Annotated in this window: 50 protein-coding genes and 1 other RNA gene (1 of these 51 only partly in view); 22 read left to right on the top strand and 29 right to left on the bottom strand. The window is 67.1% G+C overall.

Features of this window, described 5'->3' with window-relative positions; genetic code table 11:
• On the top strand, positions 1–1,403 hold the 3' portion of the coding sequence (locus tag AC5P8R_RS12785) for an EAL domain-containing response regulator (protein WP_495223494.1). Its footprint begins 667 nt before the window's first position; only the last 1,403 of its 2,070 coding nucleotides appear in the window; its start codon lies beyond the left edge, outside the window; its stop codon occupies positions 1,401–1,403.
• Between the two features lie 114 nt (positions 1,404–1,517).
• Here the strand turns inward: AC5P8R_RS12785 and fabV are convergent, their stop codons facing one another.
• The 6 genes from fabV to queA form a co-directional block, all read right to left on the bottom strand.
• Complete coding sequence (gene fabV, locus AC5P8R_RS12780) at positions 1,518–2,777, bottom strand: enoyl-ACP reductase FabV (protein WP_041863324.1); 1,260 nt, start codon at positions 2,775–2,777, stop codon at positions 1,518–1,520.
• 728 nt (positions 2,778–3,505) lie between these two features.
• Entirely contained in the window at positions 3,506–4,486 is a 981-nt protein-coding gene (secF, locus tag AC5P8R_RS12775; protein ID WP_014646828.1) for a protein translocase subunit SecF, read from the bottom strand.
• A gap of 16 nt (positions 4,487–4,502) precedes the next feature.
• On the bottom strand, positions 4,503–6,359 hold the full coding sequence (secD, locus tag AC5P8R_RS12770) for a protein translocase subunit SecD (RefSeq protein ID WP_014646827.1): 1,857 nt from the start codon (positions 6,357–6,359) through the stop codon (positions 4,503–4,505).
• A 61-nt stretch (positions 6,360–6,420) separates the two neighbouring features.
• Complete coding sequence (gene yajC / locus AC5P8R_RS12765) at positions 6,421–6,765, bottom strand: preprotein translocase subunit YajC (RefSeq protein ID WP_014036867.1); 345 nt, start codon at positions 6,763–6,765, stop codon at positions 6,421–6,423.
• Between the two features lie 133 nt (positions 6,766–6,898).
• Positions 6,899–8,029 (bottom strand): tRNA guanosine(34) transglycosylase Tgt, encoded by a 1,131-nt coding sequence (gene tgt / locus AC5P8R_RS12760; RefSeq protein ID WP_014646826.1) that lies wholly within the window; start codon positions 8,027–8,029, stop codon positions 6,899–6,901.
• Between the two features lie 98 nt (positions 8,030–8,127).
• On the bottom strand, positions 8,128–9,195 hold the full coding sequence (queA, locus tag AC5P8R_RS12755) for a tRNA preQ1(34) S-adenosylmethionine ribosyltransferase-isomerase QueA (RefSeq protein WP_014646825.1): 1,068 nt from the start codon (positions 9,193–9,195) through the stop codon (positions 8,128–8,130).
• Positions 9,196–9,404: 209 nt separating this feature from the next.
• Here queA and AC5P8R_RS12750 point away from each other — a divergent pair, with 209 nt between their 5' ends.
• Both AC5P8R_RS12750 and AC5P8R_RS12745 read left to right on the top strand, forming a co-directional pair.
• Positions 9,405–10,901, top strand: coding sequence for an aminotransferase class III-fold pyridoxal phosphate-dependent enzyme (locus AC5P8R_RS12750; protein ID WP_014646824.1), 1,497 nt, complete (start codon positions 9,405–9,407; stop codon positions 10,899–10,901).
• A gap of 193 nt (positions 10,902–11,094) precedes the next feature.
• Entirely contained in the window at positions 11,095–11,688 is a 594-nt protein-coding gene (locus AC5P8R_RS12745; RefSeq protein WP_014036864.1) for an LOG family protein, read from the top strand.
• Between the two features lie 19 nt (positions 11,689–11,707).
• On the opposite strand, the gene AC5P8R_RS12740 is transcribed toward AC5P8R_RS12745, so the two are convergent.
• On the bottom strand, positions 11,708–14,548 hold the full coding sequence (locus AC5P8R_RS12740) for a bifunctional diguanylate cyclase/phosphodiesterase (RefSeq protein ID WP_069117163.1): 2,841 nt from the start codon (positions 14,546–14,548) through the stop codon (positions 11,708–11,710).
• Between the two features lie 247 nt (positions 14,549–14,795).
• Between AC5P8R_RS12740 and AC5P8R_RS12735 the strand changes: the two genes are divergently transcribed.
• From AC5P8R_RS12735 to AC5P8R_RS12715, 5 genes are all read left to right on the top strand, one after another.
• Positions 14,796–15,314 carry an RNA polymerase sigma factor gene (locus tag AC5P8R_RS12735; RefSeq protein WP_229653773.1) on the top strand — a complete coding sequence of 173 codons (519 nt, stop codon included), beginning with the start codon at positions 14,796–14,798 and terminating at the stop codon, positions 15,312–15,314.
• On the top strand, positions 15,311–16,309 hold the full coding sequence (locus AC5P8R_RS12730) for a hypothetical protein (protein ID WP_046430166.1): 999 nt from the start codon (positions 15,311–15,313) through the stop codon (positions 16,307–16,309). Before AC5P8R_RS12735 ends, AC5P8R_RS12730 begins: the two co-directional genes overlap by 4 nt.
• Before the next feature lie 40 nt (positions 16,310–16,349).
• Positions 16,350–16,946, top strand: coding sequence for an IMPACT family protein (locus AC5P8R_RS12725; protein WP_032960562.1), 597 nt, complete (start codon positions 16,350–16,352; stop codon positions 16,944–16,946).
• Positions 16,939–18,711, top strand: coding sequence for an ABC transporter transmembrane domain-containing protein (locus AC5P8R_RS12720; RefSeq protein ID WP_046430164.1), 1,773 nt, complete (start codon positions 16,939–16,941; stop codon positions 18,709–18,711). Before AC5P8R_RS12725 ends, AC5P8R_RS12720 begins: the two co-directional genes overlap by 8 nt.
• Positions 18,712–18,781: 70 nt before the next feature.
• Positions 18,782–18,976 (top strand): hypothetical protein, encoded by a 195-nt coding sequence (locus AC5P8R_RS12715; RefSeq protein WP_014646818.1) that lies wholly within the window; start codon positions 18,782–18,784, stop codon positions 18,974–18,976.
• Positions 18,977–19,195: 219 nt separating this feature from the next.
• Here the strand turns inward: AC5P8R_RS12715 and AC5P8R_RS12710 are convergent, their stop codons facing one another.
• From AC5P8R_RS12710 to AC5P8R_RS12700, 3 genes are all read right to left on the bottom strand, one after another.
• Positions 19,196–20,320 (bottom strand): prephenate dehydrogenase, encoded by a 1,125-nt coding sequence (locus AC5P8R_RS12710; protein WP_014646817.1) that lies wholly within the window; start codon positions 20,318–20,320, stop codon positions 19,196–19,198.
• Positions 20,317–21,225, bottom strand: coding sequence for a pyridoxal kinase (pdxY, locus tag AC5P8R_RS12705; RefSeq protein ID WP_014646816.1), 909 nt, complete (start codon positions 21,223–21,225; stop codon positions 20,317–20,319). The genes AC5P8R_RS12710 and pdxY overlap by 4 nt, the downstream gene beginning before the upstream one ends.
• A gap of 614 nt (positions 21,226–21,839) precedes the next feature.
• Positions 21,840–23,039: an MFS transporter gene (locus AC5P8R_RS12700; RefSeq protein WP_142234593.1), complete on the bottom strand. Its 1,200-nt coding sequence runs from the start codon at positions 23,037–23,039 to the stop codon at positions 21,840–21,842.
• A 72-nt stretch (positions 23,040–23,111) separates the two neighbouring features.
• On the opposite strand from AC5P8R_RS12700, the gene AC5P8R_RS12695 reads away from it, so the two are divergent.
• Positions 23,112–23,909: an AraC family transcriptional regulator gene (locus tag AC5P8R_RS12695; protein ID WP_014646814.1), complete on the top strand. Its 798-nt coding sequence runs from the start codon at positions 23,112–23,114 to the stop codon at positions 23,907–23,909.
• 60 nt (positions 23,910–23,969) lie between these two features.
• On the opposite strand, the gene dnaJ is transcribed toward AC5P8R_RS12695, so the two are convergent.
• The 4 genes from dnaJ to hrcA all read right to left on the bottom strand — a co-directional run bounded on the left by dnaJ (position 23,970) and on the right by hrcA (position 28,997).
• Entirely contained in the window at positions 23,970–25,094 is a 1,125-nt protein-coding gene (gene dnaJ / locus AC5P8R_RS12690; RefSeq protein ID WP_014036853.1) for a molecular chaperone DnaJ, read from the bottom strand.
• A 154-nt stretch (positions 25,095–25,248) separates the two neighbouring features.
• The gene (gene dnaK, locus AC5P8R_RS12685) at positions 25,249–27,171 is read right to left on the bottom strand and encodes a molecular chaperone DnaK (RefSeq protein WP_046430147.1); all 1,923 of its coding nucleotides are present in this window, start codon (positions 27,169–27,171) and stop codon (positions 25,249–25,251) included.
• Between the two features lie 182 nt (positions 27,172–27,353).
• The gene (grpE, locus tag AC5P8R_RS12680) at positions 27,354–27,869 is read right to left on the bottom strand and encodes a nucleotide exchange factor GrpE (protein WP_014646812.1); all 516 of its coding nucleotides are present in this window, start codon (positions 27,867–27,869) and stop codon (positions 27,354–27,356) included.
• A 63-nt stretch (positions 27,870–27,932) separates the two neighbouring features.
• On the bottom strand, positions 27,933–28,997 hold the full coding sequence (gene hrcA / locus AC5P8R_RS12675) for a heat-inducible transcriptional repressor HrcA (RefSeq protein ID WP_010484463.1): 1,065 nt from the start codon (positions 28,995–28,997) through the stop codon (positions 27,933–27,935).
• Between the two features lie 115 nt (positions 28,998–29,112).
• On the opposite strand from hrcA, the gene recN reads away from it, so the two are divergent.
• Positions 29,113–30,774: a DNA repair protein RecN gene (recN, locus tag AC5P8R_RS12670; RefSeq protein WP_495223493.1), complete on the top strand. Its 1,662-nt coding sequence runs from the start codon at positions 29,113–29,115 to the stop codon at positions 30,772–30,774.
• A 110-nt stretch (positions 30,775–30,884) separates the two neighbouring features.
• Here recN and AC5P8R_RS12665 read toward each other — a convergent pair whose 3' ends face one another.
• Positions 30,885–31,802, bottom strand: coding sequence for a LysR family transcriptional regulator (locus AC5P8R_RS12665; RefSeq protein ID WP_032959114.1), 918 nt, complete (start codon positions 31,800–31,802; stop codon positions 30,885–30,887).
• A gap of 97 nt (positions 31,803–31,899) precedes the next feature.
• On the opposite strand from AC5P8R_RS12665, the gene AC5P8R_RS12660 reads away from it, so the two are divergent.
• Positions 31,900–33,207 carry an SGNH/GDSL hydrolase family protein gene (locus tag AC5P8R_RS12660; RefSeq protein ID WP_495223491.1) on the top strand — a complete coding sequence of 436 codons (1,308 nt, stop codon included), beginning with the start codon at positions 31,900–31,902 and terminating at the stop codon, positions 33,205–33,207.
• Positions 33,208–33,270: 63 nt separating this feature from the next.
• On the opposite strand, the gene fur is transcribed toward AC5P8R_RS12660, so the two are convergent.
• The gene (fur, locus tag AC5P8R_RS12655; RefSeq protein WP_014646807.1) at positions 33,271–33,687 is read right to left on the bottom strand and encodes a ferric iron uptake transcriptional regulator; all 417 of its coding nucleotides are present in this window, start codon (positions 33,685–33,687) and stop codon (positions 33,271–33,273) included.
• Positions 33,688–33,790: 103 nt separating this feature from the next.
• On the opposite strand from fur, the gene AC5P8R_RS12650 reads away from it, so the two are divergent.
• Positions 33,791–34,183, top strand: a complete 393-nt coding sequence (locus AC5P8R_RS12650) for an outer membrane protein assembly factor BamE (protein WP_014036847.1) — start codon at positions 33,791–33,793, stop codon at positions 34,181–34,183.
• A 33-nt stretch (positions 34,184–34,216) separates the two neighbouring features.
• Here the strand turns inward: AC5P8R_RS12650 and AC5P8R_RS12645 are convergent, their stop codons facing one another.
• On the bottom strand, positions 34,217–34,474 hold the full coding sequence (locus AC5P8R_RS12645) for an RnfH family protein (RefSeq protein ID WP_049439213.1): 258 nt from the start codon (positions 34,472–34,474) through the stop codon (positions 34,217–34,219).
• A gap of 3 nt (positions 34,475–34,477) precedes the next feature.
• Positions 34,478–34,903: a type II toxin-antitoxin system RatA family toxin gene (locus AC5P8R_RS12640; protein WP_032959119.1), complete on the bottom strand. Its 426-nt coding sequence runs from the start codon at positions 34,901–34,903 to the stop codon at positions 34,478–34,480.
• Between the two features lie 57 nt (positions 34,904–34,960).
• Between AC5P8R_RS12640 and smpB the strand changes: the two genes are divergently transcribed.
• Complete coding sequence (gene smpB, locus AC5P8R_RS12635) at positions 34,961–35,464, top strand: SsrA-binding protein SmpB (RefSeq protein ID WP_005409231.1); 504 nt, start codon at positions 34,961–34,963, stop codon at positions 35,462–35,464.
• On the top strand, positions 35,461–35,892 hold the full coding sequence (locus tag AC5P8R_RS12630) for a GNAT family N-acetyltransferase (protein ID WP_046430139.1): 432 nt from the start codon (positions 35,461–35,463) through the stop codon (positions 35,890–35,892). The genes smpB and AC5P8R_RS12630 overlap by 4 nt, the downstream gene beginning before the upstream one ends.
• Before the next feature lie 29 nt (positions 35,893–35,921).
• On the opposite strand, the gene AC5P8R_RS12625 is transcribed toward AC5P8R_RS12630, so the two are convergent.
• Complete coding sequence (locus AC5P8R_RS12625; protein WP_014646803.1) at positions 35,922–36,494, bottom strand: hypothetical protein; 573 nt, start codon at positions 36,492–36,494, stop codon at positions 35,922–35,924.
• A 220-nt stretch (positions 36,495–36,714) separates the two neighbouring features.
• Here AC5P8R_RS12625 and ssrA point away from each other — a divergent pair.
• Both ssrA and AC5P8R_RS12615 read left to right on the top strand, forming a co-directional pair.
• Positions 36,715–37,068: a transfer-messenger RNA gene (gene ssrA, locus AC5P8R_RS12620) on the top strand.
• A 162-nt stretch (positions 37,069–37,230) separates the two neighbouring features.
• Positions 37,231–37,716, top strand: coding sequence for a hypothetical protein (locus tag AC5P8R_RS12615; RefSeq protein ID WP_032959123.1), 486 nt, complete (start codon positions 37,231–37,233; stop codon positions 37,714–37,716).
• Positions 37,717–37,730: 14 nt separating this feature from the next.
• On the opposite strand, the gene AC5P8R_RS12610 is transcribed toward AC5P8R_RS12615, so the two are convergent.
• Positions 37,731–38,192: a methyltransferase family protein gene (locus AC5P8R_RS12610; protein ID WP_134966513.1), complete on the bottom strand. Its 462-nt coding sequence runs from the start codon at positions 38,190–38,192 to the stop codon at positions 37,731–37,733.
• A 146-nt stretch (positions 38,193–38,338) separates the two neighbouring features.
• Between AC5P8R_RS12610 and AC5P8R_RS12605 the strand changes: the two genes are divergently transcribed.
• Entirely contained in the window at positions 38,339–40,360 is a 2,022-nt protein-coding gene (locus AC5P8R_RS12605) for an esterase/lipase family protein (protein WP_046430027.1), read from the top strand.
• Positions 40,361–40,378: 18 nt separating this feature from the next.
• Here the strand turns inward: AC5P8R_RS12605 and AC5P8R_RS12600 are convergent, their stop codons facing one another.
• On the bottom strand, positions 40,379–41,602 hold the full coding sequence (locus AC5P8R_RS12600; protein ID WP_148277521.1) for a cytochrome P450: 1,224 nt from the start codon (positions 41,600–41,602) through the stop codon (positions 40,379–40,381).
• A gap of 379 nt (positions 41,603–41,981) precedes the next feature.
• On the opposite strand from AC5P8R_RS12600, the gene hchA reads away from it, so the two are divergent.
• Together hchA and AC5P8R_RS12590 are read left to right on the top strand one after the other, a co-directional pair.
• Complete coding sequence (hchA, locus tag AC5P8R_RS12595) at positions 41,982–42,854, top strand: glyoxalase III HchA (RefSeq protein ID WP_329890630.1); 873 nt, start codon at positions 41,982–41,984, stop codon at positions 42,852–42,854.
• 4 nt (positions 42,855–42,858) lie between these two features.
• Complete coding sequence (locus AC5P8R_RS12590) at positions 42,859–43,563, top strand: PA1136 family autoinducer-binding transcriptional regulator (protein ID WP_329890631.1); 705 nt, start codon at positions 42,859–42,861, stop codon at positions 43,561–43,563.
• Positions 43,564–43,583: 20 nt separating this feature from the next.
• Here AC5P8R_RS12590 and AC5P8R_RS12585 read toward each other — a convergent pair whose 3' ends face one another.
• Positions 43,584–44,810 carry a cytochrome P450 gene (locus tag AC5P8R_RS12585; protein ID WP_049404686.1) on the bottom strand — a complete coding sequence of 409 codons (1,227 nt, stop codon included), beginning with the start codon at positions 44,808–44,810 and terminating at the stop codon, positions 43,584–43,586.
• Positions 44,811–45,211: 401 nt separating this feature from the next.
• Between AC5P8R_RS12585 and AC5P8R_RS12580 the strand changes: the two genes are divergently transcribed.
• The gene (locus tag AC5P8R_RS12580; protein WP_032959133.1) at positions 45,212–46,069 is read left to right on the top strand and encodes an endonuclease/exonuclease/phosphatase family protein; all 858 of its coding nucleotides are present in this window, start codon (positions 45,212–45,214) and stop codon (positions 46,067–46,069) included.
• Between the two features lie 19 nt (positions 46,070–46,088).
• Here the strand turns inward: AC5P8R_RS12580 and AC5P8R_RS12575 are convergent, their stop codons facing one another.
• Positions 46,089–46,352 (bottom strand): hypothetical protein, encoded by a 264-nt coding sequence (locus tag AC5P8R_RS12575; protein ID WP_032959134.1) that lies wholly within the window; start codon positions 46,350–46,352, stop codon positions 46,089–46,091.
• A 140-nt stretch (positions 46,353–46,492) separates the two neighbouring features.
• Between AC5P8R_RS12575 and AC5P8R_RS12570 the strand changes: the two genes are divergently transcribed.
• Positions 46,493–46,870, top strand: a complete 378-nt coding sequence (locus tag AC5P8R_RS12570; protein WP_014646791.1) for a VOC family protein — start codon at positions 46,493–46,495, stop codon at positions 46,868–46,870.
• A gap of 41 nt (positions 46,871–46,911) precedes the next feature.
• Here the strand turns inward: AC5P8R_RS12570 and AC5P8R_RS12565 are convergent, their stop codons facing one another.
• The 6 genes from AC5P8R_RS12565 to AC5P8R_RS12540 form a co-directional block, all read right to left on the bottom strand.
• Positions 46,912–48,333: an efflux transporter outer membrane subunit gene (locus AC5P8R_RS12565; RefSeq protein WP_495223489.1), complete on the bottom strand. Its 1,422-nt coding sequence runs from the start codon at positions 48,331–48,333 to the stop codon at positions 46,912–46,914.
• Positions 48,327–49,064 carry an SDR family oxidoreductase gene (locus tag AC5P8R_RS12560; RefSeq protein ID WP_014646789.1) on the bottom strand — a complete coding sequence of 246 codons (738 nt, stop codon included), beginning with the start codon at positions 49,062–49,064 and terminating at the stop codon, positions 48,327–48,329. The genes AC5P8R_RS12565 and AC5P8R_RS12560 overlap by 7 nt, the downstream gene beginning before the upstream one ends.
• Positions 49,065–49,128: 64 nt before the next feature.
• Entirely contained in the window at positions 49,129–52,299 is a 3,171-nt protein-coding gene (locus AC5P8R_RS12555) for an efflux RND transporter permease subunit (protein WP_014646788.1), read from the bottom strand.
• A gap of 127 nt (positions 52,300–52,426) precedes the next feature.
• Positions 52,427–53,650, bottom strand: a complete 1,224-nt coding sequence (locus tag AC5P8R_RS12550) for an efflux RND transporter periplasmic adaptor subunit (RefSeq protein ID WP_014646787.1) — start codon at positions 53,648–53,650, stop codon at positions 52,427–52,429.
• 91 nt (positions 53,651–53,741) lie between these two features.
• Positions 53,742–54,512 (bottom strand): SDR family NAD(P)-dependent oxidoreductase, encoded by a 771-nt coding sequence (locus tag AC5P8R_RS12545; protein ID WP_014646786.1) that lies wholly within the window; start codon positions 54,510–54,512, stop codon positions 53,742–53,744.
• Complete coding sequence (locus AC5P8R_RS12540; RefSeq protein WP_134808747.1) at positions 54,509–54,736, bottom strand: hypothetical protein; 228 nt, start codon at positions 54,734–54,736, stop codon at positions 54,509–54,511. The genes AC5P8R_RS12545 and AC5P8R_RS12540 overlap by 4 nt, the downstream gene beginning before the upstream one ends.
• A 147-nt stretch (positions 54,737–54,883) precedes the next feature.
• Here AC5P8R_RS12540 and AC5P8R_RS12535 point away from each other — a divergent pair, with 147 nt between their 5' ends.
• A complete protein-coding gene (locus AC5P8R_RS12535) occupies positions 54,884–55,915 on the top strand; it encodes a LysR family transcriptional regulator (RefSeq protein ID WP_032959145.1) in 1,032 nt (343 codons plus the stop codon).
• Positions 55,916–56,259: the final 344 nt, after the last annotated feature.

Raw genomic sequence — 56,259 nt, 5'->3', positions numbered from 1 at the left:
CGCGCCACGAGGACGGCAGTTCCTTCCCGGCGACGATGGAATTTGCCGCGGCCACCTACGAGGGCGAGTCCTGCCTGCAGGTGGTGCTCCGCCGCCGCATGGAGTTCGACCCCGAGCTGGCACGCGAGGTCGAGGACCTGCGCCAGCGCGACCAGGTCACCGGCCTGCTCAATCGCCCGACCTTCATGCTGCAGCTGGAAAGCGCGGTGGCCCAGGCCGGGCGCAGCGAGGGTCAGTTCGGCCTGCTGCTGATCGAGCCTGACCACTACGCGCGCCTGCTGCCGGATATCGGCCTGGCGTCGGCCGACATCCTGATCGGCGCTCTCGCCGCCCTGCTGGCCGAGGTGGTCGGCGAGGACGCGCAACTGGCCCGCTTCGGCGAACACAATTTCGCCGTGCTGCAGGCCGGGCCCTACGCGCAGACCGTGGCGCTGGCCGAGCGCATCCGCGAAGCCTATGCCGCACATGTCTTCAGCATCGGCGCACGCTCGGCCACGGTGACGGTCAGCATCGGTGGCGTGCAGGTGGGCGAGAAGATCGCCAGCATCGGCCAGGTGCTGGCGCGCGCCAGCGACTGCACCCAGGCCGCCGCCGAACTGGGCAACACCTGCCGCATCTTCGACCCGGCTGCCGCCGACCGTGTCGAGGAAGAACGCGTACAGCGCTGGGTTGCGCGCATCCGCGAGGCGCTGTCCGGCGACGGCTTCCAGCTGCACTACCAGCCGGTGCTGAACCTGCAGGGCGAGCCACTGGAGCTGTACGAGGCCTACCTGCGCCTGGAGAACAATGGCGAGCTGCTGAGCCCGACCGCGTTCCTGGGCATCGCCGAGGAACACGGCCTGCTGGCCGACATCAATCGCTGGGTGGTCTCGCAGGCCATCGCGGTGCTCGGCCAGCGGGCACGCGAAGGCAACGCCACCCAGGTGCTGGTGAAGGTGACGCCGGAATCGTTCGAGGACCCGCAGATGATCGCCACGCTGCGCCGCGAACTGCAGGCACAGGGCGTGCCCGGCGAACGGCTGTGGCTGCATGCGCCGGAAGCGAAGGTTTTCACCCACCTGCGCAGTGCGCAGCAGTTCCTAGCCGAAGTGGCGCCGCTGGGCTGCCGCATCGGCCTGGAGCAGTTCGGTTCGGGGCTGGATTCATTCCAGCTGCTGGCCCACTTCCAGCCGCAGTTCCTCAAGCTGGACCGGAGCTTCACCAGCGACCTGGCCGCCACGCGCGAGAACATCGACCGCATCAGCCAGATCACCGCGCGCGCACAGGAAGCGGGTATCCGCACCATTGCCGAGTTCGTCAGCGATGCCAACTCGATGACGCTGCTGTTCAGTGCCGGCGTGGATTACGTGCAGGGCGACTTCGTCGGCCCGGCGCTGCCGGAGATGGGCTTCGAGTTCGGGTGACGCCTCTCTGTAGAGCCGAGCCACGCTCGGCTGCGGGACTCAAGCGAAGAGCAGCCGAGCATGGCTCGGCTCTACACAAACGAGAAGGCCGGCGTTCGCCGGCCTTTTCGTTGATCAGGTCATGTCGACCAGATTTTCGATCTTCACGTCCGGATTGACGTCGGCCTCGTAGTCCACGCCCTCCACGCCGAAGCCGAACAGGCGCAGGAAGTCGGCCTTGTAGCCGGCCAGATCGCTGATCTCGTACAGGTTCTCGTTGGTCACCTGCGGCCACAGCGCGACCACCCTGCCCTGCACATCTGCGGCCATTTCCTTGTAATCGGCGCGCAGGCGGCCTTCCTCATCGATCAGCGCAACGGTGCGGCCATCGCCATCGACCAGGTCGTGGCGCAGGCGATCGATCGCCACGCCGTCGGCCTTGCCGCCGTAGAGGATGTCATACAGCACGTCCAGCTGTTCGATGCAGCCTTCGTGGGTGCCCTTTTCCTTCATCACCTTGAACAGCAGCGACAGGTACAGCGGCATGGTCGGAATGGCCGAGCTGGCCTGGGTCACCACCGCCTTCAGCACCGATACGCGTGCATCGCCACCGATCTTGGCCAGCTTCTCGCGCAGGCCCAGCACCTTGGTGTCCAGGTCCTTCTTGGCCGCACCGATCGAGCCATTCCAGTAGATCGCCTGGGTGATCTCTTCGCCCACGTAGGTGAAGGCGGTGGTGGTGCAGCCGTTGGCCAGCACGCCGGCATCGGCGAGCGCGTCGATCCACATCTGCCAGTCTTCGCCGCCCATCACCGCGACGGTACCGGCGATCTCTTCCGGGGTAGCCGGCTGCAGGTGGGTCTCGGTCAGCACTTCCTTGTCGGTATCCAGGCCACGCAGGGTGATCGGCTCGCCGATCGGCTTCAGCGAGGAGCTGATGATCTCGCCGGTCTTCGGATGCTTGCGGCGCGGCGCCGCCAGGCTGTAGACAACCTGGTCGACCTGGCCGAGATCGGCCTTGATCATTTCGATGGTCTTCGCCTTCACTTCATCGGAGAAGGCATCGCCGTTGATGCTCTTGGCATACAGGCCGGCTTCGTCGGCGTACTTGTGGAACGCAGCCGAGTTGTACCAGCCCGCCGTGCCCGGCTTGGTCTCGCTGCCCGGCCGTTCGAAGAAGATGCCGAGGGTGGCGGCGCCACTGCCAAAGGCAGCGGTGATGCGCGCGGCCAGGCCGTAGCCGGTCGACGCACCGATCACCAGCACCCGCTTGGGACCGTTCTGGATCGGTGGGCGCGCGCGGATGTAGTCGATCTGCTGCTTGACCGCGGCCTCGCAGCCGGTCGGGTGGGTGGTGACGCAGATGAAGCCGCGGACGCGCGGTTTGATGACCATGGATACCTCGGGTTGGCAGATGCGGCGCACGGGGCGCTCAGCAGGAATACGGGCGCGCGCCTGCGCGCGCGAACCGCAGGATCGTAGTGCGCGGGGGACGATTGCACAACCGACGCTGGCGTAGGGTGGGGTTTCTCTTTGCAGGGTTGCACCCTGCACACGCGGTAGTGCCGGCCGCTGGCCGGCAACCTCAACAGCAGCGTCAAAAGCGGGGTTCCTGTGGGTTGGCGGGGTGGATCCGGTTGCGGGGGGCGCTGCAAGTACGTCCATGTAAGCTCGGTCGCCGCATCCATGCGGCTCACGCCCCCGCAACCGGACCCACCCCGCCTTCGACAGATTTCCGCGACCTGTCGGGACAGCATTCTTCTCTGGTGGGTGTCGACCTTGGTCGACACGGTAGATCTGATTCCAGTTTGATTATCGATATCTGACAGATGTGTCGACCAAGGTCGACACCTACCAACAGCCGCAGGAATCTGTCAGAGGCGGGGCGGTGTCGGAGTGCGGGGTGTCAGCCGCATGGATGCGGCGACCGAGCCTACACGGACGTACTTGCGGCGTCCCCGCACTCCGACACCGTCCCGCCCAACCACGGAATGCACTCTGTTGCTGTTGCTGTTGCTGTTGCCGGCCAGCGGCCGGCACTACCGTGGGTGCAGGGCTGCAAGCCCTGCACACAAAAAACCCCGCTTGCGCGGGGTTCTCTGTGTGCCGCATGCAGCAGATGCTTATGGGCGACGGGCCAGGGCCTCGACGTCCTTCGCCTTCGGCAGCAGGTCCTGCTTGCTGACGCGCAGGAAGCCGATCGTCAGCATCGGCACCGCGACCAGGATCGAGGACAGCACCACGATCACCGCACCGATCATGTGCGTCTCGGCCAGGCCTTCCATCGACGCACCACCGTACAGGTACAGGGCAAGCGCCGACAGGAAGAACATCACCGCGGTGATCACCGTACGCGACAGCGTCTGGTTGATCGAACGGTTCAGCACCTCCATCGAGTCCACGCGCAGGCTGCGGAAGTTCTCGCGGACGCGGTCGAACACCACGATGATGTCGTTGATCGCAAAGCCCATCACCGACAGCAGGCCGGCCAGCACGGTCAGGTCGAACTCACGGCCCAGCAGGGACACGTAGGCGACCGTCACGATCAGGTCGAACATCGCCACGATGCTGGCGGTGACCGCGAACTTCCATTCGAAGCGCACCGCGATGTAGATCAGGAAGCCGGCCAGCATGAAGATGGTGGCGTACAGGCCGTTCTTCGCCAGGTCCTTGCCGATCTGCGGGCCGACGAATGCGGTACTCATCACCGTGGCCTGGTTGTCGGCGCTGGACAGCACCTTCACCACGGCCGCGGCGGTGGCCTTGTCCTCGGCAGCGGCATCACCGGTGCCCGGCGCATGCTCGCCGTGCGGCGCCAGGCGGATCAGCAGGTCGGTATTGCCACCGACGCTCTGCACCTGGGCACCGTCGAAGCCGTTCTGCTCCAGCTTGGCGCGGACCTGCTCGACGTCCACGGCCTTCTCGAAACGCGTTTCGATCAGGGTGCCGCCGGTGAAGTCCAGTGCGTAGTTGAAGCCCTTGATGCCGATGATGGCGACCGAGGCCAGGAACACCACGATGGTGACTGCCATGGCGACATGGCGCCAGCGCATGAAGTCGATCTTGGTGTCGTTCGGGAGGATGTGCAGCGGAAACAGTTTCATTGTGCGTGTCGTCCCGTCAGATGGCCACGTTCTGGAGCTTCTTGCGACGGCCGTAGATCAGCGTCGCCAGCGCACGCGACACGGTGATCGCAGTGAACATGGAGGCGAAAATACCGATGATCATGGTCAGCGCGAAGCCCTTCAGCGGACCGGTACCGAATGCGAACAGCGCCACGCCGACGATCAGGCCGGTCAGGTTGGCGTCGAGGATGGTGCCCGAGGCACGCTCGTAACCGGTCACGATCGCGGTCTTGCCCGGCACGCCGGCGCGCAGTTCTTCACGGATACGCTCGTTGATCAGCACGTTGGCGTCCACCGACAGGCCCACCGACAACGCCAGGCCGGCGAAGCCCGGCAGGGTCATGGTGGCGCCGAACAGCGACATCACCGCCACCACGATCAGCAGGTTGAACAGCATCGCCGCCGAGGTGATCACACCGAACATGCGGTAGTAGATGCTGAAGAACACCAGGGTGAACAGGAACGCGAACACCACCGCGCGCATGCCGTTCTTGACGTTCTCGGCGCCCAGGCTCGGGCCGACCACGCGCTCTTCGACGAAGTCCATCGGCGCGGCCAGCGAGCCGGACTTCAGCAGCTTGGCCAGGTCCTCGGCTTCCTTCTTCTGCAGGCCGGTGGTCTGGAAGTTCTTGCCGAACACGCCGTTGATGTTGGCCACCGAGATCACTTCCTCGTTGACCTTGAAGCCACGCACTTCCTGGCCGTCGACGACGGTCACGGTCGGCACGCGTTCGGTGTAGACCACCGCCATCGGCTTGTTCACGTTGGCGCTGGTGAAGTCGAACATGCGCTGGCCGCCGACATTGTTCAGCGTCACGCTGACGGCCGGGGAGCCACTGTTCGAATCGGTCACCGCCTGCGCGCCGACCATCTGGTCACCGGTGACGATCACGCGCTTGTTCAGCAGGATCGGGCCGCGGCCATCACGCTGCTGGTAGACCTTCGCTTCCGGCGGGATGCGGCCGGAATTGATGGCGTCCTGCGCATTGCCCTCGACCACCGCGCGGTACTCCAGGGTGGCGGTGGCGCCGATCATGCGCTTGGCTTCGGCGGTGTCCTGCACGCCCGGCAGCTGCACGACCACACGGTCGGCACCCTGGCGCTGGATGATCGGCTCGGCCACGCCGAGCTGGTTCACGCGGTTGCGCAGGGTGTTGATGTTCTGCTCGATGGCGCCGTTGGCGATCTGCGTGATCTCGGTCTCCGGCACGGTGACCGTGATGCGGTTGCCGCTGACGTCATAGCCGAGCGTCGGCTGTGCCTTGACCAGGGCGGCACGGGCACGCTGCGCGGCGTCGTCACCGGCGGACGGGCTCAGGTTGGCCACGATGCTGTTGTCCGCACGGCGCTCCACCGACTGGTAGGCGATGCGGGCGTCACGCAGGGTGCTGCGCACGTCTTCGGTGTAGGCATCCAGGCGCTTGTCGAGGGCGGCCTTCTGGTCGACCTGCAGCACGAAGTGCACGCCACCCTGAAGGTCCAGGCCGAGCACCATCGGGCGACCGCCCAGCCGGGCCAGCCAGTCCGGCACGGTCGAGGCCAGGTTCAGGGCCACCGTGTACTTCTCGCCGACGGTGTCGCGCAGGGCATCGCTGGCCGCAGACTGCGACTTCAGGTCCGGCAGACGGACGATCAGGCTTTCCCCTTCCTTTTCGGCACCGATGGCAGTGACCCCGGCCTTCTTCAGGTCGGCCAGCACACGGTCGCGCAGCGCATCGTCGATCTGCCCGCCACGGTTGGCGGTGATCTGGATGGCCGGGTCCTTCTGGTAGATGTTGGGCAGCGCGTACAGCGCACTGAGCGCCAGTACGATCAGGATGACGACGTACTTCCAGCGTGGAAATTCGAGCATTGCTTGGGTCCCGCGCGGCGCCATCCCCGGCGCCGCGGTTGTGCTTCGGAAAGGGAGTGGCTTACTTGGCCGAATCCAGGGTGCCGGTCGGCAGCACGCTGCCGACAGCGCCCTTCTGCACGCGGATGCGCACGTTCTCGGCCACTTCGATGGTGATGAAGTTGTCGCCGATGTCGGTGACCTTGCCGGCGATGCCACCGTTGGTCAGCACTTCGTCGCCACGCTTGATCTTCTCCAGCATGGACTTGTGTTCCTTCTGCCGCTTCATCTGCGGGCGGATCATCAGGAAGTACATGATGGCGATCAGGATGATCGGGAACAGCAGCGTGGTCAGGCCCATGCCCTGCGGTTGGCCGCCGGCGGCCTGGGCGTGGGCGGCGGGAATCAGGAAAGCAAGCAGGTTCATCGTTGGTCCTTTGGTTGGGCGGCGCTCCCGTCCCTTCAGGGACGGGGGTGTCGACCGCGGATCTGGGTCAGCCTTGAAGTATGCCACGGCCCCGGGCGTTCGTCCTTGGGCCGTTTGGCAGGGGGCGTTCGGGTTACAGCGGCGGGGCCACCGCCCCGCGTGCCGCGTAGAAGGACTCACGGAAGGCCAGGAAGGTTCCCGCCTCGATCGCCGCGCGGATGTCGGCCATCAGCTTTTCGTAGTAGAACAGGTTGTGCAGGGTGCCCAGCATCGGCGCCAGCATCTCGTTGCAGCGGTCCAGGTGGCGCAGGTAGGAACGGGTGTAGCCGCCGGTGCAGGCCACGCAGCCGCAACCCGGCTCGATCGGGTCCATGTCGCGCGCGTACTGGGAGTTGCGGATGCGGACGGTGCCGAACGAGGTGAAATAGTGGCCGTTGCGGGCGTTGCGGGTCGGCATCACGCAATCGAACATGTCCACGCCACGTGCGACACCCTCGACCAGGTCCTCCGGCCGGCCCACGCCCATCAGGTAGCGCGGGCGGTCGCCCGGCAGCTCCGGGTCCAGGTGGTCGAGCATGGCGTTGCGCTCGTGCTCCGGCTCGCCCACGGCCAGGCCGCCGATGGCGTAGCCGTCGAAGCCGATCGCCTGCAGGGCATCGGCCGAGCGGCTGCGCAGGTCGGTATGCACGCCGCCCTGGACGATGCCGAACAGGGCCGCGTCGTTGCCCAGTTCGTCATGCGCGTTGCGACTGCGCTGCGCCCAGCGCAGGCTCAACTCCATCGAACGGCGGGCAACGTCCTCGGTGGCCGGGTACGGGGTGCATTCGTCGAAGATCATCACGATGTCCGAATCGAGCACCTTCTGGATCTTCATGCTCTCCTCGGGACCGAGGAAGACCCGTGCGCCGTCGGTCGGCGAGGCGAAGGTCACGCCCTGCTCGGTGATCTTGCGGCGGTGCGCCAGCGAGAACACCTGGAAGCCGCCGGAGTCGGTCAGGATCGGGCCATCCCAGCGGCAGAAGCCGTGCAGGCCGCCGTGGTCGGCGATGATGTCCAGGCCCGGGCGCAGGTACAGGTGGAAGGTATTGCCGAGGATGATCTCGGCGCCCAGCGCGCGCACCTGGTCCGGCAGGATGCCCTTGACCGAGCCATAGGTCCCCACCGGCATGAAGGCCGGCGTTTCCACCGTGCCACGCGGGAAGGTCAGGCGGCCACGGCGGGCACGGCCGTCGCGGGTCTGGAGCTGGAACTGCAGTCGGGACATGGAGCGGTCATTGGGGCAAATAGTTGCCTATTGTCTCCCAAGAAGGCGTGCGCACCAAGGTGCGCACCCACAGGGGGCCCCTGCCCTCCCGGGGCGCGCTACCCCGCCTGCGGGAACAGCAGCATCGCGTCGCCGTAGCTGAAGAAGCGGTAGCGCTGCTCGATCGCGTGCTGGTAGGCCTCGAACACGCGCTCCTTGCCGGCAAACGCGGAGATCATCATCAGCAGCGTGCTTTCCGGCAGGTGGAAGTTGGTCACCATCGCGTCCACGCTGCGGATGCGGTAGCCGGGGGTGATGAAGATCTGCGTCTCGCCGGCGAACGGCAGCAGCTCGCCATCGCGCATCGCGCTTTCCAGCGCGCGCACCACGGTGGTGCCGACGCCGATCACGCGGCCGCCGGCGGCGCGCGTGCGCCGCACCTGCTGCACCAGTTCGGCACCGACATTCAGCCACTCGCGGTGCATCACGTGGTCCTTCAGGTCTTCGGCACGCACCGGCTGGAAGGTGCCCGCGCCCACGTGCAGGGTGACGTGGCCGAACTCCACGCCCTTTTCCTTCAGTGCGGCCAGCAACGGTTCGTCGAAATGCAGGCCCGCGGTCGGTGCCGCCACCGCGCCCACTTCACGCGCGAACACGGTCTGGTAGCGCTCGCGGTCGTCCACGCCCGGCTCGCGCTGGATGTACGGCGGCAGCGGCAGGCGGCCGGCATGCAGCAGCCACTGCTCCAGCGACTCGGGCACGTGGAACTGCAGCACGTAGAACTCGCCATCGCGGCCCAGCACCTCGGCTTCGCCACCGGCATCCAGCGCGATGCGGCTGCCGGCCTTCGGCGACTTGCTGGCGCCCACCTGGGCACGGGCCTGCTGGCCGCCGAGCAAGCGCTCGATCAGGATCTCCACGCGGCCGCCGCTGGCCTTCTGCCCGAACAGGCGCGCCGGGATCACCCGGGTGTCGTTGAACACCAGCAGGTCGCCCGGCTGCAGCAGCGACGGAAGGTCACGCACCTGCAGGTCGGTGAATGCGGCGGGGGCTTGCGGCACCAGCAGCAGGCGGCTGGCGGAACGCTCGGCCAGGGGCGCCTGCGCGATCAGTTCGGCCGGCAGGTCGTAGTTGAAATCGGACTTCTTCAAGGCAGTGGGCGGCAACAGGTCGACAATGGCGCGCATTGTACGTCCAGCGTCTGCGAGCCGGCGTGCTTCGCGGCGAACGTCGCGCAAAATGCTGCTATGCAGCAGGTTTTTGCGGGGTTATCGCGCAAAAAAACAAGTGCTAGCATCGAGTCGGAAGTCCGCTGCACGAGCCTGCCCCCAAGCGCGCGTTGACGCGCGTTTTGCTTTTGAAGGCCCGTGCGACCCATCGTTTCAGGAGATCTGCAATGAGCTTCATCGAACGCCTCGCCCCCCTGCGCACCCAGCCCGGCACCCGCCTCACCACCGGCCTGGACGACGCCACCCTGACCGCCCTGTCCGTCCGCCACCCGCAGCTGATCGCCGCAGTGGATGCCGCCGCCGAGGAGTTCGCGCGCGTGCAGGCCGACCTGGGGCCGCTGCTGGCGCAGGACGAACAGGCGCAGATCGACGCGATGCAGGACGGCTTCGTCAATTTCTACGCCGATGATGCAGTGACCCCGTACGTGGCGCTGGCCGCGCGTGGCCCCTGGGTGGTCACCCTGAAGGGCGCGGTGCTGTACGACGCCGGCGGCTACGGCATGCTCGGCTTCGGGCACACCCCGGATGCCGTGCTGGAGGCGATGGCACGCCCACAGGTGATGGCCAACATCATGACCCCCAGCCTGTCGCAGCAGCGCTTCATCACGGCCCTGCGCGCCGAGATCGGCCACCGCCGTGGCGGCTGCCCGTTCGCGCGCTTCATGTGCCTGAATTCCGGCTCCGAGGCGGTTGGCCTGGCCGCGCGCATCGCCGACGTCAACGCCAAGCTGCAGACCGACCCGGGCGCGCGCCACGCCGGCGCCACGATCAAGCGCGTGGTGGTCAAGGGCAGCTTCCATGGCCGTACCGACCGCCCTGCCCTGTATTCCGATTCCAGCCGCAAGAGCTACATGCAGCACCTGGCCAGCTACCGCGGCGAGGATTCGGTGATCACCGTGGCGCCGTACGACGAGGCCGGCCTGCGCAAGGTGTTCGAGGACGCCGCACGCAACCAGTGGTTCATCGAGGCGGTGTTCCTGGAACCGGTAATGGGCGAAGGCGACCCGGGCCGTTCGGTGCCGCCGGCGTTCTATGCCGTGGCCCGTGAGCTGACCCGTGCGCACGGCAGCCTGCTGCTGCTGGACTCGATCCAGGCTGGTCTGCGCGCGCATGGCGTGCTGTCGGTGGTCGATTACCCGGGCTTCGAAGGCCTGGATCCGCCGGACATGGAGACCTACTCCAAGGCGCTCAACGCCGCGCAGTACCCGCTGTCGGTGCTGGCGGTGACCGAGCACGCCGCGCAGCTGTACCGCAAGGGCATCTACGGCAACACCATGACCAGCAACCCACGCGCGCTGGACGTGGCCTGTGCCACCCTGGCGCAGCTGACCCCGCAGGTGCGTGCCAACATCGCCGAACGCGGTGCCGAGGCCGTGCGCAAGCTGGAACAGCTCAAGAGCGAACTGGGTGGCCTGATCACCAAGGTGCAGGGCACCGGCCTGCTGTTCTCCTGCGAGCTGGCCCCGCAGTTCAAGTGCTACGGCGCCAATTCCACCGAGGAATGGCTGCGCCAGCACGGCATCAACGTGATCCACGGCGGCGAGAATTCGCTGCGCTTCACCCCGCACTTCGGCATGGACAGCGATGAGCTGGACCTGCTGGTCGGCATGGTGGGCCGCGCCCTGCGTGAAGGCCCGCGTCGCGAACAGGCGGCTGCCGCGTAAGCCTGCTTGGCGTTTGTAGAGTCGAGCCATGCTCGACTCAGCCTTTGCCGCGATCTGAACGAAGCGCAGCCGAGCGTGGCTCGGCTCTACAGAAGGCCTGTCAAGGCCTCATAATCCACCGACACCCCGTCCCTGACCGCCCTGCGGTTGGCGACGGGGCGTTTTCGTTTCCGGCCAAGAGACAGGAAGATCCATGAAATCGATCTGTGTGTACTGTGGTTCCAACGCTGGCAGCAAGCCGGCCTACACCGAACGCGCCATTGCCCTGGGTGATCGCATCGCCCGTGACGGCCTGCGCCTGGTGTATGGCGGCGGCAACGTCGGCCTGATGGGAACCGTGGCCAATGCCGTGCTCGCCGCCGGCGGGGAGGTGACCGGCGTGATCCCGCGCCAGCTGGCCGACTGGGAAGTGGCCCACCGCGGCCTGACCGAACTGGAGATCGTCGGTTCGATGCATGAGCGCAAGTCGCGCATGTTCGACCTCGCCGATGGCTTCGTCGCCCTGCCCGGCGGCTTCGGCACCATGGAAGAGATCTTCGAGATGCTGACCTGGCGCCAGTTGGGCATCGGCAACAAGCCATGCGCCTTCCTCGACGTGGAAGGCTTCTACGCCCCGCTGATCGGCATGATCGATCGCATGGTGGAAGAGCGCTTCCTGCATCCGGACCAGCGCCAGGACCTGTGGTACGGCTCGGACATCGAGGAAATGCTGGAGTGGATGCAGAACTACCAGCCGGCCCAGGCTTCCAAGTGGATCGACGAGAAGCGTCGCTCCGCCCTGCGCTGAGGCGACCCGGCGCGGTGGCTCAGGCCACCGCGCCGTCCCACGGCGCCGGGCGGCCCAGCAGGTAGCCCTGGCCGTAGTCGCAACCAAGTTCGCGCAGCGTCTGCCGCTGCGCTTCGGTCTCGATGCCTTCGCCGATGGTTTCGATGCCCAAGGTGCGGGCCAGTGACAGCACGCCCTCGACCAGCGCGCGCGTGCTCTGCACTTCCGGCCCATGCAGGCCGGCGATGAAGCTCTGGTCGATCTTCAACGTGCTGATCGGGAAGCGGTGCAGGTAGGACAGCGCCGAGAAGCCGGTACCGAAATCGTCCAGCTGCACCTGGATGCCACGCTCGCGCAGGCCCTGCAGGATGCGCAGCGTGTGCGGGCCATCATCCAGCAGCGCCACCTCGGTAATCTCCAGGCGCAGCCGGCGTGGGTCGGCGCCGCATGCATCGAGCAGGCCGAACAGGCGGCCACTGAACTCGGCCGAGCGGAAATGGCGTGGCGATACGTTCACCGAGACATAGCCGTGGCCGCCTTCGGCCAGTCCCGCGATGACCTGTTCGTAGATCAGCCAGTCGACCTGCTCGATCAGGCCGCTTTCCTCGCCCAGCTCCAGGAACGCCCCGGGCAGCAACAGGCCACGACGCTCGTGGCGCCAGCGCAGCAAGGCCTCGTGCCCCACCACTTCGCCATCGGACAGGCGCACGATCGGCTGGTAGAACGGCACGAAGTCGCGGTTGTTGATCGCACGCCGCAGATCCGCTTCCAGGTCCAGGCTGCGCATCGCTTCTTCGCGCATGTCTTCGTCGAAGATCGCGCAGCGGTCATGACCCTGCGCCTTGGCCCGGTACATCGCCGCGTCTGCGTCGCGCAGCAGTTCTTCACCGGTCCGGTAGCGCGGGTTCCACAAGGCGATGCCGAGGCTGCCGGACGGGAACAGTTCGCGCCCGGCGATCCACATCGATTCCTGCAGTGCCAGCAACAGCCGCTGGCCGAACTCCAGCGCCTGTGCCAGCCCCTGCGGACACTGCAGCAGCACCGCGAACTCATCGCCGCCCAGCCGCGCCACCACGTCATCGGTGCCGGCCATCGATACGATGCGCTTGGCCACCTCCACCAGCATGCGATCGCCGGCAGCGTGGCCGATGCTGTCGTTGACCAGCTTGAAGCGGTCCAGGTCGAGGAACAGCACGGCGAACACCGGCCCACCCTCGCGCTTGGCCAGCGCCAGCGCATCCTGCAGGCGATCAAGCAGGTGCAGGCGGTTGGGCAGGCCGGTCAGCGCATCGTGCATGGCCTGATGGGTCAGGCGCTGCTCGGCACGCAGGCGCTCGCCGATCTGCCCGAGCAGCTTCTCGTTGACCTCGGCCAGCTCGCGGGTACGTTCCTCCACGCGCTTTTCCAGCTCGGCATGCGCCGAACGCAGCTGCTGCTGGTCGCGCTGGCGCGCCAGCCCGGTTCCGATGTTCTGTGCAACGAAGGTCAACAAGCGCTGATCGTGCACGCTGAACGTGCTGTTCTCGCTGTAGCTCTGCACCACGATCGCGCCGACCACCTCGTCATCGCGCAGCAGCGGCACACCCAGCCAGCAATGCGAACGTGCGCCCGATTCGCGCACTTCGCCGCTGGCCAGCAGTGCGTCGATCTGCTGCCGCGAAGCCAGCAACGGACGCCGGTTGCGCACCACGTACTCGGTCAGGCCGCGGCTGAACGGGCGTGGCGCACGGCTGGCGTTGTGCTCGTCCACCGAGTAGACGAAGTCCAGGCCGCTGCCGGCCCCGTTCACCAGCGCGATGTAGAAATTGCGCGCGTCAAGCAGGCGCCCGACCACGCCATGCACCTGCCCGTAGAACTGGGCCAGGCTGTCGGCCGACATCGCCATCTCGGCGATGTTGTACAGCGCGGTCTGCAGCTGCTCTGCGCGGCGGCGCTCGGCCACTTCATCCTGCAGGCTGTGGTTGGCACGCTGCAGCTCCAGCGTGCGCCGCTCCACCTGCTGTTCCAGCCGGACCTGCGCCTGGCGCCGGTCCATCGCAGTCTGCACGTGCTGCGCGACAAAACCCAGCAGCGCCCGCTCGGCCTCGCCATAACGGGCCGCCAGCTCATAGCTCTGCACCACGATGGCGCCGCATACCCGGCCATCGCGCAGCATCGGCACGCCCAGCCAGTCCAGGCTCTCCGGTCCACGCTGCGGGTCGTGCTCCTGCTCGACCACGCGCGCCAGCAACTCGCGCGAGGGGCCGCTGAGCGGCTTGCCGTGGCGCAGCAACGCCACGGTCAGGCTGCGCGGCATCTCATCGGCGTCATGGCTCTGCGACGGATCGGCGACGAAGTCATCGACCTGGTCGGCGAAGTACAGGAAGCGGATCTGGTCGCGGACATCGTCGTACTCGACGATGTAGCAGTTTTCCGCGTACATCAGCGTGCCAAGCACGCCGTGCACGTGACGCAGCATCTCCGACATCTCCAGGTCGGCGCCAGCCAGATCGGCGATCTGGAACAGCGCCTGCTGCAGCCGTTCAGCTTCTTCCAGCGCCTTGATCTGCCCGGCCTGGCGACCGCGCTGCAACGCCAGCTCCATGGCCTGCCGGGCCAGCCCCCACCACGCCGCTGAAGGCACGGCGCCTTCGACCGACAACTGCAGGCGGGCACCGTCATATTCCCAGCCATGGCAACCGTTGCCCACGCCGGGCACCGTCAACGCGTCGGCCGCCGCGACAGCCGGCCAGCCGCCCTGTCCGCGGCCCAGCTGCGGGTCATCCCAGCCAACGCGGACCACGGCCGAGTCCGGCAGCAGCGCATGCAATGCGCGCACCAGCGCCGTGCTCAGCACGGCCTCGTGTGGTGGCTCTTCCGCCGGTTCAACGTGCGTGGACAAATGACAATCTCTCGGCGCCGTCTGTGCGTCGCCTCCCCTGAGCCGCCGAGCATAGCGCGCCACCCGGGGGGCAATGGAAGCCCGTAAACCCCGAATCGTGCGCCCGTACGTTTTTCCTCCTGCCCGTAGCCGCTTCCACGCCATGAACCTCGCCCTGCCCGCCCCCGTCACCCGCTATGCGCCACCGCCTGCAGGCCTTACCCTGTACGCTGTGGAAGCCAGCGCACTGCCAACCGATGAAGCCTTGATGCTGGCCTGGGCCGGTGGCGACCTGCGCGCGTTCGAAAGCCTGTATGCACGCCATCGCAAGCGCCTGTTCGGCTTCCTGCTGCGGCAACTGCGCGACAACGCGTTGGCCGAGGAGATCTTCCAGGATGTCTGGCAGCGGGTGATCAGCGCGCGCGCGGGCTGGCAGCCTGACGCTGCATTCAGCACCTGGCTGTTCCGCATCGCCCACAACCGCCTGAACGACCACTGGCGGGCCGCTCGCCATCGCCCTGCCGCACCGGCCGACGCCGACCTGCGCCTGGCCGCGATCGAGGACGGGCAGACCCCGGAAGCCGAGCTTTCCGAATTCGAACAACGTCGCCGCATCCAGCTGGCGATGGAGCAACTGCCGCCCGAGCAGCGCGAAGTGCTGCAGCTGCGGCTGGATCAGGAACTGAGCCTGGAGGAGATCGGCCAGATCACCGGCGTAGGCCGGGAAACCGTGAAATCGCGGCTGCGCTATGCGATGGACAAGCTGCGTGCGGGATTGAACGCATGAACCGAGACGAACCGCTGACGCCGGAAGAACGCGAGCTGGCGCGCCTGCTCGGCCGTCGCGTCGAACAGGCCCCGCCGGCCGCGCTGGACGCCACCATCCTGGCCGCGGCGCGCGCTGCCGTGCACGCACCGGCGGCCGATGCTGCTGTCCCCGCCGAGGCGCCGCGCAGGCAGCGCACACGTCCGCGTTGGCCGGCGGTGTTCGGCATCGCCGCCTCGATGGTGTTCGCCATCGGCATCGCCTGGCAGCTGCGCCCGGAACCGCCGCCGGTTCCGGCAGGCGAGGCCGCTGTTGCCGCGGCGCCCGCTGCGGCAGACGTCGCGGCCGCCGATCAGGCCGCGGGGAGCAGTCCAGCCGACAGCGCGGTTGCCGCATCGGAAACGGCCACCGAACCTGCAGCACCCGAGGCGGCCCCTGTTGCCGCTCCCCCGGCGCCGTCCGTCGCGCGGGTAGCCAAGCCTGCGCCGACCGAGACTGCTGAAGCTCCGGCCCAGGCTGCACGATCGATGGCGGCGGATGCGGCCGCCGATACGTCCTTTGCGGCGCTCCCGCCTGGTCCGGCCACCGCACCGGCAGCGGCACCGCCCGCGCCTCCCGCACCGGCTGCCTATTCGGCACCTGCACCGGCATTGGCGCCGGCCCCGGCAGGGGCGCTGAAAGCACGCAGCGCCGAGGCGCCAGTGGCCAACGCTGCCGATGCGGAACGGGCGCAGGCACTGGATCGGGTAGAGATCACCTCGATGAAGCGGCAGGCCCCGAGCCGCTCCGCGCCCGGCGTCATGCGCCGGGGCGCCGACGCGCGGCTCAGTGCGGATGCCGTGCAGGCCGAGGTGGACGCCGATGCACAGCTGCCGCGACGGCAGTGGCTGCAGAAGATCCGCGCGCGCCGCGATGACGGCCAGCGCGACCTGGCCCGCGCCAGCCTGGAGCGCTATGTGCAGCAGTATCCGGAAGCGCGCCTGCCGCGCGACCTGCGCCCGCTGCTGGACGACTGAAGCGGGCAGTGACCTCCGGCGACCCCGTAGAATGGCGGGAATGCCCGATACCCTCGCCCAGCCGGTAAGCCACACGCTGGAAGTCAAACACAGCCGCTTCATTGCCCATGCCGCGCCGATCGATGGCGCCGCGGCAGCATTGGCGTTCCTGCAACAGGTGGCCGTAGCCGACGCAACCCACAACTGCTGGGCCTACCGGCACGGCCAGGACTACCGCTCCAGTGACGATGGCGAGCCCGCCGGCACCGCTGGGCGGCCGATCCTGGCTGCGATCGACGGCCAGGGCTTCGACCGGGTGATGGTGGTCGTGACGCGCTGGTTCGGCGGCATCAAGCTGGGCGCCGGTGGACTGGTGCGCGCCTACGGTGGCGCCGCCGCCGAATGCCTGCGTACCGCCCCGCGCTTGCCGCTGGTGGCGATGGCCCGGCTGCAGCTGTTGGCCGGCTTCGAGGATCTGGGCACCCTGCATGCCACCCTTCCCAGCTTCGGCGCCGTGAAGCGCGATGAACAGTTCGATGCCAACGGCGTGTGCCTGCGGGTCGAATTGCCGGCCGATCAGGTCGATGCATTGAAAATCCGCCTGCGCGACGCCACCCGTGACCGTATCCGCATACAAGACGACGACCAGGATGACTGACAAGGACGACGCCCCCGCCTCGGCCCCACCGCTGCGCCGCCTCGGCAGCCTGAGGACGCTGTGGCCGTTCGTGCGCCGCCACAGCGGGCTGTTCACCGCTTGGCTGCTGGCGCTGGCGGTCTCTTCGGCCGCCACGCTGAGCCTGCCCCCCGCCGTGAAGCAGATGATCGACCACGGCTTCACCAGCGGTGGCCAGATCAACCGTGCCTTCGCCCTGCTGATGCTGGTGGCGGTGGTGCTGGCACTGGCAACGGCCGCACGGTTCTTCTTCGTGTCGCTGCTTGGCGAAAAAGTCGTGGCCGACCTGCGCAGCCGCCTGTACGCACACCTGATCCAGCTCGGTGCCGGTTTCCATGACCGCAGCCGTAGCGGCGAACTGGTCTCGCGCCTGACCGCTGACAGCGAACTGCTGCGCAGCGTGGTCGGCTCGACCATGTCGGTCGCCCTGCGCAGCAGCGTCACCGTGGTCGGCAGCCTGGCCATGCTGTTCGTCACCAGCCCCAGGCTGGCGGCATGGTCGCTGCTCGGCATCCCACTGGCGGTACTGCCGATCATCATCGGCGCGCGCAAGCTGCGCACGGTTGCACGCAGCAGCCAGGACCGCATCGCCGATGCCAACAGCCTGGCCAGCGAGACGCTGGGCGCCGTGCGCACGGTGCAGGCACATGCACGCGAGCCTTACGAGCGCGGACGCTTCGACAAGGCACTGGGCGATGCCATCGGCGCCGCGCGCCGACGCATCGGTGCGCAGTCGCTGGTCACCGCCAGCGCCATCCTGCTGGTGTTCGGCGCCATCGTTGGCGTGCTGTGGCTGGGCGCGCACGATGTCATCGACGGGCGCCTCAGTGCCGGCACGCTGGGGCAGTTCGTGCTGTACGCGCTGATCGGCGGCGGCTCGGTGGGCGCGCTGGCCGAAGTGTGGAACGAACTGCAGCGTGCAGCCGGTGGCATGGGCCGCATTGGCGAGCTGCTGCAGGAAGACATCGAGATCCGTGCACCGGCGCAGCCGCACGTTCTGCCGCAACCATTGCGCGGCGAAATCCAGTTCGACGACGTGGTGTTCCACTATCCGCAACGTCCGGACCAGGCCGCGCTGGACCACTTCAACCTGCATGTCCGCCCGGGCGAGACGGTGGCCCTGGTCGGCCCGTCGGGCGCGGGCAAGAGCACGGTGCTGTCGATGCTGCTGCGCTTCCACGATCCGGCCAGCGGCCGCATCTGCGTGGATGGCATCGACGTACGCCAGGTCGATCCGGCCGAGCTGCGCGCGCAGCTGGCGCTGGTGCCGCAGCAGCCGACGCTGTTCGCGGCCAGTGCGCGCGACAACATCCGCTATGGCCGCCTGCAGGCCAGTGACGCCGAGGTCGAAGCTGCCGCGCGTGCGGCCGAGGCCGATGGCTTCCTGCGCGCGTTGCCGCAGGGCTACGACAGTGAGTTGGGCGAACGCGGTGCGCGCCTGTCCGGTGGCCAGCAGCAGCGCGTGGCGATTGCCCGCGCACTGCTGAAGGACGCGCCGATCCTGCTGCTCGATGAAGCCACCAGCGCGCTGGACGCACAGAGCGAGCACAGCGTGCAGCAGGCGCTGGAGCGGCTGATGGCCGGTCGCACCACGGTGGTCATCGCCCACCGCCTGGCCACCGTGCTCAAGGCCGACCGCATCGTGGTGATGGACCAGGGCCGCATCGTGGCCGAAGGTACCCATGCCCAGCTTCTGGCCGAAGGCGGACTGTACGCTGAACTGGCACGACTGCAGTTCATCGATTGATGACGGCCGGCTAACATCGGCCGGACCAAGCTGGCCTCGCATCAGCAGCATCCGCTGAAGGAGGTACGCGATGTCGTTCCGTCAGTTCCCTGCAGTCGACAGCAATGGCGAAAGCCACATCATCATCGAGTTCAAGCCCGAGGCGAATGGCAGCGGGCATCACTCTGAATCCACGCCGCGTTACGAGCTGGATGACGGGCGTCATCTGGTTCGCAATGGCCGCGAATTCACCACCAGCGGCGGCGAACTGCGGTTGATGATCTAGCGCTGCCCACCTTGGTGGGCACTGGCCGTGTCGCCCTGCTCTGGTAGGTGTCGACCTCGGTCGACACGCGCTTTGCCAAGGGCAGTCGAGCAATGCTCGACTCCACAAGAAGGCGTGATCAATTTTTCACCAAGCATCTTGACAGCCTTGCCTGACAAGGGCTGCGCAGGGTTATCCACACGTTTGCTCAGAAACCATCCACACCGCCTGTGGATGAATTCAGCCCAGCACCCGTCCGATGCCGCTGGCGTCCACGTCGGCCGCGGCCCGGGTGATCGCCGCCGGATCGCTGCCGGCCACGAATCCGATGCGGAAGTGCACTTCACCGCCGGGCGTGCGCGAGGAATGGATCGAAGCCAAGCTGATGCCATGCTGCTCGAACACGTTCAACAGCTCGCGCAGCGAGCCAGGCCGGTCCTCCGGCAGGTGCACCGACAGCGCGTTGCGCTCGGTCAGATCGGCCAGCAGATACCCCACGCGTTCGAACGTGTAGTTGCCATCCGCCAGGGCCTGCTCGCCGAAGGCACTGCGATTGGCTGACAGCAGCTGCTCACGGAATGCAGCCCGTGCGCCGTCGTCGCCCTGTCCGACCTGCACCTGCAGGGCCTGCAGCTGCCCCACCAGCCGCTCCAGCATCGGCGCCACGTACGGGTTGCCGAACTGGATGTCTTCGTAGATCGCCGGATTCAGCGACAGGATGCGCGAGATGATCGCCGTGTCCAGCTCGAACGACGCCGAACGGTACGGCATCATCGCGGCCAGATCGCCCAGCTGCGGCTGGTACTGGCGCAGCACGCCTGCCTGCGCCAGGTGGGTGGCATGCACCATCGCCTGCACCAGCGCCATCATCTGGTCGTGGTGCTGCGGCGTCGCGCGCACGCACTCGGCCTGCAGCGCGGTGCACAGCATATCGACCCATGCCCGCCAGTGCTGCAGCCGCGCTTCGCAGACCACCATCACCCGCCCCTTCAGGGTCGGCGCCTTGGGTGGCGCGGTCATCGGGTGCAGTCCGACCACTTCGGCCTGCGAGGCCAGCATCGCCTGCACCGGTGCCTCCTTTACCGAGGTCACATCCAGCCACAGCCTGCCCTGCTCGCGGCCCGCCGATTGCCGCACGTACTCGGCGATCAACGCCGGCGTGTGCCGGATCGGTGCCGAGAACACCAGTACATCGGCCTGCGCCAGCAGGTGTTCCGGCGTGTGCGAGTCCGGGTCGGCCGGGTCATGGCCGATCACCTGCAGCTGCAGGTGCTGCTGGAAGAAGCGGCACAGCCAGCGCCCATAGGCACCAGCACTGCCGACGATGCCGACCGTGCGCGGCGTGCGTGGATCCAGGCCGCTCATGCCACGCGTTCAGCGCGGAAGCGCGTTCCTTCGGCCAGCGCCGCCGGCGCGGCAGCGATCACGTCGAACTCCTCGAAGCCGTTGTCCAGGGTCGCCTCCAGCGCCGCATGGGTGCCGGCAATCGCGCGCGAAATCGCCTGCTGCATCGACTCACCGCGCAGCAGGAACGACACCACCAGCGACATCAGCACGTCACCGGTACCGGCCACGTCCACCGGCAGCAGCGGTGAGGTCCAGCGCCAGGTTTCCTCGTGCCCGACCGCCAGGGTGACCAGCTCACCCGGGTTGCCGCCTACGCTGTGCGCGATCACCCAGTGCGGGCCACGATCCAGCAGCGTGCGCGCGGCGGCGATGGCATCGGCCTCGGCCAGTGCCGGCATGCCGGTCAGGCGATTCAGTTCGAAGGCATTGGGCGTCACCAGCCAGGCGTGCGGCAGCAGGCGCTCGGCGAAGATCGCTTCCAGGCCCGGTTCCACGTAGGGTCCGGTATGGGTATCACCGATCACCGGGTCCAGGCAGTAACGCAGCTGTGGGCAGGCCGGCAGGATGTTGTCCAGCCAGTCGGCGAAGGCCGCACCGTTGGCGGTGCTGCCGAAGTAGCCGGACACCAGCATCTTCGCCCGCTGCGGCAGGCCACGCTCGTGGGTACCCAGCAGCAGGTCGGCAAACCAGTCGGCGGGCAGCACGCGGCCCCGCGTAGTGTCGTAGAACGGCGCATTGCTCAGCAGCACGGTCGGGATTTCGGCGACGCGCACGCCCAGTGCGCGCATCGGCGGGACGGCGGCACTGTTGCCGGCGTGGCCGTACACAAGTTGCGACTGGACCGAGATGACATCGATCGGCGACGGCCCATCCGGCCGCTGGCGGCGGCCGTGGACCAGGTGGTTATCAAGGGATTCGCTCATGGCCGCATTCTACGCCCAAGGGAGTTTTCGGCAGGGCTTGCAGCCCTGCACCTGCCGAAGGCGAAGCCGAAGCAAGATCAAGAGCCGCATTCCGTGGGATGGCGGGGCGGTGTGGGTGGTCAGGACACGCCGTAAACCCCCCTCCGGGGTCCGGCCCAGCCGCTGGCGGCTGTGCGTTCGGGCGCTTGCGAAGCAGTGCTTCGCAAGCGAAGCGCCCTCACCCATGGGGGCTCGATGGCGCCATCCATGGCGCCAACGGTCCTGCCCACCCACACCGCCCCGCTTCTGACAGATTCCCGCGACTGTTGGTGGGTGCCGACCGTTGGTCGGCACATCTGTGGGATACCGAAATAAATCGGGGTCAGATCCGTTTTCCTTCGGAAAACGGATCTGACCCCAAGAGCCGTTCCGACGGATCGCAGGAAACTGTCGAAGGCGGGGTGGGTCCGGTTGCAGGGGTGTCCGCGGCATGGATGCCGCGGCCAAGCCCCCAGGGATGGGTTTACGGCGTCCCCTGCAACCGGACCCACCCCGCCAACCCACGGATAGCCCGCTTCTGCTGTTGACGTTGCCTCTGCAGGTGCAGGGCTGCAAGCCCTGCAAACCCAACCCCCTCAGTGAGCAGCAGGCCGCGATGGCGGCAGCCACGCCGCGACGATGCCCAGCAGTGGCAGGAACGCGGTCAGCTGATAGACGAATTCAATGCTGGTCCTGTCTGCCAGCATGCCCAGCACGGCCGCGCCAAGCCCGCCCATGCCGAATGCAAAGCCGAAGAACAGGCCGGACACCATGCCGATGCGGTGCGGCATCATCTCCTGCGCGTACACCACGATGGCCGAGAACGCCGAGGAGAGCACGAAGCCGATCAGCACTGCCAGCACTGTGGTCCATAGCAGATCGGCGTGCGGCAGCATCAGCGCGAACGGGGCCACGCCGAGGATCGAGGTCCAGATGATCGGCTTGCGGCCGATGCGGTCACCCAGCGGGCCGCCGAGGAAACCACCGGCGGCAGACGCCACCAGGAACGCGAACAGATGCAGTTGCGCCTGTGCCACCGGAATGCCGAAGTGGTGGATCAGGTAGAAGGTGAAGTAGCTGCCGATGCTGGCCATGTAGAAGTACTTGCTGAAGATCAGCACCAGCAGGATCGCCAGCACCTTGGCCACGGTGCGCGACGAATGCCGCGGGGCCATAGACGCGGTGTTGGCCGGACGCGGTGTGCCCAGGTGCAGTGCATACCAGCGGCCAACATAGGTCAGCAGCGCGATGCCGATCAGCGCGGCGCCGGCAAACCATGATGCGGCACGCTGGCCATACGGCACGATCACGGCCGCAGCGATCAACGGCCCCAGCGCGGTACCGAAGTTGCCACCCACCTGGAACACCGACTGCGCGAAGCCATGGCGACCGCCCGAGGCCAGCCGGGCGATGCGCGAGGCCTCCGGGTGGAAGATGGCCGAACCAATGCCGACCATCGCCGCAGCCATCAGCACCACCGCGTAGTTCGGCGCAAAGCCGAGCAGCAGCATGCCGCACAGGGTCGAGGCCATGCCGATCGGCAGCGAGTACGGTGCCGGGCGGCGGTCGGTGGCCATGCCGATCAACGGCTGGAAGATCGACGCGGTGAGCTGGTAGGTCAGCGTGATCAGGCCGATCTGGGTGAAGCTGAGGTTGAAGCCGCCCTTGATCACCGGATAGATGGCCAGGATCAGCGACTGCATCATGTCGTTGACGACATGGGAGGTGGAGATGGCGGCCAGCACGCCGGGAGCCACCGGGCGTGAGGTCGTTGCGGGAGAAGCCAGGGTCGACATGGACACAGTCAGGTTGGGGGCGAGCCACGCATGCTACGGTGGGCCCCCACTCCCTTCTGCCGCGTTCGGGTCATGGCCTATCGCAAAAAGGACACTCCCTGCCCGATCCGCGAGACCGCGCCGTGGAACGAAGTGCCGGTACACCGCCCGGTGACCAGCCGCGCCCGGCACTACCCGCCCGGTACCCACATCGCGCCACACCGGCATCGCCGTCACCAACTGGTCTTCGCCATGTCCGGCCTGATGGTGGTGCGCGCGGACGGTGGCCGCTGGGTCGTGCCCTCCACCCGCGCGATCTGGGTTCCGGCCGGCATGGTGCATGCGGTGGACTGCATCGCCGAGGTGCACATGCGCAGCCTGTACGTGGAACCGGACTTTGCACCGCAACTGCCGGATGGGGCGTTCGCAGTACAAGTGGCGCCGCTGCTGCGCGAACTACTGCTGGCGGCCAGCCTGATCGAGTCCGCGCACGTGGACGACAGCCGCGACGGTCGCGTGGTGCGCCTGCTGCTGGACGAGCTGCACCGCATGGACGTGCTGCCGCTGCACCTGCCCTCGCCCACCGACCCGCGCCTGCAGAGGATCTGCCAGCACATCCAGAAGCATCCCGCCGACGACGCCACGCTGCAGGACTGGGCCCAGGCGCTGCAGGTGGACGTGAAGACCATCCAGCGCCATTTCGCCGGCGAACTGGGCATGACCTTCGGGCAGTGGCGGCAGCAGGCGCGCCTGCTGGCCGCCCTGGAGCGATTGGCAGTCGGCGACAAGGTCATCGATGTGGCGCTGGCGATGGGCTACGACAGCCCCAGCGCGTTCACCAGCATGTTCAAGCGCCAACTGGGGCAGACGCCCGCGGCGTTTTTCCGCTGATCGCAAACGAAAACGCCGGGCATGACCCGGCGCTACCGCTCAACGCTTCGGTTGAAAAACTCAGGACGTCATCCGGTCCCAGAAGCCCTTCACGCCATCCATGAACGTCGCCGACTTCGGCGAATGCTTGCGTGCTTCCTCGCCGACAAAGGTGGCTTCGAACTGCTCCAGCAGCTTGCGCTGTTCGTTGGTGAGGTTGACCGGGGTCTCCACCACCACGCGGCAGTACAGGTCGCCCTCGCTGCGGCTGCGCACCGAACGCACGCCCTTGCCGCGCAGGCGGAACAGCTTGCCGGTCTGGGTCTCGGCCGGGATGCGGATTTCCGCTTCGCCGCCGAGGGTCGCCACGCGCACGGTGTCGCCCAGCGCTGCCTGCGAGATGCGGATCGGCACTTCGCAGTGCAGGTCGTCGCCATCGCGCTGGAAGATCGCATGCTCGCGCACGCGCACTTCCACGTACAGGTCACCCGGCGGCGTACCGGCCGGACCGGCCTCACCTTCACCCTGCAGGCGGATGCGGTCGCCGGTATCGACGCCCGCCGGCACCTTCACCGACAGCACCTTGTCTTCCTCGACACGGCCGTTGCCGTGGCAGGTCTTGCAGGGCTTGGCGATGATCTGGCCACGGCCGCCGCAGTTGTGGCAGGCCTGCTGCATGGCGAAGATGCCGCGCTGGATGCGCACCTGGCCGCGGCCATGGCACACATTGCAGGTTTCGACCTTGCCGTCTTCGGAGCCACTGCCATCGCAGTCGCCGCACTCGGCCAGGGTCGGGATCTCGATGCGGCGCTCGACGCCGCGTACCGCTTCTTCCAGGTCCAGCTCCATCACGTAGCCGATGTCGGCGCCGCGACGGGCCTGGCGCGGCCCACCGCCGCCACCGCCAAAAATGTTGCCGAAGATATCGCCGAAGATATCGTTCATGTCCGGGCCGCCCGGACCACCACCGCCCATGCCGTGCTCGAACGCAGCGTGGCCGTGGCTGTCGTACATGCGGCGCTTGTTGCCATCGGACAGCACTTCGTAGGCTTCCTTGCACTCCTTGAAGGAGGCTTCGGCCGCCGCATCACCCGGGTTGCGGTCCGGGTGGAACTTCATCGCACAGCGACGGTAGGCCTTCTTCAGCTCGTCGTCGGTGGCGGTGCGGGCAACGCCCAGCACTTCGTAGTAATCGCGCTTGCTCATATGGTGAATCTGGTTCCGGAAAGTCGGGATTCGTCAAAGCGGAAGAGCGGAACCAGGTCCGCTCTTGCGTCGGGCGCCCCGACACGCCGGTGGGCGGTCAGGACCCTGATGCGACAACGGGACGCTGATGGCCAGCGTCCCGTGTCGGTCCGGATCAGGCCTTCTTGTCGTCCTTGACTTCGGTGAACTCGGCGTCGACCACGTCGTCCTGCGCCTTGCCGGCGTTGCCGGCGTCGGCACCCGGGGCACCGCCCTGGTCGGCCGAAGCAGCGGCGAACAGCGACTGGCCGGCTTCCTCCAGCACCTTCGACTTGGCTTCGATCTGTGCCTTGTCGTCACCCTTCATCGCGGTTTCCAGGTCGGCCAGGGCCGCCTCGACCTTGCCGATGACATCGCCGCCGACCTTGCTGCCGTGCTCGGTGATGGCACTGCGGGTGCCGTGGATCAGGGCATCGGCCTGATTGCGGGCCTGCACCAGCTCCTGGAACTTCTTGTCTTCTTCGCGGTTGGCTTCCGCGTCGGCGACCATGCGTGCGATCTCTTCCTCGGACAGACCCGAACCGGCCTTGATCTCGACCTTCTGTTCCTTGTTGGTCTTCTTGTCCTTGGCCGACACGTGCAGGATGCCGTTGGCGTCGATGTCGAAGGACACTTCCACCTGCGGCAGGCCACGCGGAGCCGGCTCGATGCCGGACAGGTCGAACTTGGCCAGCGACTTGTTGAAGCGGGCCTGCTCGCGCTCACCCTGCAGCACGTGCACGGTCACGGCCGACTGGTTGTCCTCGGCGGTGGAGAACACCTGCGAGGCCTTGGTCGGGATGGTGGTGTTCTTCTCGATGATCTTGGTGAACACGCCGCCCATGGTCTCGATGCCCAGCGACAGCGGGGTCACGTCCAGCAGCAGCACGTCCTTGACGTCGCCGCCCAGCACGCCGCCCTGGATCGCAGCACCCAGTGCCACGGCTTCGTCCGGGTTGACGTCCTTGCGCGGTTCCTTGCCGAAGAACTCGGTCACCGCCTGCTGCACCTTCGGCATGCGGGTCTGGCCACCGACCAGGATCACTTCGCTGATGTCGCTCGAACGCAGGCCGGCATCGTTCAGGGCGACGCGGCACGGCTCGATCGACTTCTTGATCAGGTCTTCCACCAGCGCTTCCAGCTTGGCGCGGGTCAGCTTGATGTTCAGGTGCTTCGGACCCGAGGCGTCAGCGGTGACGTACGGCAGGTTCACTTCGGTCTGCTGGGCGCTGGACAGCTCGATCTTGGCGCGCTCGGCAGCGTCCTTCAGGCGCTGCAGGGCCAGCGGATCCTTGCGCAGGTCGATGCCCTGGTCCTTGTTGAATTCTTCAACCAGGTACTCGATGACGCGGTTGTCGAAGTCTTCGCCGCCCAGGAAGGTGTCGCCGTTGGTGGCCAGCACTTCGAACTGCTTCTCGCCGTCGACGTTGGCGATCTCGATCACCGAGACGTCGAAGGTGCCGCCGCCCAGGTCGTACACCACGATCTTGCGATCCTTGTTGTCGCCCTTGTCCAGGCCATAGGCCAGCGCGGCCGCGGTCGGCTCGTTGATGATGCGCTTGACGTCCAGGCCGGCGATGCGGCCGGCGTCCTTGGTCGCCTGGCGCTGGCTGTCGTTGAAGTAGGCCGGCACGGTGATGACCGCTTCGGTGACCTTCTCACCGAGGAAGTCCTCGGCGGTCTTCTTCATCTTTTCCAGCACCTTGGCCGAGATTTCCTGCGGCGCCATCTTCTTGCCGTCGCTGGTGGCCACCCAGGCATCGCCGTTGTCATGGGCCAGGATGCTGTACGGGACGTGGGCGATGTCCTTCTGCACTTCGGCGTCGGTGAACTTGCGGCCGATCAGGCGCTTCACCGCGTAGAAGGTGTTCTTCGGGTTGGTGACGGCCTGGCGCTTGGCCGAGGCGCCCACCAGGACTTCGCCGTCCTTGGTGTAGGCGACGATCGACGGGGTGGTGCGATCGCCTTCCGAATTCTCGATGACGCGGGCCTTGCCGCCGTCCATGATCGCCACGCACGAGTTGGTGGTGCCGAGGTCGATACCAATGATCTTGCCCATGGGGGAGACTCCTGAGGATGCTTGTTGGGGTCAGTCCAGCCGTTCGGCCGGTGGATGAATACGATGTGGGGGAGGCTCGTGGAACATTCAAGCCATCTCCCGAACGCTGTGTTTCCGGTCGCCCGGCGCGTTCAGCGTCGGGCCGGGTGACGGGACATTCCCGCCTTCCGGCCCTGGAGGGGTCAGTCGGCGGCCACCACCACCAGCGCCGGCCGCAGCAGGCGCTCGTTGAGCAGGTAACCCTTCTGGAACACGGTCACCACGCTGCCCGGGGCGGCGTCTGGGGCCGGCACCTGGCTGATGGCCTGGTGGTGTTCCGGGTTGAACGGCTGGCCGATCGGGTCCAGCAGGACCAGCCCGTTGTCGGCGGCAACCTTCAGCAGCTGCTTGTAGGTCAGCTCCAGGCCCTCGCGCAGCGGATGCGGGTCATCGCCGGCCGCCTTCAAGCCGGCATCCAGGCTGTCGAACACCGGCAGCAGCTCGCCCAGCAGCTTCTCGTTGGCGAACTTGCGGGCCTGCTCGATGTCACGGGCAACGCGCTTGCGCTGGTTCTCGAGGTCGGCGCGCTCACGCAGCGCATCGGCCTTGATCTGCTCGACCTCGGCGCGCAGGCGCTCCACTTCGTCGTTGACGCCGGCGGCGGCGGCCGCATCGGCGGCAGTCTGCTGGGATTCGATATCTGGATGTTCGTGGTTCATGTCTGGGTCCCTGGCGGTCAGTCTCCGCCTCCACCCACCCTAGTGTGGGCGGGATGCTGCGTTTCAAGCGTCGGATGTTCCAGGAGTGCGCCCGGCTGGCGAAAACGCCGCGCCGAGTACATCGGCAGTGGCCTGGACCAGCGGGATCATCCGGTCGTAGGCCATCCGCTTGGGGCCGATCACGCCCAGCACGCCCAGCACCTGGCCATTGGCGGTATAGGGGGCGGTGACCAGCGACACCCCCTGCAACGGCATCATCCCGGTCTCTTCGCCAATGAAGATGCGCACCCCCGGGGCCTGGATGGTGCGCTCCAGCAGCTGCAGGATCTCGCGCTTGCTGGAGAACAGCTCGAACAGCTCGCGCAGCCGCTCCAGGTCGGACAGGTCCTGCACCCCCATCAGACGGGTCTGCCCGGCCACCAGCATGTCATCGGCCGCCGGCTGCAGGGCCTGCTCGGCCAGCTCGATGCTGTGCGCCAGCAGCTGCTCCAGCTCCGAACGGGCATCACGCAGTTCCAGCAGCAGGCGGGTGCGGATCTCGGCCATCGGCAGGCCGGCGAAATGCGCGTTGAGGTAGTTGGCGACCTGTTCCAGCTGGCCCGGCGCGAACTCCTGGCGGGTCTCGATGACCCGGTTCTGCACCTCGTTGTCGGCGAACACCAGGATCGCCAGCACCCGGCGCCCGTCCAGCGCCACGAAATCGATCTGGCGGAACGCGAACTGCTCGCGCCGCGGGGCGCTGACCACGCCGACGAAGTGGCTCATCGCCGACAGCAGCTCCGAGGCGCTGCCAAGCAGGGCCTGGGTGCTGCCGCCGCCGGCCAGTTCCTGGCGCAGCCGGGCCAGCTCGCCTTCGCCCGGCGGCTGCATCTGCAGCAGGCTGTCGACGAACACCCGGTAGCCATGTGCGGTCGGGACGCGCCCGGCCGAGGTGTGCGGCGAAGCCAGCAGCCCCAGGTCTTCCAGGTCACCCAGGATGTTGCGGATGGTGGCCGGACTGACCTCCAGCCCGGCCACGCGCGCCAGCGTCTGCGAGCCGACCGGCTCACCGTCCTGGATGTAACGCGCGATCAGCGTGCGCAGCAGATGGCGCGCACGCGGGGCAAGCTGGTCGGGAGAACCGTGCATGGAATCAACCTGTGAGACACGGACACTAGATAATGGCGGCGGATCACCTTGGCAAGTCATTGGACCTCCCGCGCGCGCGTGCTAGCGTTGCGCGGCTGCTGACACCCCCTTACCCATGCTCAGACATCTTTCGATCAAGGATTTCGCCGTCGTCCGCGCCACCGAACTGGAGTTCGGGCCAGGCATGACCGTGGTTTCAGGCGAGACCGGCGCCGGCAAGTCACTGATGGTCGACGCGCTGGGCTTCCTGTCCGGCCTGCGCGCCGACAGCGGCGTGGTCCGCCACGGCGCCGCGCGCGCCGAGCTGTCGGCCGAGTTCGCGCTGGACCAGCTGCAGGCCGCGCGCCAGTGGCTGGCCGACAACGAGCTGGACGACGAGGAGCAGTGCCAGCTGCGCCGCGTGATCCGTGCCGATGGCGGCTCGCGGGCCTGGATCAACGGCCGCCCGGTGACCCTGGCGCAGCTGGCCGACCTGGCCTCGCTGCTGGTGGAGATCCACGGCCAGCACGAGCAGCAGGCCCTGCTGGCACGCCCATCACAGCTGGCCCTGCTGGATGCCTATGCCGGCAACGAGGACGAGCGCCGCCAGGTGCGCCGCGCCGCTGCGGCCTGGCAGGCCCTGGTCGATGAATCACTGGCGCTGTCGCAGCAGGGCGAAGTCAGTGACCGGATCGGCTTCCTGGAGCACCAGCTGCGCGAACTGGACCGCGAGGATCTGGAACCGGAGTCGATTGCCGCGCTGGGCGCCAGCCACCGCCGCCAGGCCCATGCCAGTGCCCTGCTGAGTGCCTGCCAGGCGGCCAGCAACCAGCTCAATGGCGACGACGGCAGTTCCGCGCTGGACCTGCTGCAGCAGGTGCGCCACGAGCTGTCGCGCCTGATCGAACACGACCCGCGCCTGGGCGAGGTCGACGGCCTGATCGAAAACGCCTCGATCCAGCTGCACGAAGCCCTGTCGCTGCTGGACCGCGTGCATGACGACCTCGACGCCGACCCGGAACAGTTCGAGGAGAACGAGCGTCGCCTCGGCCGCCTGCACGACCTGGCCCGCAAGCACCGTGTGCCGATGGACGAGCTGGGCGCGCAGCGCGAGCGCATGCACGCCGAAGTGGAACAGCTGCGTGGTGCTGACGAACGCCTGCAGCGCCTCGCCGGCGAGATCGACAAGGCCGCTGCGGCGTGGCGCGTGCAGGCCGGGCTGCTGACCGCCAGCCGCCGCGCCGCCGCTGCCGAGCTGTCGGCCACCACCACCGGCATCATCGCCGAGCTGGGCATGGGCGGCGGCCAGTTCCTGATCGAGCTGGAACCGCAGGACGCCGGCAAGCCCGACCCGCAGGGTGCCGAGCGCGTGGAATTCCTGGTGGCGGCCAATGCCGGACAGCCACCGCGTGCCCTGCGCAAGGTGGCCTCGGGTGGCGAACTGTCGCGCATCTCGCTGGCCATCGAAGTGGCCGCGCTGGACCTGGATGCAGTGCCGACCATGGTGTTCGACGAAGTCGACTCCGGCATCGGTGGCGCGGTGGCGGACATCGTCGGCCAGAAGCTGCGCGCCCTTGGCGAGAAGCGCCAGGTGCTGTGCGTGACCCACCTGCCGCAGGTCGCCTCGAAGGGCCATGCCCATTACCGGGTCAGCAAGGCCCCGGTGGAAGGCATGACCCAGAGCGCAGTGGAAAAGCTGGACAGCAAGGCGCGCGAGGAAGAACTGGCGCGCATGCTCGGCGGCGTGGAAGTGAGCAAGGAAGCGCGCGCCGCCGCACGCAAGCTGCTGCAGGTGTAACGCCGGCCGAGCCGAGCATTGGCTCGGCTTCCGCACGGTAGTGCCGGCCGCTGGCCGGCACCCCGATGCGGGTGGATGAAGATCATGAGGTTGCCGGCCAGCGGCCGGCACTACCCCTGTGGCTGCGTCAGATCGACGTTCTCCACCAGGAAATCAAGAAACGCGCGCACCCGCAGCGGCAGGTAGCCGCCCTGCCCCAGGAACACCGCGTGCACCTCTTCCAGGTCACCGGGATTGGCGTCCTCCAGCACCGGCAGCAAGCGCCCGGCGGCAATGTCCTGCTGCACCTGGAATGCTGCCAGCCGCGCCATGCCCAGCCCACCCAGCACCAGCTGGCGCAGCGCATCGCCGTTGCTGGCGCGCGCGTTGCCACTGGGCAGCAGCATGCGTTCGCGCCCGTCCTGCAGCAACGGCCAGCCCTGCATCGCGCGCGCATGGCCGATATCCAGCCGGTTGTGCGACTGCAGCTCCTCGGCAGTGCGTGGCAGCCCGTGCCGCTGCGCGTAGGCCGGTGCAGCCACGATCATCATCCGCGTCGCACCCAGCCGCCGCGCCACCAGGCTGGAACTCTTCAGTGGACCGGCCCGCACCGCCACGTCGGTGCGCTGCTCAAGCAGGTCGATCACCTCGTCATTGAGGGTCAGGTCCACGCCTACCTGCGGGTTGCGTTCGAGGAACGCCGGCAGCAGCGGCAACAGGAAATGCTGGCCGAACGGCACGTTGGAGTTGACCCGCAACCGTCCACGCGGCTCGGCATGGGCACTGGCACAGCGCTCGGCCTCTTCCAGGTCGGCCAGCACGCGCAGGCCGCGCTCGTAGAACGCGCAGCCTTCCGGGGTCAGCTGCAGCTGGCGGGTGGAGCGTTGCAGCAGGCGCGTACCCAGCCGCTGCTCCAGCCTGGCCACCAGCTTGCTCACTGCTGATGGCGTCATGTCCAGGGTGCGGGCGGCGGCGGAGAAGCCACCGGTCTCGATCACCCGCACGAACACTTCCAGTTCGCCGGATCGGTTGATGTCGGGTCGCGCCATGACGATGAATCCAGTTCACAGATGATTGTCCATGCGCAGTCTAGTTCACAGATGACCCCGGAATCACCATGGCGTTCCCTCCACCCGGGACCGCCCGATGAACCGCTTGAGCCAGCTCACCGCCACCGCCCTGCTCGCCCTGTCCGGCGTCGCCAGTGCCGCATCCGGCCCGCACTGGGTCACCAGCTGGCAGGCCAGCCCGCAACCGGTCTGGGACGCCGATTTCCTGTTCCCGACTCTGGTTCCGGCCACGCTGCAGGACCAGACCTTCCGCCAGACCGCGCGCATCAGCCTGGGCGGGCCCCGGCTGCGGGTGCGGCTGAGCAATGCCTACGGCACCCAGCCGCTGCGGATCGGGGCGGCCAGCGTGGCCGCGGGCGCGGGCGCCACCCCGCAACCGCTCAGCTTCGACGGCCAGCCCGGGGTGTTGATCGGTGCCGGCCAGGAACGGCTGAGCGATCCGCTGGCGGTGGCCACGGAAGACCACCAGGCGCTGCAGGTCAGCGTCTTCGTGCCGGGGCCGACGCCGGTGCAGGCGTTCCATTGGGACGGCCGCCAGACCAGCTGGATCGCCGGCGGCAATCAGGCCCGGGCGCGCGACCTGCAGGGTGCCAGTTCCACTACCGCACGCCTGTTCCTCACCGGGATCGAGGTCGAGGCCGCCGCCAGTGCGCGTAGCGTGGTGGTGATTGGCGACTCGATCACCGACGGCGCCACCGCCAGCCTCGACCAGGACCAGCGCTGGACCGACCATCTGGCCGCGCGTCTGGCACCGCGCGGCGTCGCGGTGGTCAACGCGGGCATTTCCGGCAATCGGCTGCTGAGCGACGGCATGGGCGAGTCGGTTCTGGCCCGCCTGCGGCGTGACGCACTGGATCAGCCCGGCGTCGCCAGCGTCATCGTGCTGATCGGCATCAACGACATCAGCTGGCCCGGTACTGCCTTCGCCCGCGCGCAGCCCCGGCCCAGCCTGCCCGAGCTGCAGGCCGGCTATCGTGCCCTGGCCGAACAGGCCCACCGGCGGGGTCTACGCATATTCGGCGCCACCCTGATGCCGTTCGCGGGCGCCCTGCCCGGCACGCCGCTGGACGACTACTACCACCCGGACAAGGAGGCCCTGCGCCAACAGCTCAATGCATGGCTGCGCAGCAACAGCCCGTTCGACGCTGTGATCGACCTGGACGCGGCGCTGCGCGACCCGGCCGATCCGTCACGGATGGCCGCCGCCTACGACTCCGGCGACCACCTCCACCCGGGGGATGCCGGCAACCGGGCGATGGCCGAGGCGGTGGACCTGGAGATCCTGCTCGGTTGCAAGGGGTCAGAGCCCTTTGCTGGCGCAAAGGGATCCGACCCCGCAGAGCGCCCGGGGCCGGCCCCCTTTCCTGGAGGGAAAGGGCCCTGACCCCGGCAACGAAAAACCCCGGGCAAGCCCGGGGTTTCGTCGCTAGCGGCTGGCCGGAACGGCCTACTTGCGCTTCTTGCGCACGTAGAGCACCAGCGAGTGTTCTTCCAGCTCATAGCCGTGATCGGCCGCGATCTTGCGCTGCAGCTCCTCGATCTCATGGCTTTCGAATTCGATGATCTTGCCGCTGTCCACGTCGACCATATGGTCGTGGTGGCCACCACGGTCCAGCTCGTAAACGGCCTGGCCACCCTCGAAATTGTGCTTGAGCACGAGGCCGGCGGCCTCGAACTGGGTCAGCACCCGGTAGACCGTCGCCAGGCCGATCTCGTCGCCATGCTCGAGCAGCTGGCGGTAGATGTCCTCGGCGGTCATGTGGTGCTGGTGGTGCTGGGCATTGCGCTGTTCGAGCAGCGCCAGGATCCGCATCCGCGGATGGGTCACCTTCAGGCCGACTTTACGCAGGTCGTGGGTTTCCATAGGTCTCCGTTCATTGGCGATTTAGCGCCAGCTGCCTCGGATTGGGTCGCGGTGGCACGCCGGGAGTGTATCATCGGTTTGATTTCCCCAACCGCCAGTCCCGATGCGCAATCTCCTGTTGGTCGCCGCCGTCGCCCTGTCCACCACCGGGTGCGGCATCATCTACAAGCAACCCATCTATCAGGGCAACCTGATCCGGGAAGATGCCGTGGCCAAGCTGCAGGTCGGGCAGAGCAAGCAGCAGGTCACCGCGCTGCTGGGCACCCCGTCCATCCCCGACCCGTTCCACGCCCAGCGCTGGGACTACACCTCCAGCCAGCGCGTGAACCGCCTCGGCCGCACCGAAGTGAAGAACTTCGTGGTGTTCTTCGAGAATGACGCCGTTACCCGCTGGGAAGGCGACTACTTCCCGGGCAACGACAAGGCCCTGGCCCAGCAGACGGTGCGCCAGTTCGGCCGCAACCTGCCGAAGGACAAGAAGAAGAAGGGCCGCTGAGGCCTGCCCGTCCGCAGGGACGGGTTGCCGGGATCAACCGCCGAGCGCGCGACGCCGGCGGTTGTCCTTGGGGTCGGCCAGCAGCGGGCGCAGCAGCTCGATGCGGTCCCCGTCCAGCAGCGCCTGCTGTGGACGGGCCACCACGCCATGCACCGCGGCGGCCGGACAGTCGGCACTACCTTCCAGCGCAGCGGCGGCGATGGCGTCGGCCACGGTCGCTCCCTCTTCCAGCTGCAGGTGGCGCGACAGCACGCGCTCCGGCCAGGCCAGCACCACCTCGACCTCGATCATCGCTCAGCCCTCGTCGGCGACGCGGACGAAATCATTGACCATGCGATCGGCCAGTCCCTGGAAGCCGATCGCCAGGGCCGGACCGAGCAGGCGCGAGCTGGGTTCGAACTCCAGGGTCAGGGTGACCTTGCACGCATCCTCGGCCAGCGCATGGAATTCCCAGCGGCCGTGCAGCTGCTTGAACGGGCCATCGCGCAGCTGCATGTCGATGCTGTGCGGGCGCTGCAGGGTGTTTTCAGTCTGGAACCAGGTACTGAACGAGCCCAGGCCCAGGTCCAAGCGCGCCACCAGGCGGTCCTCGCCCTGCTCCAGGATCTGGGCAGCCGAGCACCAGCGGAAACGGCGCGGATAGGCCTGGACGTCGTTGACCAGGTCGAACATGCGCGCGGCCGAATGTTCGACCAGGGCGCTGCGGCGGATAGTAGGCATGAATACAGGACGTTTCGGCAATCGACCGGGCGGGCCCGAATCGGAGACAATACGGAAATGAGCAAGAACAGCGGCAAGGATAAAGCAAAGAGCGCGACGGCCAACAAAACCATCGCGTTGAACAAGCGTGCCCGCCACGAGTACCACATCGAAGAGCGCTTCGAGGCCGGCCTGGCCCTGCAGGGCTGGGAGGTGAAGTCGATCCGCGCTGGCCGCGGCAACATCATCGACGCCTACGCCTATGTGAAGCACGGCGAGATCTTCCTGATCGGCGCGCAGATCACCCCGTTGATCCAGGCCTCCACCCACGTGGTGGCCAATGACCGGCGCGAGCGCAAGCTGCTGCTGCACCGGAGCGAGATCGACAAGCTGGTCGGCAAGGTCGAGCGCGATGGCTACACGATCGTGCCCACTGCGATGTACTGGAGCAAGAACAAGATCAAGCTCGAAGTCGCGCTGGCCAAGGGCAAGCAGACCCACGACAAGCGCGATGCCGCCAAGGACCGCGACTGGGCGATCGAGAAGCAGCGTGTGATGCGTCGCGGCAACCGCGACGCATGACCGCCCCCATCGGCGCCATGGTGACTGCCAGCGCCGATGAAACGCGCACGTTGTGCGCGCGCCTGCTGGCCTTCAACCAGGCCCACGGCGGCGATTCACTCGATGAGACTCCAGTCCGCCTGGCCTGGCATGACGAGCACGGCGCGCTGCGCGGTGGTGTGCTGGCCGACGTCTGTGCCGGCTGGCTGCAGGTACATGTGCTGTGGGTGGACCCGGAACTGCGCGGGCAAGGCATCGGCCAGCGCCTGCTGGCGGAAGCAGAAGCCGCCGCGCGCCAGCTTGGCGCCCGCAACGTGATGCTGGATACCTTCGACTGGCAGGCCGAAGCTTTCTACCTGCGGCAGGGCTACACCGTCTATGGGCGGCTGCCCGATTGCCCGCCCGGGCACGAGCGGATCTACCTGCGCAAGGCGTTGCCAGGCTCCTGACCACGGCGGCTGTAGAAGCCGCCGACCGATCACCCTGCCAGCACGCCCTGCCCGCGCATGCGCGGTGCCAGCGCCGCGTGCATCACGGCCAGGTGCATCACCACTGCCAGTTCCGGCGCATGCCGGTCATCGCCGGCGCGCCACCGCTGCGCCAGCTGGGCCGCGTCGGCCGGCAGCAGGGCCAGCAGCTGGGCGTCATCCAGCGAATCGGCCGCGCCCTGGAGCTGCCGCGCCATCTGTCGCGCCTGCCATACATGCACGCCGATGCTGAGGCTGGCCAGCGACATCAGGACCACGGCCAGCCCGTGCTCGAACCATTGCGACAGCACTTCCGGCCCCCACAGCAGGGCCGCCAACACGGCCAGGCCCGGCAGGCGCCAGCCCAGCCAATGGATGCGACCGCGCTGCGACCAGTGCACAACCACCGCACTGGCCACCAATGCCGCGGCCGCAGTCGCCGGCAGCTCGGTCAGTGCGGTGGCCGCAAGCAACACCGCCAGCACCGCCCAGACCCAGCCGGGCGGCAGGGCGCGCCGCTGGTAGTCGGCACCGACCGGCCCGATCAGCTGCCGCAGGCTGCGTTGTTGGCTTGCATCGGTCACCCACAGTCTCCGTGTCTGTCCTGGCCCGGATGGTCGCCGCCAGTGTGTCGCAAATTCGTGCCAATGACGTTACCAATCCGCTATGCCGCTGGCTCTACAACATGTTGTGGATTGCCACGGTGACTGTTCAGCTGTTTTGGCGTAGCATTGGCAGCGTTGGGCAGGCACTGGCCGTGGCGACACGAAACAGGCCTTGTACCTTGCAGAACTTGAAGAAACCGGGGGTGCATTGGTTTCGACGGGGGTTGTGAAGTCGCCTGGCGCATGCCGAGGGGGTAGCTTTCCTCGTAAATCCAGCTGCAAAACTCTAGTTGCCAACGACGACAACTACGCTCTGGCCGCTTAAGGCCTAAGCCTCGAAACCGCTTGTGTCCATGCTCGCGGTGTAGAGTCACTATCATGGAATCGCGCTGGATGGCTGCCTGTCAGTCCGGCACTAGAACGCAACAGGCTGGTTCCCGGATGCGCTTTGCGCACCGTGCTGTTCGGGGACGAGATCCAACGGTGAGCTAAGCATGTAGTGCTGGGGATGGAGTGCCTTCGGACGGCGGTTCAATTCCGCCCACCTCCACCATCTGTATGGCCTGTCGAGGCCGCAAGAAGCCGGATCTCCCGTCGAGGGGGTTCCGGCTTTTTTGTGCCTGCTCGTCGTGCGGGAAGCGTGGGGCATAATCGGGATGGAGCTTTCGCTCCATCGCTGCATTGCCCCGGCCTGCTGCCGCCAGAAGGATCTGCAATGAAAACCGCCACAACCACGCTCGTCCTGCTCCTCACCACCCTCGCCGCAGCCTCAGCCACGCACGCTGCGGCGCCGGCCATCGCGCCCCCCGGCACCGCCACGCTGGAAGCGCTGCTGGCCTGCAAGGCCGGCTCGAACTTCAGTGCGGCCGACGCCATCGATGCGCTGCAGGCCGCCGGCCTGGCCAAGAAACCGGGCGGCACCTTCGAGCCGGAGGACAAGCCGGTCGCGCTGTTTGGCGGCACGGTCACCAGTGCCGATGTAAACGTGGCCGAAGGCGAGAAGAGCCTCTTCGTGTACTTGAACGGCGTCGATTCCAAGCGCCTGGCCAAGGCCTGGTCGGTGACCGAGGTCAACGAGCATGCCAACACCGAAGAGCCGTCGTACGTGAAGCGCATCGACAAGCGCCACACCCTGCACGTGATCGCGGGCGACGACTACGAGGGCTATTCGGCTGCGGTGAAGTGCCAGATCAGCCGCTGATGGCGTAGGCGACGCTACAGCCAGCGCGGCACGCGATGACGGTATTGCGCGTACGCCTCGGGAAAGCGGGCCATCAGTGCCCGCTCCTCCGGCAGGATCTGCAGCCGGGTGATGTACACCAGGAACAGCGGCACCACCAGCAGCGCGATCAGGTTCTGCAGGTACACCATGGCGCCAAGCAGGACCAACGCCTGGCCCAGATACATCGGATTGCGCGTGCGGCGGTAGATTCCGCTGGTAACCAGCGCGCTCGACGCCGAAGGTCGCAGAGGATTGACGGTGGTACCGGCGCGCTGGAAAGACAGCTTGGGCAGCAGATTGAGCACGACACCCAGCGTCACCGTCACGCCTGCGAGCAGAACCGGCACCGGCACCCGAAGGTGGAAACCCGGCCACAGCCAGCGTGCTGCAAAGCCCGCAGCGGCGAACAGCAGCATCACCACGGGCGGGGGAATGCGGGTTTCCAGCCAGGCCATCGCGATCACCGTGTCCCTTCCATTCGCCGCAGTGTCACACGGGAATGGCTGAATCGCCTACGGCGGCCAGGCCCAAACCGACCGTTCGGTCTATTTCGCTTTGACAGGCCGGCCGCTAGAGTGGCGCCACCGCGCAGGAGCATCGTATGGCTACCACGGGCATGGGCTTCATCGGCCGCACGACCCTCATCATCACCGTGCTGCTCACCCTGGGGGGCTGCGCGACGCTGCGCCAGTTCGGGCCGTCGGTGCAGGTCGCCTCGGTCACGCCCGGCCAGTACATCGCGCTCAAGCGCGGTGACATCCTCACCTCCGGCAAGCTCAGCGCGGCGACCACCGAGACCCTGCGCGTGGCCGGGCTCGATGAGGGCGTCTGTGCCAAGCCCGGCCTGCCCTGCATCGAGGCCATGGAAAGCAGCATCGTGGTGCGCGAGGAAGACAAGCGCTCCAGCCTGGCCGAGTTGTGGCTGCAGCATGCGATGACCCTGCCGGCGCCGAAGCGTGAGTACTCGGCATCCGGCCGCGCCAAGACCGCAATCACCGAACTGGATGCCGACTTCCAGCCGCGCCTCGATGCGTGGATGCAGGTCGCGCGCCAGGCCTATGCCTATCTGTTCTTCACCGAGCGCACCGCCAACCAGCGTGGTTTCGAGGACCGCCAGACCCAGGTGCGCGACTACTACAACCTGGCTGTGCAGGAAGCCTCGGTGCAGCTGTACAACGCGTACGCCACCGGGCGCGTGCACAGCCAGGCCAGCCATTTCCAGCTCGGCCGCTGGACCTTCGTGCTGGCCCCTTCGGGCGAAGCATCGCCGCTGGATACACGTACCCCCACCGAGCTGGTACCGGCGGCCTCGCTGTCGTTCACCGGCACGCTGCGCAGCGTGCATCGCCGCGATGGCTTCGGTGCCGAGCTGGTGGCGGTGATGGACGATCCGGCTGGCAGCACGGCCACCCCGCCTTCGGCAGCGACGCCCGCCGCGCAGGCAAGCACCCCGGCCGCGCAGAGCTGGAGCGAGATGCCCTCGCCTTCGATGACGGTGCTGCTGCGCTTCTCGGGAAAGAACCTGTGGGAAGTGCTGCACGACGACGAGCCGGAACTGGAGATCCACGATCCCTACCAGGTCTCGGAAGTAACCCTGCACGGCCAGCAGGTGCCGTTGGCGGCCAACTTCACTGCGGGCTACGCACTGTGGCTGGCGCGCTCCAACTTCAGCCAGCAGTCGCTGCGCTCGCTGTTTGGTGGCAAGGGCGGCATCGACGCGCCGCATCTGTACATGATGCAGCCCTACGACCCGAACCGCCGCGTGCTGTTGATGATCCATGGCCTGGCCAGCAGTCCCGAGGCCTGGGTGAACGTGGCCAACGAACTGATGCGCGACGACGAGATCCGCCAGGATTTCCAGGTCTGGCAGTTCTACTACCCGACCAACATGCCCATCGCGATGAGCCACGATGCGATGCGCCACACGCTGGCCGAAGTGCTCAAGCACTTCGACCCCAGCGGCAAGGCGCAGGCCTCGCATGACATGGTGCTGGTCGGGCACAGCATGGGCGGGGTGATCGCGCGGTTGATGGTCTCTTCCTCCGGCGACCACCTGGTCGACACCCTGCTGGCCACCGCGCAGATGACGCCCGCCCAGCGCGAGCTGCTGCGCACCAAGGGCGCGCCGGTACTGACCTTCCTGCCGGAACCGGAAGTATCGCGGGTGGTTTTCATCGCCACACCGCATCGCGGCACCGACGTGGCCGGTACCCGCCTCGGCCGCTGGATCGGCCGCCTGGTACGGCTGCCGCTGACCGTGCTGGAGGACGTGGCGACGCTGGCCAACGACGGCCAGATTGATCGCAACGATGGCAAGCACGGCTACCAGATGAACAGCATCCAGAACCTGGACAAGGACGACCCGTTCGTCCGCGCCGTGGCCGACCTGCCGATGTCACCGAAGGTGCACTACCACTCGATCATCGCCCGCGCCAAGGCCGATGGCCCACTGGAAAAAACCGATGACGGGCTGGTGCCCTACTGGAGCTCGCACCTGCCACACGCCGTTTCGGAGAAGGTGATCGTGTCCGGTCACAGCGTGCAGGAAGCCACGCCGGCCATCGTCGAGCTGCGGCGGATCCTGCATGAGGACATGCAGGAACACGGGCGTACGGCAAAGTAAGCCGCCCGCCCCTGCAGATCAGGCACCGGCCTTATGGCGCGAGAACGTGCCGTGCAGCGCCGCGGGAATCGCGAAGCCTTCCATGCGCACCTCGGGCCGGTAGTCGGCGCTGGGGGTGAAACGGAATTCGCGCGCCAGCAGCGCACACAGCAGTACCAGTTGCGCGTTGCCCACCGCCGATCCCACGCACGAGCGCGTGGGGAAGCCATAAGGCACATAGATGCCGGCCGTGCGCTTGCGCCGCTCGGGCAGCCAGCGATCGGGATCGAACTGCAGCGGGTCATCCCAGTATTTCGCCGAGCGATGCTGGATGAACGAGCTCAGCTCGAACACCGTGCCCTCGGCGATGGCCTGCCCTTCCACCTGCAGATCGCAGGCGGCCACCCGACGGTTGTTGAAGGGCGTGGAATACAGCCGCATCACTTCCTTCAGGAAGCGCATCGTGCAGGGAATCCTGGCCATCGGCAGCGCATGGATCTCCGCATCCGAGAGCGGCGCGAATTCCTCCTCGATGCGCTGGCGCCAGTGTGGATGCATCTGCATCGCCAGCAGCAGGCAGGCGGCCATCATGCCGGGCACCCCGGAAATGGCGATCAGCTGCACGGTGACCAGGTAGGTGACCTTGTCCAGGCCGATGCGCTCGCGAAGGGTCAACAATGACTGTGCATAGTCCAGCGGCGAACGTCCGCTGCGGACCCGGCGCCTGAGTTCGGCGGCGATCGCCCGCGATTCGCCACGACCGATGAGGAAGTTGCGCAGCAGATGACGCCGATGGATGACCTGCTCGACCTGGGTTGTGTAGCGCAGATGCAGGGCGCGTTCGATGGCCTCGGTACCGCGCGCGTCGAGCCCGTCGATCACCAGTGGCACCAGCGGATGCGCCATCACCTTCCACACGGCTGGCGTGGCATCCAGCTCGCGCCCGCACAGTGCGTCCAACGCCTGCCGCATGCGCGACTGCAGCGCCTCCAGGGTCTGCGCTCCGGTAAGCTCAGCACTGCGCGTGGCGATCAGGCTGCGCACTTCGGTCCAGCGCACGCGTTCGTGCCGGCGGAACAGGTCGGCCAGCGACTCGACCACGAACAGGTGCTCGGAATTCTCCTTGTCGACCTTGCCGGCCAGTTCTGGGCAGAACACCCCGATACCGCCGGTTTCCAGTTTCAGCACCGGTCCTTCGCGCTCCACCCGCGCAGCCAGGCGCTCGGCAGCAATGGCGCTGCCTTCATTCGACATCCCTTGCATGCAGTGCGTCTCCGGCAGGAAGGGACTCGAAAGACGAGTCCCTTCGTCTTGCTACCGCTCAATCACGGGGTTGCCCCGCGGGATCAGAACTCGACCCAGAGCGGCCAGGTATTCCACACACTGCTCTTCTCGTTCGGATGGATATTCAGAGTGACGCGCAATGCTCGGGCGAATCTTTTCATTTTCATTCCTTTGCTTGCTGTGTGGTTATGCCGGAATTATCCCGGCACCGGCTAGATAACACGACATAATCCCGCTGTCCAACCGGGCCGGTGGCGCGATGCAGCATCCGGGTGGTGGTCCATTGAGGGGAATCCCTCATCGCGCCTGCGCACGCGGCCTCCTATGCTGGGCTCACTTTCCCCCAACGGAGGTCCGCATGAACACGCAAGAGCCCAGCCGCCAGCCCAGCCCCGATCCGGCCGAGCGCGATGCCTTCTTCCCGTCGCCGTACTCGCTGTCGCAGTTCACCTCGCCCCAGAGCGACCTGTCCGGGGCCGACTATCCGGATGCGCGCCGCGACGGCCGCTGGAAGGTGCTGATGATCGCCGCCGACGAGCGTTATCTACCGACCGCCAATGGCCACCTGTTCTCCACCGGCAACCATCCGGTGGAAACCCTGCTGCCGATGTACCACCTGGACAAGGCCGGCTTCGACATCGACGTGGCGACGCTGTCCGGCAACGCCGTCAAGTTCGAATGGTGGGCCTTCCCGCGCGAGGACCGCGAGATCGGCGCCCTGTACGAACGCTATGAGGCGCGCTTCCGCCAGCCGTTGCAGCTGGATGAGGTGGTGGCCGGCCTGGGAGCCGATTCGGACTATGCCGCCATCTTCATTCCCGGTGGCCACGGCGCACTGATCGGCCTGCCGGAGAGCGCGGCGGTGAAGGCCACGCTGCAGTGGGCCATGGCCGGGCAGCGCCACATCATCACGCTCTGCCATGGCCCGGCGGCGCTGCTGGCGGCGGGCGTCGACGAAGCCGACGGTGGCTCGCTGTTCCGTGGTTACCGCATCTGCGCCTTCCCCGACGCAATGGACCGGCAGACACCGGAGATCGGCTACATGCCGGGGCAGCTGCGTTGGTTCTTCGGTGAACGCCTGGCGCAGCAGGGCGTGCAGATCGTCAACGAGGGGGTTGATGGCAGCGTGCTGCAGGATCGCCTGCTGCTGACCGGCGACAGCCCGCTGGCCGGCAACGCGTTGGGCAAGCTGGCCGCACGTACGCTGCTCGATGCACTGGCGGGGCGCTGAGCACATGCCTGCGCTGGTGCCCGCGCTGCTGGAACTGGAACAGGCGCGGTCACTGCCCGCGGTGGGCGGCGTACTGCGCGCCGCCGCCTCACCCCTGGGCTACGATCGACTGCTGGTGTTTGCCACCGGGACCGGGCTGGAACGCGACGCGCAGCGCGTGTACTGGATCGAGGGTGACTGGTTCGGCGACGGCAGCGATACCGGACTTGCCCGCTACCTGCATGCCTGCCCGGTCAACCGCCATGTACTGGACAGCAATGCGCCGTTCTTCTGGAGCAAGCGCCAGGGCGTGCGCGGCGAACGCTATCAGGTGGTGAAGCAGCCGCGCGGCGATGGCCTGCATGGATTACAGGTTCCGGTGTTCGGCCCGACCGGCCTGGAGGGTGCGGTCAGTTTCGCCGGCACCTCGATTGATGCATCCGCCAGCGCGCGCCTGCTGCTGGAAATGGTCGGAAGGTCAGCCTTCCGTGCGGCGCGCCAGCTCGCCGAGGCGCCCGCGGATGTTCGCGCAGGCGCGTTGAGCGCACGCGAACGCGAGGTGCTGCGCTGGGTCGCCGCTGGACGGCGCCAGGCGGAGATCGCGGCCACGCTGGGGCTGTCTGCACGCACGGTGGAGAACCACCTGCGGCGAGCGCGACAACGGCTCGGCGTGGCCACCACCGCGCAGGCGGTGCGCGCGGCAGGCCGCCGTGGCGAGATTGAAGACTGAGCCAGGCAGTACAGATGCTGTCAGGCGTGCCGCGGCGTCAGCGTACCGATGAAATCGACCGGAATGGCAAAGCCTTCCAGCTGCATCCACGGTGTGGGCTCATCCTGTACCGTCAACTCGAAATCGCGGGTCACCAATGCGCAGAACAGCAGCAGCTGCGCGTGGCCGACCGCACTGCCGATGCAGGCCCGCGAGGAAAATCCGAAGGGCACGTAGGCCCCCTTGTTGGCCTGGCGTCGCTCCGGCAACCAGCGATCAGGATCGAAGCTGTCCGGGTTCTGCCAGTACTCCGGCGAATGATGCTGGAAGTAGGACGACAACTCGTATGCCCCGCCCTTGCGGATGCACACGCCCTCGATATCGATATCGTGCGAGGCCGGACGATGCAGGGCGAACAGTCCCGGCCACAGCCGCAGGGTTTCCTTGACGAAACGCGACGTGCACGGCAGCGACTTGATCGGCAGCGCATACAACTGCTCCAGGCTGAGCGCCGAGGTTTCCTCGCGGATGCGCGCCTGCCAGTGCGGAAATCGATGCATCGCGTACAGCAGGCTGGCCGCCGTGATGCCCGGCAGGCCCGACATGCCGGCCAGCACCATCGACACCAGATAGGCCACGCGGTCCACCCCGACCCGCTGCACCAGCGGCAGCAGGGATTGCAGGAAGTCCTCGCGCGGCACGGTCTGGCGCGCACGACGCCGGATGTGCCGCGACACCGTGCGGGCCGCGCGGCGGGAAAGATGGAAGTCGATGATCCGCCGCCAGAACGAGAAGTTCTGCAGCACGATGGCGTTGTATCGGGTCTTCTGCTCACCGATGAGCGCATCGACGTCGGATCGACTGAGGCCGTCGATCAGCATCGGCAACAGCGACTGCGAGATCGTCCACCAGCTCAGTTCGCTGAGGTCATGCGGCCTGTCCGCGCGCTGGGCAAGGAAGCCGTGCATGCGCGTGTAGAGGTCGCGCATGTGGCCGGGACTGGCCAGCCGCCCGGCCTGCTCGCTCAGCAACGCCCGCACCTCGCGCCACGCAACAGGGTCCCTGCCACTGCGCAGCCCGAGAAAATCAATCAGTGAATCCGGTACGGTGTGCTGGTCGGTGTTGGCCTTGTCGATCCTGACCGCCAGGGCCGGATCAAAGATGCCGACGACATCATTGTTGAAGCGCAGTACCGGCCCTTCGCGACGCACGCGTTCGAGCAGGTCGTCGATGGAAACCACTTCCGCATCCGCTGCACGCTCATCCATGCCCTGCCTCCAATGCCAGGGAAGATCATCGACCCTCCCTGGCGATGTCATCGAATACGTGGAGTCCTTCCGGTCAGAAGATATTCCAGTAGCGATACTTGGAACGGATGCACTGCGTGGAATTGTCCGAACGCAGGTTCAGCGACACCTGCAGGGCGCGAATCAATCGTGTCATGGCACAGCTCCTTGTGGTTCCGTTGATGGTTGCTGCGGTGCCGGGTTCAGTGGCCGGCAGCGCCGTTCTAGCACGCAGGCCCGCGCGGGCGGGTCAATGCGCTGTCAAAGGCCCTGCTGAATACGCCGCGGCGACCGGCGGATACCGCCAGCGCGCGCACAGCCATGAACAGGCAATCCGTGCGATGCTCCATGAAACCGTTTTCATGGAATGGAGGGATTCCACGATGTTGTCGCGTTTCCGTCGCCCTGTACTGTCTGCGCTGCTGGCGCTTGCCCTGCCTGCGACCAGCGCCTGGGCCGCAGCCCCCGCGCCGTTGAAGGTGATGTCGTTCAATGTGCGCACCCCGGCCGATACCGAGCCGGGCAAGCGCTGGCCCGACCGTCGCGACGCGATGGTGAAGGTCATCCTCGATGCGCACCCGGCGGTGATCGGCACCCAGGAACTGGTGCAGGAGCAGGCCGAGTACCTGGCAGGACACCTCCCCGGCTACCGTTGGTTCGGCGAGGGCCGCCGCGGCGGCAGCGGCGACGAGCACATGGGCGTGTTCTACGACAGCAAGGTGCTGGCGATCGAGGAATCAGGCAACTTCTGGTTGTCCGATACGCCCGATGTGCCCGGCAGCATCACTTGGGGCAACCTGTATCCACGCATGGTCACCTGGGCGCTGTTCCGCCGCATCGACGACGGCCGCCGCTTCTACTTCATGAACACCCACCTGCCCTACCGCGACGAAGACGAGCCGCGGCGGGTCAAGGGTGCCGAACTGATCGGCAAGCGCGTGGCCAACCTGCCGGCCGATCTGCCCGTCGTGCTGACCGGCGACTTCAACAGCGAACCCGGCGGCGACACCTACAAGGCATTCACCCGCGTGCTGCAGGACACCCGTACCCAGGTGAAGGCTCCGCAGGGCCCGCGGCTGACCTTCCACGATTTCACCGGCAAGGCCACCGTGCAGCTGGACTGGGTCCTGGTGCGCGGCTTCCATGCGCGCAGCTTCCTGACCGATGACCGCCGCATCGGTGGCGTGCTGCCATCGGATCATTTCCCGCTGGTGGTCGAACTGGACTGGCCCAGGCACTGAGCAGCCACGGCAGCCGCCGCTACGGCGGTGGCTGCCGCGACAGCAGGCGATACAGCGCCTGATGCTGGTCGCGCGCCTGGCAGATGCGGGCCCCGATCGCCAGGAACACGGCCACGCCAATCAGGCCCAGCCCCAACATCGAATCCTGCAGGCGCAGGAAACCGACCGCCGCCGCCATCGTCGCCAGCACCAGCAGCACCACGACCGCCACTGACAGACCCGCACCGGGTGGACCCGGATCGCCGAACAACATCCGTTGGGTATCCCGCCTTCCATCCGCCATCGCCTGTCCTCCCGAGTGCCTGACCCACTTGTTACACGTCGGGCCGGCATTCCGGCAGAGTCAGAAACGTCACGAAGGTGAAGATGTACGCGGAACGCATCGCGTTACCCTGCCTCCTCCCCCGAACTGCGGAGCAGGACATGGCCCACCAGAGCCGGCTGGCTGGATTCATCATCGACTGCCAGGACCTTCCCGCCGACGCAGGTGCCGGCTTCTGGGCCGCCGCGCTCGGCCTGCAGGCACAGGCGGCGCGTGTCGAAGGGGGCGCCGAGTATGCCGACCTGCTGGGTGCACCGGCGGGCTTGAACGTGGAAGTCCAGCGGGTCGATCACCCGTCACGGGTGCACCTGGACATCGAGAGCGACGACATCGATGCCGAGGCCGACCGCCTGGAGAAGCTCGGCGCGCGCCGGATAGGCTTCGTCAAACGCTGGTGGGTGATGGAAGCACCGACCGGCCATCGCTTCTGCATCGTGCGCATGCGCGAGCGCGAGGTGCCGGCCAATCAGTGGCCCTGAAAGCAGGAGGGGACGGAAGCCACTGCCTCCGTCCCCTGCGGTTACTGCACCTGCGCCACGCTCGGTTGCTGCGGTGATTGCCCCCAGCCGCCCAGCGCCTTGTACACGCCCACCACGCTGACATTGACTTCGGACTCGGCCGCCGCCAGGGCGTCATCGGCCGCCAGCTGCGTGCGCTGCGCATCCAGCAGGGTCAGGAAGTCTTCCGAGCCTTCGCGATAGCGGATCTGTGCCAGTGATTCGGCACGCCGTGCGGCCTGTGCCTGCTCGACCACGATCGCCAGCCGTGCCTGCTGCTTGGAATAGCGGGTCAGCGCGTTCTCGGTATCTTCCAGCGCCAGCAGCACGGCCTGCTCGTACTGCGCGGCCACGCCTTCGGCTTCAGCCTTGCTGGCACGCAGGCGTGCACGCACGGTACCGAAGTCGAATGCTGCCCAGCTCAGCGACGGGGTCAGCGACCAGGCCTTGTTGTTGCCATTGACCAGGCCACTGGCATCGCCGCCGAGGAACCCGACGAAGCCGGACAGCGACAACCGCGGGAACAGGTCCGCGGTGGCCACGCCCACGCGTGCGGTCGCAGCCGCCAGGCGACGCTCGGCCGCGCGCACGTCGGCGCGCTGGCGCAGCAGTTCGCGGGTATCGCCCAGCGGCAGCGCCTTGGCGAAGGCCGGCACGTCGTGCGGCGCGAGCATGTCGGTCAGCACTTCCGGGCGCTGGCCGAGCAGCACGGCCAGCCGGTTGCGCGACTGCGCCTCGGCCACTTCCAGCAACGGGATGTCGGCCTCGATCGCCTTCAGGCGGGCGCGGCTGCTCTGCACATCCAGCTCGCTTCCCGCGCCCAGTTCCCAGCGCGCCTCGGTCAGCTTCTGCGTATCGCGCAGGTTTTCCAGCGTGTGCTGGGCCACCGCGATGCGCTTCTGCGTTCCGCGCAGCTCGAAGTAATTGCGTGCCACTTCGGCGGCGACCAGTACCTGCGCATCGGCCAGGTTGGCCTGCTCGGCACCGAGGTCGGCGCGTGCGGCCTCAGCGGCACGGCGCTTGCGGCCGAACAGATCCAGCTCCCAGCCGGCGTCGAAGCCGAGCTGGTAGCTTTCACTGAACACCCGCTGCCCACCCAGCTGCGGATCGGGTTGCTTGCGGCGGTCGTAGCTGCCGCCAGCGGTGATGTGCGGCGCCTGGTCGAAACGGCTTTCGACGAACACCGCGCGGGCCTGGCTGACGCGGGCCACGGCCACGCGCAGGTCCAGGTTGTCCGACAGGGCGCCATGCACCAGCTGTTCCAGCACCGGATCATCGAACTGCGCCCACCAGCTGGCCACCGGCGAAACGGTGCTGAAGACCGGCTGCTGTGCGCTCTGCAGGACCACCGGTTCCTGCACCGGGGCCTTGTAGTTCGGGCCGACGCTGACACAGCCTGCCAGCACCAGGCTGGAGACGGTCATCGCTAACGTGCGGATCACCATGGCAGCACCTCGCCCAGGTAGGTGAAGCTGCCGCTGGCACCGGATTCGCCGATCAGCGCCATCTGCACGCTGGAGCGCGCGCCTTCGGCGATTTCGATTTCGCCGTTGCCGCCGTTCATGTCGGTCTTCACGTAACCCGGATGCACGGTATTGACCTTGATCGGGGTGTTGCGCAGCTCGTAGGCCAGGCTCAGGGTCCAACTGTTCACCGCGGCCTTGGACGCGTTGTAGGCGGGAATCTTGAAGTCGTAGATGCCCGATGAGGGATCCGCGTGCAGGGTCTGCGAGCCGAGCATGCTCGACACGTTGACGATGCGCCCGGACTTGGCCTGCTTGACAAGCGGCAGGAATGCCTGGGTTACTGCGACCAGCGCATACACGTTGGTGTCGAAGGTACGCTTCCAGGTGTCGAGCGACTGCTCCGACGGCGCCTGCGCCGGGTTCTCGATCATGATGCCGGCATTGTTGACCAGGATGTCGAGGCGGCCGTGACGCTGGCGCACCTGCTCCACCGCTTCGGCGATGCTGGCCGCGTCGGTCACGTCCAGTTGCAGGGCTTCGACCGGCAGGCCTTCAGCCTGCAGCTTCAGTGCCAGCTCCACCGCCGTATCGCGCTTGCGACCGGCCAGCAGCGTATGCACACCTGCCTGGGCCAGCTGGCGCACGGTTTCCAGGCCGATGCCACGGGTGGCGCCGGTGACCAGCGCGATCTTGTTCTGATGGGTATTCATGGATGCATGCCTTGTGAGGGGAAAGCCGCCGCCGGCCAGTGACCGGCGGCGACGGGGTTCCAAGTCAGTGGTGGATGGTCGGCTCGCCGTGCTGCACCAGCTGGCCACCGCCGTTGCGGGTGACGAACTTGCGCAGGGCCACGTAGAACACCGGGGTGAGGAACAGGCCGAACAGGGTCACGCCCAGCATGCCGGCGAACACGGTGATACCGGTCACCGAGCGCACCTCGGCACCCGCGCCGTGCGACAGCACCAGCGGCACGGTACCGGCGATGAAGGCGATGGAGGTCATCACGATCGGGCGCAGACGCAGGCGGCAGGCTTCCAGCGCGGCTTCAACGATGCCCTTGCCGCCCATCTCCAGCTCTCTGGCGAATTCGACGATCAGGATCGCGTTCTTGCACGCCAGGCCCATCAGCACCACCAGGCCAACCTGCACGAACACGTTGTTGTCGCCACCGGTCAGCCACACGCCGAACAGCGCGGACAGCAGGGTCATCGGCACGATCAGGATCACCGCCAGCGGCAGCGACCAGCTCTCGTACAGCGCGGCCAGCACCAGGAAGGCCAGCATGATCGCCACCGGGAACACGATGAAGGCCGCCTTGCCCTGGGTCGCCTGCTGGTAGCTCAGGTCGGTCCATTCGGTGGTCATGCCCACCGGCAGCACCTTGCCGGCGATCTCGGTCAGCTTGTTCATCGCCTCGGCCGAGGACAGCAGGCGCGGGTCGGCCTCACCGGCCAGGTCTGCTGCCGGATAGCCATTGAAGCGCAGCACCGGGTCCGGGCCGAAGGTCTGCTTGATGGTGACCATCGAACCGATCGGCACCATCTCGCCGCGGTCGTTGCGGGTACGCAGCTTGCCGATGTCCTCGACCGTCTCGCGGAACGGACCGTCGGCCTGGGCGATCACCTGCCAGGTACGGCCGAACTGGTTGAAGTCGTTGACGTAGGCCGAACCGAGGTAGGTCTGCAGGGTGTCGAACAGCTCGGTGAGCTGCACGCCCTGCGCCTTGGCCTTGACGCGGTCCACTTCGGCATCCAGCTGCGGCACGTTGGCCTGGTAGCTGCTGATCGGGAAGGCCATGCCCGGCGTCTGCGCAACGGTGCCCTGCATTGCCTGCACCGCGTTCTGCAGCGCGCCGTAACCCAGGTTGCCACGGTCCTCGATGAACATCTGGTAGCCGTTGCCGTTGCCCAGGCCGAGGATCGGCGGCGGCATCATCGCGAACGCGAAGCCTTCCTGCAGGCCGGCGATCTTCTGGTTGATCTCGGCATTGATCTGTGCGGCGGTGCGGCCATGGCGCTCGGCAAACGGCTTGAGCGGGATGAACGCCACACCGGTGTTCGGCGTGTTGGTGAACTGCAGCGCGTTCAGACCCGGGAACGAGATGGTGTGGGCCACGCCATCGGTTTCCTGGGCGATCTTGGCGACCTTGCGCAGCATTTCATCGGTGCGCGCGATCGACGAACCTTCCGGCAGCTTCACACCGGCGATCAGGTACAGCTTGTCCTGGGTCGGGATGAAGCCCGGCGGCACCAGCTTGAAGATCACGCCGGTACCGACCAGCAGGATCGCGTAGACCACGAACACCGCGCCACGACGGCCGAGGATGCGGGCTACGCCACGCTCGTACTTCTCCGAGCTGGACTTGAAGAAGCGGTTGAACGGACGGAACACCCAGCCGAACAGGCGGTCGATCAGGCGGCTCGGCGCATCCTTCGGAGCACCATGGGCCTTCAGAAGGCGCGCGGCCAGGGCCGGCGACAGGGTCAGCGAGTTGATCGCCGAGATCACCGTGGAGATGGCGATGGTGACTGCGAACTGCTTGTAGAACTGGCCGGTGACGCCGGACAGGAAGGCCATCGGCACGAACACGGCACACAGCACCAGCGCGATCGCCACGATCGGGCCGGACACTTCACGCATGGCCTGGTGGGCCGCAGCGGTGGGTGACAAGCCTTCCTCGATGTTGCGCTCGACGTTCTCCACCACCACGATCGCGTCGTCGACCACGATGCCGATCGCCAGCACCAGGCCGAACAGGCTCAACGTGTTGATCGAGAAGCCCAGCAGGTACAACGCGGCGAAGGTACCCACCACCGACACCGGCACCGCGATCAACGGGATGATCGACGCACGCCAGGTCTGCAGGAACAGGATCACCACCAGCACCACCAGGGCGATGGCTTCCAGCAGCGTGGAGACCACGGCCTTGATCGAGTCGCGCACGAAGATGGTGGTGTCATACACCGCTTCGTACTTCACGTCGGCCGGCATGGTCTTCTGCATCTCGTCCATCGTCGAGATGACCTGGTCACGAATCTCCAGCGCATTCGCACCGGGCGACTGGAAGATACCGATACCGACCGCGTTCTTGCCATCCAGCTGCGAGCGCAGGGTGTAGTCACCGGCACCCAGTTCAAGGCGGGCCACGTCGGCCAGGCGCACGATCTCGCCATCGGTGCCGCTCTTGAGCACGATGTCGCCGAATTCCTTTTCGCTCTTCAGGCGGCCCTGGGCGTTGATCAGGGTCAGGAACTGGCTGTTCGGCAACGGTTCGGCGCCGAGCTGGCCCGCCGAAACCTGCACGTTCTGCTCGCGCATGGCACGCACCACGTCGCTGGCGGTCAGGCCACGCGAAGCCACCTTGTCCGGGTCCAGCCAGGCACGCATGGCGTAGTCGCCGCCACCGAAGATCTGCGCGTCACCCACGCCCGGAATACGCGCCAGCGCATCCTTGACGTGCAGGCGGGCGTAGTTGCGCAGGTACAGGGTGTCGTACTTGCCTTGCGGCGAGGTCAGGTGCACCACCATCAGGAAGGTTGGCGACTGCTTCTGCGTAGTCACGCCCTGCCGGCGCACGTCCTCGGGCAGGCGCGCCTGCGCCTGCGCCACGCGGTTCTGCACCTTCACCGCCGCCGCGTCCGGATCGGTACCGGGGCGGAAGGTGACGGTCATCTGCAGCACGCCGTCCGAGCCGGCAACCGACTTCAGGTACATCATGCCTTCGACGCCGTTGATCGCTTCTTCAAGCGGCGTGGCGACGGTCTCGGCAATGACCTTGGGGTTGGCGCCCGGATACACCGTGCGCACGACCACCGACGGCGGCACCACTTCGGGGTACTCGCTGATCGGCAGGATTGGAATCGTGATCAGGCCTGCGGCGAAGATCACGATCGACAGCACCGCCGCGAAGATCGGCCTGTCGATGAAGAAACGGGAAAAGTCCATGGAGAAATTCCTGGGAAAGGCGTCCGGCGGGCAACAGCCACCCTGCCCCTCGCCGGGATGACGAAGGCAGGGAAGGCTGCCGCTGGCGCCGGCAGCTAAGCGGGGACGCGGATCAGGAGCCGGCGGATCAGTGGTTCAGGGCGGCGGTGGCATCGCGGCCCGGTGCCGGCGCAGCCTGCGGCTGCATCGCCACGGCCTTGGCCTGCACCGGCATGCCCGGCATGAAGACCTTCTGCACGCCGTCGATGATCACCTTGTCGCCGGCGGCAAGGCCGTGCTCGACAATGCGCAGGCCGTCGGCGGTGCGGCCGAGCTGGATGTCGCGGCGCTGGGCCTTGCCATCCTTGTCTACCACGTAGACGTACTTGCGGTCCTGGTCGGTCAGCACGGCCTTGTCATCGATCAGCATGGCCTGGAACTGGCCGCTGCCAAGCAGCTGCACGCGGGCGAACAGGCCCGGCGTGAACTGGCGGTCGGCGTTGTCCAGCAGCGCACGGACGCGGATGGTGCCGGTGCTGCGGGCCACCTGGTTGTCGAGGAAGTCGACCTTGCCCGCATGCGGGTAGCCCTCTTCGCCGGACAGGCCGACCTTCACCGGCAGCGCGCTGTCACGCTCGCTGGGGCGCTCGCCCTTGCGTGCCATCTGTGCGTAGCGCAGGAAGGTGCTTTCGTCGGCATCGAAGTAGACGAACACGGTATCCAGCGAGACCAGCGTGGTCAGCACGCTGGCGCTGTCGCCGGCGGTGACCAGGTTGCCGGCGGTGACCATCGCGCGGCCGGCACGGCCATCGATCGGTGCACGCACCTTGGTGAACTCCAGGTTGAGGCGGGCTGCGTCCAGAGCCGCCTGCGCGGCCTGCACGGCGGCGCCGGACTGGTCGGCAGCCGCGCGGCGCTGCTCGGCGGTCTCGGTGGAGATCGCCTGCTGCTCGGACAGCCGCTTGGCACGCTCGGACTCGCTGCGGGCCAGCGTGGCCTGGGTGCGGGCGCGGGCCAGCTCGGCGGCCGCGCGATCGTACTCGGCCTGGTAGCTGCGCGCGTCGATGGTGAAGAGCACTTCGCCCTTCTTCACTTCCTGGCCTTCGACGTAGTTGACCTTGTCGATGTAGCCGGACACGCGCGGGCGCAGTTCAACGCTCTGCACCGCTTCGACGCGGCCGCTGAACTCGTCCCACTGGCTGACCTGCTTGACCAGCACCGGCGCGGCGCTGACCTGCGGCGGCGGCGGAGCACCGGCCTCTTCGGCATGGCCGCCGCTGCAGGCCGCAAGCACGGCCGCGGCGAGGATCGACACGCCGACCATCGCGATGCGATGGCCGAAACGATGTGGGGTGGTATTGGGGGAAGTCATGGCATGCATCCGTACGGAGGGGTGGTACAGCTATATGAGAACGTGTTGCAAAAATCGGCGGCGCATACTGCGACCTCAACCATGGTCGAGGTCAAGCGATGCCCGCGGTATCGCGCCACAGTGGAGGGACATCCAGGTGCAGCAGGCCGCGCGGCAGTTCGGCATCGCTGCTGTCGCAGCGGACGATGGCGCGGTTGTCGCGGCAGCCGTCCAGCAGGGAGACCACACGACGACCGACCAGCAACGAGCTTGGCCACTCGATGCACGCATTGGCCGCGTTGGCCGGGGTGCACACCGGACTGCAGACTTCCAGCATCTGCGCGCGCACACCCAGTGCCTGCGCTTCCTGGTGCACCACCTGCGCGTACATGCGCAGCGCGGCGGTGGTGATCGAGGTCTCGCCGTAGCCCGCCCAGGGCTTGGCGTTGGCGGGGCTGCCGATCATCACGTAGCGGCGTGCATGCACGTTGTCCTGCAGCAGTGGCAGCAGGTGACGCACCGCGTGCACGTGCGGCATCAGGTCGGCCTGCATCGCCCCCAACAGCTCATCGCCATTGCGGTCGGTCACCCGGCCGCGACGGTAGGGGCCACCCATTGCGGCGATGACCGCCGCCAGCGGACGCGGGCGCTGCGCGATGCGTTCGGCCAAGGCACGTGCCGAGCCGTCATCGCTGAGCGAGCCCAGCAGCGTCTCCAGGCCAGGCTCGTCGGCGAACTGCTCATGCAGCGCCGCCAGCCGACCCGGGTCGCGGCCAACCACCAGCACCGGGCTGCCGGCTTCCAGCAATGCGCCGACCACGCCCTGGCCGACGGCACCGGTGCCGCCGAGGACCAGGACTTCGGGCGTCAGTATCCCATTCACGGGACATTTCCTCCCAAATCCGGGATAGTCCCGATCCGGCGCAGCCGGTCACCCTTGTGCGGGGCCAGGCGGATGGCACCGCCACGCTGCTGACGCATGGGCGCGGTAAACTCACGAAAGTCCTTGTGTACCAAGGAACTCGGACGGGCTTCGACGGTCATCGCCAGGTCCAGGGCGTTCTGGCCGACATGCCGGAAGCGGGCAAGAATGTTGCGCAGGCTCATGGCGAGGGGGCTCCATTTCACGAATGGCGCCACGATAGACCTCAAACCTTTACTTGATTAGTCCTGATTAAGGGGAATAATCATCCCGCTCCCGGTCCAATCGTTCTGTCACGATTGTCCCATCCCCGACGTCCAGGATCCCCGACCATGTCCCACGATCTCAACGAGACGCTGATCTTCGTCAAGGTGGTCGAGCAAGGCAGTTTCATTGCCGCTGCCAAATCGCTCGGCCTGCCCAAGACCACGGTCAGCCGCAAAGTGCAGGAGCTGGAAACGCGCCTGGGCGCGCGGCTGCTGCACCGGACCACCCGCCGCCTCGGCCTGACCGAAGCCGGCTCGATCTACCACGAGCATTGCCAGCGCATCGCGCGCGAGCTGGAAGAAGCCGAAAGCGCGGTGAGCCAGTTGCAGTCCGGCCCGCGCGGCTGGCTGCGCTTCACCGTGCCCTATTCGATCGGCATCACCTGGATCGCCCCGCTGCTGGGCCAGTTCCATGCGCAGTATCCGGAAATCCGCCTGGACATGCACATGGGCAACGAGAAGCTGGACCTGATTGCCGGCGAAGCGGATCTGGCGCTGCGTGTGGGCGCCCTGCCCGATTCCAACCTGGTCGCGCGCAAGCTGGGCAGCCTGCGCACGCAGGTGTTCGCCAGCCCGGCCTACATCGAGCGCTATGGTGAGCCGCTGCATCCGGAAGAACTGCAGTTCCATCGCATCCTGGCGATGCGCAAGCCGTATCACACTGGCAATTCACCGCGCTTCACCTGGCAGCTGGGCGAGAACGGCGGCGAGCTGCGTGACTTCCCGGTCACCCCGCTGATGACCGCCAACGACATGTCTGCGCTTAATGGTGCACTGGTGTGTGGCGAAGGCCTGCTGCTGACCGGTGATGTGATGGCCAAGCCGTTCGTCGAGTCCGGCATGGTACGGCGCGTGCTGGCCGGCTGGACCGGCCCGGAAGTGGACTTCAACGCCGTGTTCGCCGGTGGCCGCCTGGTCTCGCCGAAGGTGCGGGCGTTCGTCGATTTCCTGGTGGAAAAGCTCAACTTCGACGCCAACTACATGCTGGCGCAGTGCCCGGGTGCGAAGCTGGCACAGCAGCAGAAGGCCCAGGAAGACGCGGCGTTGGAGAGCAGCGGCAAGCGCATCCTGGAGAAGGTCGCCGCCTCGGCGGTGTAACCGGCTTCTGTAGAGTCGAGCCATGCTCGACTGCGGTTGGAACGGCGCCGAGCAAGCTCGGCACCCACAAAAATGCCGCCTGCAAGGGCGGCATTTTCGTTCCGGCCGATGGCTTTCGGTAGATGCCGACCTTGGTCGGCGCCGTTCGGAGAAGCCGCAACCGGAAGCGCTATCGGCGTGCCGAGCAAGCTCGGCACCTACAGAAAATGCCGCCTGCAAGGGCGGCATTTTCGTTCCGGCTGCGTGGCTTTCGGTAGATGCCGACCTTGGTCGGCGCCGTTCGGAGAAGCCGCGAACGGGAACGCTGTCGGCGTGCCGAGCAAGCTCGGCACCCACAAAAATGC

The sequence above is a fragment of the Stenotrophomonas sp. YJH_SMC_73 genome, from assembly GCF_059370155.1.
The sequence above is the reverse complement of the archived record's forward strand: the minus strand, read 5'-3'. Positions and strand labels throughout refer to the sequence as shown.

Excerpts from the sequence above, each read along its gene's own strand:
- fabV (WP_041863324.1), bottom strand. The coding sequence starts at position 2,777 with ATGGTCATCAAACCGCGCGTCCGCGGCTTCATCTGCGTCACCACCCAC.
- secF (WP_014646828.1), bottom strand. The coding sequence starts at position 4,486 with ATGAAACTGTTTCCGCTGCACATCCTCCCGAACGACACCAAGATCGAC.
- secD (WP_014646827.1), bottom strand. The coding sequence starts at position 6,359 with ATGCTCGAATTTCCACGCTGGAAGTACGTCGTCATCCTGATCGTACTG.
- yajC (WP_014036867.1), bottom strand. The coding sequence starts at position 6,765 with ATGAACCTGCTTGCTTTCCTGATTCCCGCCGCCCACGCCCAGGCCGCC.
- tgt (WP_014646826.1), bottom strand. The coding sequence starts at position 8,029 with ATGTCCCGACTGCAGTTCCAGCTCCAGACCCGCGACGGCCGTGCCCGC.
- queA (WP_014646825.1), bottom strand. The coding sequence starts at position 9,195 with ATGCGCGCCATTGTCGACCTGTTGCCGCCCACTGCCTTGAAGAAGTCC.
- AC5P8R_RS12750 (WP_014646824.1), top strand. The coding sequence starts at position 9,405 with ATGAGCTTCATCGAACGCCTCGCCCCCCTGCGCACCCAGCCCGGCACC.
- AC5P8R_RS12745 (WP_014036864.1), top strand. The coding sequence starts at position 11,095 with ATGAAATCGATCTGTGTGTACTGTGGTTCCAACGCTGGCAGCAAGCCG.
- AC5P8R_RS12735 (WP_229653773.1), top strand. The coding sequence starts at position 14,796 with ATGCTGGCCTGGGCCGGTGGCGACCTGCGCGCGTTCGAAAGCCTGTAT.
- AC5P8R_RS12730 (WP_046430166.1), top strand. The coding sequence starts at position 15,311 with ATGAACCGAGACGAACCGCTGACGCCGGAAGAACGCGAGCTGGCGCGC.
- AC5P8R_RS12725 (WP_032960562.1), top strand. The coding sequence starts at position 16,350 with ATGCCCGATACCCTCGCCCAGCCGGTAAGCCACACGCTGGAAGTCAAA.
- AC5P8R_RS12720 (WP_046430164.1), top strand. The coding sequence starts at position 16,939 with ATGACTGACAAGGACGACGCCCCCGCCTCGGCCCCACCGCTGCGCCGC.
- AC5P8R_RS12715 (WP_014646818.1), top strand. The coding sequence starts at position 18,782 with ATGTCGTTCCGTCAGTTCCCTGCAGTCGACAGCAATGGCGAAAGCCAC.
- AC5P8R_RS12710 (WP_014646817.1), bottom strand. The coding sequence starts at position 20,320 with ATGAGCGGCCTGGATCCACGCACGCCGCGCACGGTCGGCATCGTCGGC.
- pdxY (WP_014646816.1), bottom strand. The coding sequence starts at position 21,225 with ATGAGCGAATCCCTTGATAACCACCTGGTCCACGGCCGCCGCCAGCGG.
- AC5P8R_RS12700 (WP_142234593.1), bottom strand. The coding sequence starts at position 23,039 with ATGTCGACCCTGGCTTCTCCCGCAACGACCTCACGCCCGGTGGCTCCC.
- AC5P8R_RS12695 (WP_014646814.1), top strand. The coding sequence starts at position 23,112 with ATGGCCTATCGCAAAAAGGACACTCCCTGCCCGATCCGCGAGACCGCG.
- dnaJ (WP_014036853.1), bottom strand. The coding sequence starts at position 25,094 with ATGAGCAAGCGCGATTACTACGAAGTGCTGGGCGTTGCCCGCACCGCC.
- dnaK (WP_046430147.1), bottom strand. The coding sequence starts at position 27,171 with ATGGGCAAGATCATTGGTATCGACCTCGGCACCACCAACTCGTGCGTG.
- grpE (WP_014646812.1), bottom strand. The coding sequence starts at position 27,869 with ATGAACCACGAACATCCAGATATCGAATCCCAGCAGACTGCCGCCGAT.
- hrcA (WP_010484463.1), bottom strand. The coding sequence starts at position 28,997 with ATGCACGGTTCTCCCGACCAGCTTGCCCCGCGTGCGCGCCATCTGCTG.
- recN (WP_495223493.1), top strand. The coding sequence starts at position 29,113 with ATGCTCAGACATCTTTCGATCAAGGATTTCGCCGTCGTCCGCGCCACC.
- AC5P8R_RS12665 (WP_032959114.1), bottom strand. The coding sequence starts at position 31,802 with ATGGCGCGACCCGACATCAACCGATCCGGCGAACTGGAAGTGTTCGTG.
- AC5P8R_RS12660 (WP_495223491.1), top strand. The coding sequence starts at position 31,900 with ATGAACCGCTTGAGCCAGCTCACCGCCACCGCCCTGCTCGCCCTGTCC.
- fur (WP_014646807.1), bottom strand. The coding sequence starts at position 33,687 with ATGGAAACCCACGACCTGCGTAAAGTCGGCCTGAAGGTGACCCATCCG.
- AC5P8R_RS12650 (WP_014036847.1), top strand. The coding sequence starts at position 33,791 with ATGCGCAATCTCCTGTTGGTCGCCGCCGTCGCCCTGTCCACCACCGGG.
- AC5P8R_RS12645 (WP_049439213.1), bottom strand. The coding sequence starts at position 34,474 with ATGATCGAGGTCGAGGTGGTGCTGGCCTGGCCGGAGCGCGTGCTGTCG.
- AC5P8R_RS12640 (WP_032959119.1), bottom strand. The coding sequence starts at position 34,903 with ATGCCTACTATCCGCCGCAGCGCCCTGGTCGAACATTCGGCCGCGCGC.
- smpB (WP_005409231.1), top strand. The coding sequence starts at position 34,961 with ATGAGCAAGAACAGCGGCAAGGATAAAGCAAAGAGCGCGACGGCCAAC.
- AC5P8R_RS12630 (WP_046430139.1), top strand. The coding sequence starts at position 35,461 with ATGACCGCCCCCATCGGCGCCATGGTGACTGCCAGCGCCGATGAAACG.
- AC5P8R_RS12615 (WP_032959123.1), top strand. The coding sequence starts at position 37,231 with ATGAAAACCGCCACAACCACGCTCGTCCTGCTCCTCACCACCCTCGCC.
- AC5P8R_RS12610 (WP_134966513.1), bottom strand. The coding sequence starts at position 38,192 with ATGGCCTGGCTGGAAACCCGCATTCCCCCGCCCGTGGTGATGCTGCTG.
- AC5P8R_RS12605 (WP_046430027.1), top strand. The coding sequence starts at position 38,339 with ATGGCTACCACGGGCATGGGCTTCATCGGCCGCACGACCCTCATCATC.
- AC5P8R_RS12600 (WP_148277521.1), bottom strand. The coding sequence starts at position 41,602 with ATGCAAGGGATGTCGAATGAAGGCAGCGCCATTGCTGCCGAGCGCCTG.
- hchA (WP_329890630.1), top strand. The coding sequence starts at position 41,982 with ATGAACACGCAAGAGCCCAGCCGCCAGCCCAGCCCCGATCCGGCCGAG.
- AC5P8R_RS12590 (WP_329890631.1), top strand. The coding sequence starts at position 42,859 with ATGCCTGCGCTGGTGCCCGCGCTGCTGGAACTGGAACAGGCGCGGTCA.
- AC5P8R_RS12585 (WP_049404686.1), bottom strand. The coding sequence starts at position 44,810 with ATGGATGAGCGTGCAGCGGATGCGGAAGTGGTTTCCATCGACGACCTG.
- AC5P8R_RS12580 (WP_032959133.1), top strand. The coding sequence starts at position 45,212 with ATGTTGTCGCGTTTCCGTCGCCCTGTACTGTCTGCGCTGCTGGCGCTT.
- AC5P8R_RS12575 (WP_032959134.1), bottom strand. The coding sequence starts at position 46,352 with ATGGCGGATGGAAGGCGGGATACCCAACGGATGTTGTTCGGCGATCCG.
- AC5P8R_RS12570 (WP_014646791.1), top strand. The coding sequence starts at position 46,493 with ATGGCCCACCAGAGCCGGCTGGCTGGATTCATCATCGACTGCCAGGAC.
- AC5P8R_RS12565 (WP_495223489.1), bottom strand. The coding sequence starts at position 48,333 with ATGGTGATCCGCACGTTAGCGATGACCGTCTCCAGCCTGGTGCTGGCA.
- AC5P8R_RS12560 (WP_014646789.1), bottom strand. The coding sequence starts at position 49,064 with ATGAATACCCATCAGAACAAGATCGCGCTGGTCACCGGCGCCACCCGT.
- AC5P8R_RS12555 (WP_014646788.1), bottom strand. The coding sequence starts at position 52,299 with ATGGACTTTTCCCGTTTCTTCATCGACAGGCCGATCTTCGCGGCGGTG.
- AC5P8R_RS12550 (WP_014646787.1), bottom strand. The coding sequence starts at position 53,650 with ATGACTTCCCCCAATACCACCCCACATCGTTTCGGCCATCGCATCGCG.
- AC5P8R_RS12540 (WP_134808747.1), bottom strand. The coding sequence starts at position 54,736 with ATGAGCCTGCGCAACATTCTTGCCCGCTTCCGGCATGTCGGCCAGAAC.
- AC5P8R_RS12535 (WP_032959145.1), top strand. The coding sequence starts at position 54,884 with ATGTCCCACGATCTCAACGAGACGCTGATCTTCGTCAAGGTGGTCGAG.